Genomic DNA, 54,869 nt, shown 5'->3' with positions numbered 1-54,869 from the left:
TTCCAGGCGCTGACGGCGCATTTCCCGCATGTCGGCCGTTCGCTGGCCAATTCGGCCGGCACCTTTCTGGACCCCTCCTATCATTTCGACCTGACGCGCCCCGGCATCGCGCTCTACGGGGGCGCGGCCTCGCTCGACCCGGACGGCTCGATCCGGCCCGTCGTGACACTCAAGGCCCACATCCTCCAGCTTCGCTGGGCGGCCAAGGGCCAGGCCGTGGGCTATGGCGCCAGCGCCAGGCTGGCGCGGCGCACGCGCGTGGCGACCATCGGCCTCGGCTATGCGGACGGCTTGCCGCGCTGCCTCTCGGGCCGGGGCGCGGAGGTCTTCGCCGCCGGCCGGCGAGCGCCCATTCTCGGCCGCATCTCCATGGATCTGACCACGGTGGACGTGACGGACATTCCCGAGGACGATCTTGCCCCCGGCGACACGGTCGAGGTGTTCGGCCCGAACATCCCGATCGACGAAACGGCCGAGCGGGCCGGCACCATCGGCTACGAGCTCCTGACCTCGCTGGGACCCCGCGTCTCGCGGAACTGGCGCTGATGGCGGTCAAGACGCGCGCCACCTTCGTCTGCCAGAACTGCGGCGCCGTCACCTCGCGCTGGCAGGGGCGCTGCGATGCCTGCGGCGAGTGGAACACGATCGTGGAGGAGAACGAGGCCGGTGGCATCGGCGGTGGGCCCGGCGGCGCTTCGCGCGGGCGCCGCAAGGGCCGCGTGGCCGCGCTCATGCCGCTCTCGGGCGAGATGGAGGAGGCGCCGCGCATCGTCTCGGGCCTGCCCGAGCTCGACCGCGTGACCGGCGGCGGCTTCGTGCGCGGTTCGGCGCTTCTGGTGGGGGGCGATCCGGGAATCGGCAAGTCCACGCTGCTCATGCAGGCGGCGGCGGCCCTCGCGCGCGGCGGGCATAGCGTGGTCTATGTCTCGGGCGAAGAGGCGGTGGCTCAGGTGCGCCTTCGCGCCCAGCGGCTCAAGGCGGCCGACACCTCCGTGCAACTGATGGCCGAGACCAATATCGAGGACATCCTCGCCACCCTCTCGGCCCAGAAGCGGCCGGACTTCGTGGTGGTCGATTCGATCCAGACGGTGTGGACGGATATCGCCGATTCGGCGCCCGGCACCGTGACGCAGGTGCGCGCGGGCGCGCAGGCGTTGATCCGCTATGCCAAATCCTCCGGTGCAGCGGTCATCCTCGTCGGCCATGTGACGAAGGAGGGCCAGATCGCCGGCCCGCGCGTGGTGGAGCACATGGTCGATGCCGTTCTCTATTTCGAGGGCGAAGGCGGCCATCACTACCGCGTATTGAGAACGGTGAAGAACCGCTTCGGCCCCACCGACGAGATCGGCGTGTTCGAAATGGGCGATTCGGGCCTGCGGGAGGTGTCGAACCCCTCCGAGCTCTTCCTGGGCGAGCGCAACGAGAAGGCACCGGGCGCGGCCGTCTTCGCCGGGATGGAAGGCACGCGGCCGGTGCTGGTGGAGATCCAGGCCCTCGTCGCGCCCTCCACGCTCGGCACGCCGCGCCGCTCCGTGCTGGGCTGGGACCAGCCGCGGCTGGCCATGGTCCTGGCGGTGCTGGAGGCCCATTGCGGCGTGCGGCTGGGGCAGCATGACGTCTATCTGAACGTGGCGGGCGGCTATCGCATCAGCGAGCCGGCGGCGGACCTCGCCGTCGCCGCCGCCCTCGTCTCGTCCCTTTCCGGCAAGGCGCTGCCGGGCGACAGCGTCTATTTCGGCGAGATCAGCCTCTCGGGCGCGGTGCGGCCGGTGGCCCATGCCGGCGCGCGGCTGAAGGAGGCGGAAAAACTCGGCTTCCGAAGCGCCGTCATGCCGGCCGGAAGCGCCGACCTGCCCAAGTCGCGCGAGGCCGGGGTGCACGAAATGGAAACGCTGGCGCATCTGGTGGCGACCGTCGCGGGGCGCATGCCGCAAACGGACGCTTGATTTTCGCCGCATCCGCGAGTGTAAGAACGACCAAGGTTCACAACAGCCTTCAGAAGCCGCCCGACGAGCCCCAAAGGACCGGAATGACCGTAACCCTCCTCGATGCGACCCTGGTCGTCATCATGCTGATCTCGGCGATCCTCGCGATGGTTCGCGGCTTCTCGCGGGAAGTCCTCTCCATCGTCTCCTGGGTCGTGGCGGCCCTCGCGGCCTTCTACTTCTACCCGCTGCTCACGCCCTATGCGCAGGAGTACATCAACTCCGAGACCGCCGCGATGGCCGCCTCGGCGCTGGCGATCTTCCTCATCGCGCTCATCATCGTCTCCTTCATCACCCTGCGGATCGCCGACTTCATCATCGACAGCCGCGTCGGCCCGCTCGACCGTGCGCTGGGCTTCGTCTTCGGCGCCGCGCGCGGGCTGTTGCTGGTGGTGGTGGCCATGCTCTTCTTCAACTGGCTGACGCCCGAGAACCAGCCCGAATGGGTGACGCAGGCCAGTTCCAAGCCCTTCCTCGACGATCTGGGCGGGCGCCTCGTGGCCGCGCTGCCGGAGAACCCGGAAGAGACCATCCGCCAGCAGTTCGGCGGCCCGGACGCGCCCGCGACGCAGACCGGCGAGGGGGCGGCCACGATCGAGGGGGCGATCGAGGATGCCGAGCAGCCGGCCGAGGCCCCGCCCGCCAATTGAGGCAGGCCGCGAAGGTTGCGTTCACAGATGGCGGCCGGGCGAAACGGCGCCCTGCCGCGAAAATTGTTTCGCGTTGCACAAGTCCGCTTCCTATATGGAAGCCCGGTCCTGAAGAGCCTGTTTCCTGACACGGGCGGAGCGAGTGATCCCCATGGACGAGACGCCTTTCGGCCTTGACGACGATACGCTGCATGAGGAGTGCGGCGTCTTCGGCATTCTCGGGCACCCCGACGCCGCGACGCTGACGGCGCTGGGGCTGCACGCGCTCCAGCATCGCGGGCAGGAGGCGGCCGGCATCGTCTGCTTCGACGGGCGCCAGTTCCATTCCGAGCGGCGGATGGGCCTTGTCGGCGACCATTACACCGACCCGGCCACCCTCGCCCGCCTGCCCGGCGACATGGCCATCGGCCATGTGCGCTACTCGACCACGGGCGAGACGATCCTGCGCAACGTCCAGCCGCTTTTCGCCGAGCTGAACGAGGGCGGCATCGCCATCGCGCACAACGGCAATTTCACCAACGGCCTCACACTGCGCCGCCAGCTCATCGCCAATGGCGCGATCTGCCAGTCCACCTCCGACACCGAGGTGGTGCTGCACCTCATCGCCCGCTCCAAGCTCGCCTCCTCGGGCGAGCGGTTCGCCGACGCCATCTCGCAGGTGGAGGGCGGCTATTCGATGCTCGCCCTCACCCGCACCAAGCTCATCGCAGCGCGCGACCCGAACGGCGTGCGCCCCTTGGTGATGGGCGATCTCGACGGCAAGCCGATCTTCGCCTCGGAAACCTGCGCGCTCGACATCATCGGCGCCAAGTTCGTCCGCGACGTGGAGAACGGCGAGGTCGTGATCTGCGAGCTTCAGCCCGACGGCTCCATCACCGTGGACGCGCGAAAACCTCAGGTGAAGCGCCCCGAGCGCATCTGCCTTTTCGAATATGTCTATTTCGCCCGCCCCGATTCCATCGTGGGCGGCCGCAACGTCTATGTCGCGCGCAAGAACATGGGGCAGAACCTCGCCCGGGAAGCGCCGGTGGAGGCAGATGTGGTGGTGCCCGTGCCGGATGGCGGCACGCCGGCGGCCATCGGCTATGCGCAGGAGATCGGCATCCCGTTCGAGCTGGGCATCATCCGCAATCATTATGTGGGCCGCACCTTCATCGAGCCGACGCAGCAGATTCGCGCCTTCGGCGTGAAGCTGAAGCATTCGGCCAACCGCGCGATGATCGAGGGCAAGCGGGTGGTGCTGGTGGACGATTCCATCGTGCGCGGCACGACCTCGGTGAAGATCGTCCAGATGATCCGGGAGGCGGGCGCGCGCGAGGTCCATATCCGCGTCGCGAGCCCGATGATCTACCATCCGGACTTCTACGGCATCGATACGCCGGAGGCCGACAAGCTTCTGGCCAACCAGCATGACGACCTGGCCTCCATGTGCCGCTTCATCGGCGCCGATTCCCTCCAGTTCCTGTCCATCGACGGTCTTTATCGCGCTGTCGGTGGCAAGCCGCGCGACGCGGCAGCGCCGCAATTCACCGACCACTACTTCACCGGCGATTATCCCACGCGGCTGGTGGACCGGGAGGCGGCCACCAATGTGCGCCGGCTTTCGCTGATGGCCGGCAACGGCTGACATCTCGATCCGGGGGCGTTTCATGGCAGGGGCATTGGAAGGGCGGGTCGCGCTCGTCACGGGCGCGTCGCGCGGTATAGGCTATCACCTCGCCCTGCGGCTGGCGAGCGAAGGCGCGCATGTGATCGCCGTGGCCCGCACCGTGGGCGGGCTGGAAGAACTCGACGACGCGATCAAGGCGCAGGGCGGCGCGGCGACACTCGTTCCCCTCGACCTCCTCGACATGGACGGCATCGACCGCCTCGGCGGGGCCATCGACGAGCGGTGGGGAAAGCTGGACATCCTCATCGCCAATGCCGGGATGCTGGGCGTCCTCTCCCCCATCGGGCATATCCAGGCCAAGGTCTACGACAAGACCATGCGGCTCAATGTCGATTCGACCTGGCGCGTCATCCGCGCGACCGACCTTTTGCTGCGCCGCTCCGATGCCGGGCGCGCGGTGGTCATGTCCTCGGGCGCGGCCCATTCGGCCAAGGCCTATTGGGGGCTCTACGCAGCCAGCAAGGCTGCTTGCGAGGCATTCGTGAAGTCCTGGGCCAACGAAACGCGCAGCCTTCCGCTGCGCGTCAACTCGGTCAATCCCGGCGCGACGCGTACGGCCATGCGCGCGCTGGCCATGCCCGGCGAGGACCCGCAGACCCTGCCCTCGCCGGCAGAGGTGGCCGAGAAGATCCTGCCGCTCACCTTTGCCGGCCTTGCCGAGACCGGCCGCCTTTTCGACGTGCGGCAGAACCGCTTCCTGACCTATCGCGATCCCGAATAGCTAATGGCCGGGCGCGGCGTGCATGCGCTCGCTGCGGCGATAGGAGCGGATCGAGAAGGGAATGGTAGCGAAGTAGACCAGCACCGAAATGGTGAGCGTCGTCCACGTGAAGGCGACAAGCATGGCGATGTAGAAGACCACGAGCAGCATCAGCGGCACGACCCATTCACGCCGCAGCGGGATGCCGATGGTCTTGCCCGAGAAGGTCGGGATGCGGCTTGCCATCAGCAGGCCGACGACGACGAGATAGATGGAGGCTGCCACCGCCGTGATCTGCGGGAAGCCGAGGCCGGGCCCGGCGAGCCCCAGATAGATGGGGAACAGGGCCAATCCGGCGCCTGCGGGAGCGGGAACACCGACGAAATACGCGCTCTTCCACGCTGGCTTGTTCGGCTCGTCCAGCATGGTGTTGAACCGCGCCAGCCGCAGCGCCGAGCCGGCCGCATAGAGCAGCGCCGCCGTCCAGCCCACGGCCCCCGCATCGTGCAGCGTGAAAGCATAGAGCAGCATGGCGGGCGCGACGCCGAAATTGACGATATCGGCCAGCGAATCCATCTCCGCGCCGAAGCGGCTCTGCCCGTTCATAAGGCGCGCGATGCGCCCGTCGATCCCGTCGAGGAAGGCCGCGCCGAGCACGAGGATGACCGCCAGCTCGATCCGCCCCTCGAAGGCGAAGCGTATCCCCGTCATCCCGGCGCAGATGGACAGGATGGTGATGAGGTTCGGCACGATCTGCCGGATGGGAATGCGCGAGCGGTAGCTGGCGCCGGGCTCCGGCGTCTGGTCGCTCATCCCGTCAGTCCCTCCGGAAGGCCCAGCCGGAGAGGCCCGCCCCGTGCTCGGCGATCACCGTCTCGCCGGCACGCGCCGTCTGCCCCTCGGAAACGCGCGGCTGGAAGCCTTCCGGCAGGTAGATATCGAGGCGCGAGCCGAAGCGGATGAGGCCGAAACGCTGGCCGGTCTCCAGATGCTCGCCGGCCGAGACGAAGGGCACGATGCGCCGCGCCACAGCGCCGGCGATCTGCACCACGCCCACCTCACCCTTCGGGCTGTCGATGACGAGGGAGGAGCGCTCGTTCACCTCGCTCGCCTTGTCCAGTTCCGCATTGGCGAACTGGCCTTCCTTGTACGCCATGCGCAGGATGCGCCCGCGCACCGGGGCGCGGTTCACGTGGCAGTCGAACACGTTCATGAAGATGGAGATGCGCAGCATCGGCTCGTCGCCCAGTGCAAGCTCGGCCGGCGGCAGGACATGGCCCACCAGCGAGACCTTGCCGTCAGCCGGGCTGACGGCCAGATGCTCCGCCTGCGGCGTGACGCGCTCGGGATCGCGAAAGAAATAGGCGCACCAGAGCGTGAGCACGAGGCCCAGCCAGAACAGCGGCTCCCACAGGAAGCCGAGCAGGATGGAGGCCACGAAGAAGCCGGCGATGAAGGGGTAGCCCTGCCGGTGGATCGGCACGAGGACGTTTCGGATCGACTGGATCATGTCCATCGTGCGTTTGTCTTCCTTCTCATGATGTCGGGCACGGGCGCTTGGCCCGCATTAAGGCATGGCGGGCCGCGCGTTCAAGCACCGCCATCGTCGTCAAACGCCCCGGAGGCATGGATCGGTTCCTCGCGGGTGCCCGGATCGTTCACCCGCCTTCGCTGGAGGATGCCCTGCTCATCCGCCTCGCGGGCGCGGCGCAGCGCCTCCTCGGCCTCGCTGGCCTCGCGCTGCATGGTCCACATCTCGGCATAGAGTCCGCCGCGCTCCAGCAGTTCGCCGTGCGACCCGCGCTCGACGATCTGACCGGCCTTCAGCACGATGATCTCGTCGGCGGCCACGATGGTGGAAAGGCGATGGGCGATGGTCAGCGTGGTTCGGTTCCTCGACACGAGATCGAGCGCATCCTGGATTTCCTGCTCGGTATGGGTATCGAGCGCGGAAGTGGCTTCGTCCAGCACGAGGATCGGCGGCGCCTTGAGGAGCGTGCGGGCGATCGCCACGCGCTGCTTCTCACCGCCCGAAAGCTTGAGGCCGCGCTCGCCCACCATCGTCTCGTAGCCCTCCGGCAGCGCCGCGATGAAGGGGCCGATCTGCGCGCGCTCGGCCGCCTGCCGCACCTCGTCCTCGGGCGCATCCACGCGCCCGTAGCGGATGTTGTAGGCAATAGTGTCGTTGAAGAGCACCGTGTCCTGCGGCACGATGCCGATGGCCGCGCGAAGCGAATCCTGCCTCACCGCCGCGATGTCCTGCCCGTCTATGGTGATGCGCCCGGATGTGACGTCGTAGAAGCGGAAGAGCAGGCGCGATATGGTGGACTTGCCCGCGCCTGAGGGCCCGACGATGGCGACGGACTTGCCCGGCGGCACCTCGAACGAGATGCCCTTCAGGATCTCGCGCTCGGGATCGTAGGAGAAGCGGACGTCCTCGAAGCGGATGGCGCCGCTGGAGACGGCGAGCGGGCGGGCGTCCGGATGGTCCTTCACCTCTTCCTCCACACCCAGAAGCTCGAACATCTTCTCCATGTCGGTCAGCCCCTGCCGGATTTCGCGGTAGACGAAGCCGATGAAGTTGAGCGGGATCGAAAGCTGCATCAGCAGGGCATTGATAAAGACGAAGTCGCCGAGCGTCTGCGTGCCGGCCTGCACCTCCAGCGCGCTCATCACCATCACCGCGCCCATGCCGGCCGAGAAGATCACCCCCTGACCGAAATTCAGCCAGCCGAGCGAGGTCCAGGTCTGGGTCGCCGCCTTCTCGTAGCGCGCCATGGAGCGGTCGAAGCGCTCGGCCTCCATACCCTCGTTGCCGAAATATTTGACGGTCTCGAAATTCAGGAGGCTGTCGATCGCCTTGGTGTTGGCGTCCGTGTCCGAATCGTTCATCTCGCGGCGAATGGCGATGCGCCAGTCGCTCGCCTTCACCGTGAACCAAGCATAGACGGCGACCGTGGCCGTCACCACGGCCACGTAGGACAGGCCGTAGGAGAAGCCGAAGATGGCCGCCGTCAGCAGGAATTCCAGGATGGTGGGGACGGTGTTCAGCACCGCGAAGCGCACGATGGTCTCGATGCCCTTGGTGCCGCGCTCGATGATGCGCGACAGGCCACCGGTGCGCCGCTCCAGATGGAAGCGCAGGGAAAGCTGGTGCATGTGGACGAAGGTTCGGTAGGCCAGCCGGCGCACCGCATACTGGCCGACCTGCGCGAAGATCGCGTCGCGAAGCTGGTTGAACGCGACGGAGAGAACGCGCGCGACATTATAGGCGACGACCAGCGTCACCGCGCCGGTCAACGCCAGCGGCAGCCACGCCTGCGCCGAGTGCGTCCCGTCGAGCGCGTCCGTGGCCCATTTGTAGAAGTAGGGAACGCCGACGGTCAGCAGCTTAGCGACGAGGAGGTAGAAGCTCGCCCAGAGAACGCGCGCGCGCAGATCAGGCCGCTCGCGCGGCCACATATAGGGCCAGAGGTTGCGAAGCGTGGTGAAGAGCGCACCGGATTCGCCCGATACGGCCGGCTGGTTCGTGGGAGCCAAGGGGAAACGTCCTCGTGCGGGCGGCCATGCGTCGGCCCACCCTTCGAGAAGCGTTCTAGAGGAGAGCGTTCCGCGCTTCCACCCCGCAGCCCATCGTCACCCGTCGGCGTCGGGCAGGAGAAAGACCTGCCCGGGATAGATGAGGTTCGGATTCCTGATCTGCTCGCCATTGGCGAGATAGATGACGGTGTAGCGGCTTCCCGCACCGTAGGTCTCGCGAGAGATGCGCCAGAGCGTGTCGCCCCGGCGGATGATGACCCGGCCTTCCACCGGCTCCAGCGCCGCCTGCCGGCCCGCCGCGTCTGCGCCCTGGCCGGCCCCGTCCGCCGCGCCGCGAAGCAGGGAGGCGACGGCCGACACGGACTCGCCTTCGGGCCGCTGGAACGGCACTTCCACCCGCGCGATCACCGAACCGTCCTCGGCCAGTTCGTCGATCCGCACGATATGGTCGCCCACGGCGACATCGGCCAGCGCCGAGGCGAGAAACTCCTCGCCGCCTGTGCCTTTCGCCTCGGTCACGAAGACATCGTCGACATAAAGCCGAACGGTCGAGCCCGGGCGGGAGATACCGGCCACATAAAGACGATCGCGTTCGATCTCCACCGCCCGGATCGCGAGGGAGGTATCCGCAAGGCCCGGGACATCCGGGCCGCCGGCGGCAAGCAGGGCCGTTTCGCCCGGCGCAGGCGCCGCCACCTCGGCCACCGGTGTGGTGAGATCGGGTTCGGGCGCGGCGACCACGCGGGAGGGCGCGCCGGGCTCTTCCAGCATCACCAGAAGCTCGCTTTCGCGGCCGCGCGGGGGGATGCTGACGAGCGCCGTCTCGCGCGAAGCGGACAGGGTGCCCTCCACCGTTTCCGTCTCCAGGCGAAGCTGATGCTCTCCGACATCCAGAACGGCGGCGAGCGCGAAGGCGAAATCGCCGCCCGCCCCGGCCGTTTCGCGGGCCAGCACATCGTCGCCACGGCGCAGGACGACCTGCGAGCCGGGCGCCGCCATGCCCGCGATGACGGCCGACCCGTCCGGCTCCACCCGAAGCAACTCGAAGCTCGGCACCACCGCCTCGACCTGGGCCTCGGCTTGCGGCTGTGTGCCTTCGTTCGTCGGGACGGTTTCCTGAGATGCGGTTGTCGCAGCGGCCGGCGCGCCGGCATCGGCCGGATGCGGCAGGATGACGGAAAAATGCCAGTAACCGGCGAGAAGCCCGCCGCCCACGGCCGCGATCGCGGCGATAAACCAAAAGCCCGTTGGAGTTTTCATGTCCGTTCCGACGAAAGAGTCAGGAGCTGCCGCCCGCAAACCTTAACGGAGACGGGGAAAGACAACAAGAAGAACGATTGTCAAGCTTAGGTGTGAACGGAAATACACTGGGAGGAATGGTAGCAGCGGGCAGATTTGAACTGCCGACCCCCGGGTTATGAGTCCGGTGCTCTAACCAACTGAGCTACGCTGCCACGCATGAAGGCGCCCTCAAAGAGCGCCGCCCGCTGGATGGCCGGGGTATAGAGAGAGGCTGCCCCGCCTGTCAAGCTTCGCCGTCATGCCTTGCGGCCTTCGGGGCGGAAAGGCTAGTTCGGCGCAGCAATCATCACGCGGGAGCCGAGATGTCCAAGCCGAGGATCGCCGTCGTCGGGTGCGGCCAATGGGGCCAGAACCATGTGCGCACCCTGTCGGAGCTCGGCGCGCTGGCGGCCATCTCCGACCATGACGAGGCGCGCGCCCGCGCGATGTCCGAGCGCTACGGCGTGCCCGCGCTCGGCCTCGAGGAGGTCGCCGGCTCGCGAGAGATCGACGCCGCCGTCCTCGCCCTGCCCTCTCGCCTGCACGGACCGACAGGGCGGACGATGCTGAAGGCGGGCAAGGACGTTCTCATCGAAAAGCCGATCGCGCTCGATCCCGCCGACGCCGCGCACACGGCCGAGGTGGCGCGCGAGAGCGGGCGCCTCCTGATGGTCGGCCATGTCCTGCGTTTCCACCCGGTCTTCGAGCGGCTCTGCGAGGTCGTGTCGCGAGGGGGGATCGGCGACATCCGCCACATGGTGTCCACCCGGCTGGGCCTCGGCCGCTTCCTCGGCATGGACGCCATCTGGGACCTGGCTCCGCACGACCTGTCGCTGGTTCTGAAGATCGCCGGCGGCGCGCCGGAGCGAATCGAGACCTCGGCCCGCAGCGTCCTCAGCGACGAGATCGATGTCGCCGACATCCGCATGGACTTCGCCGGCGGCCTTTCGGCCGAAGTGCACGTCTCACGCATATCGCCGTTCCGCGACCGCCGCTTCACCGTGGTGGGCACGCAAGGCATGATCACCTTCGATGATCTGGCGCCGGAGGGGCAGAAGCTGGCGCTCTATGCGCACCGGGTCTGGCGCGAGGGCGCGGGCTTCGCCTTCCACAACGCCGACCCGGAATATCTGGAAACCGTGCCCGGCCTGCCCCTCGACCGGGAGTTGCGCCATTTCATCGAATGTATCGAAACGCGCCGCGAGCCGGAAACAGGCGCGGCGGAAGCGGTGGAAACGGTGCGGATCCTTTCCGCCGCCTCGCCCTATCCTTCAAGCCGCGCTGGCGAATGAACCGGCCGGGAACGAGCGGGCGATAATGCCGCCGCCCAGAACGCGCGCGCCGGCCCCCTCGCCCGCGTAGAAGACGCAGGCCTGGCCAGGCGAGACGCCGCTCTCACCCTCGGCGAGTTCCACCACCAGTTCGTTGCCGTCTCGCAGCAGCCTGGCCGGGGCGGGCGGGCGGGCCGAGCGAACCTTGACGAAGAGGTCCTCGCCGTGCCCGGCGGCTTCCCCCACCACGCCATCGCCCAGCCAGTTGACGTCCCGCAGCGCGAGCCGGCGCACGAGCAGCGCCTCGCGCGGGCCGACGGTGACGCGCCGCGTCGCGGCATCAATGGACACGACATAAAGGGGCTCGCCAGCCGCGATCTTCAGCCCCTTGCGCTGCCCCACGGTGAAGTTGACGATGCCCTCGTGCCGGCCGAGGCCCCGCCCGTCCAGATGCACGATCTCGCCGGGCTCTCCCGCCTCCGGCCGCAGCTTGGCCACGACATCCGAGTAACGCCCCTTCGAGACGAAGCAGATGTCCTGGCTGTCGGGCTTGGCGGCGACGGACAGGCCGTGCGCCTCCGCGATGCGGCGGGTCTCGGGCTTGGTCAGGCGGCCGAGCGGGAAGCGCAGGAAATCGACCTGCGCCTGCGTGGTGGCGTAGAGAAAATAGCTCTGGTCCCGGTCGAGATCGGCCGGGCGGTGCAGGCTGCGATGGGCACCGGCCGCGCGCGATTCGATGTAATGGCCGGTGGCCAGCGCATCGGCGCCCAGATCCCTGGCAGTCTGGAGAAGATCCTTGAACTTCACCGTCTGGTTGCAGGCCACGCAGGGGATCGGCGTCTCGCCCGCAAGATAGCTGGCGGCGAAGGGGTCGATCACCTGCTCGCGGAACTTCTGCTCGTAATCCAGCACATAATGAGGAATGCCGAGGACAGCCGCCGTGCGGCGCGCATCGTGAATATCCTGCCCCGCGCAGCAGGAACCGGCCCGGCGCGGCGTCGCCCCGCCATCGTAAAGCTGCAGCGTGATGCCGACGACATCGTAGCCCTCCTCCTTGAGCAGGGCGGCGGTGACGGAGGAATCGACCCCGCCCGACATGGCGACGACCACGCGCGTCTCGGCCGGCGCCTTCGGCAGATCCAGGCTGTTCATCTCAAGCACACCATAGGCTTCATTTCGGCCTTCTCACCGTTGCTTGCAAGAGGAGAGGCCCCTTGCGCGCCTTATCGCACGCCCGCGGCCTTGCGGACAATCGCGGCGATCATGCGGACTTGTCTCGACTTCTTATCGAATCCTTACGAGCCGCTTAGCGAAATTTTCAATCCATGGAGCCTAAGGTCCGATCGCGATTAGGTCTTGCGTTGTGTAGAGAGTTCAATGACCGATCAGGTTAGACCAAGAGTGAAATACGTCATCGGCCCGGACGGGAGCCCGCTGACGATCGCGGACCTGCCGCCTTCCAACACCCGGCGCTGGGTCATCCGGCGCAAGGCGGAGGTGGTGGCCGCGGTTCGCGGGGGGCTCCTGAGCCTCGATGAGGCATGTTCGCGTTATACGCTGACGGTGGAGGAGTTCCTCTCCTGGCAGGTATCGATCGACAGCCACGGCCTTGCGGGCCTGCGGACCACCCAGCTTCAGGAATACCGCAAGAAGGTCGACCTGCATCACTGAGCGCCACGCGCTTCAAGCCTTGAGGAAAGGGCCGGTTCGAGAAGAGCCGGCCCTTTTTCCATGGCCGGTGCCCGAACGAAAAAAGGCCCGCCGAAGCGGGCCGTTCGGCGGTGCGCCGCCTCTCGTCAGGCGCTGGCGGCGCGGCGCTCCTCGCCGATCTGCTCCAGCCTCTCGGCATTGGCAAGCTCGGCCTCGGCCTCGGCCAGGGCAAGGCGGGCGGCATTCATCTGCGCCTTCAGCTCCGAGACCGAATCCATCAGATTGTCGCGGCGCGTGCGGGCCGCCTTGGCGAAGGTCGGATAGGCGAAGTGGGTCGTATCGGTGATTCCGGCCTTCTTTTCCTCGCTGGCGATCTGCGCGTCGAGCTCGCCCGCCATGCGCTCGAATTCGCCCATCATGAGTTCGAGCTGGTCGACCTGCCGGCGCTTCTCGCCGACCTTGAACCGCGACAGTCTCACGAGATTGTCCCGCTTGGCCATGAAATCGGTGTCCTCGCTTGCGCCGCGCGGCTCCCCTGAGAAAAAGGGGGCACGCGCCTCGTTGCATCCGACGCGGAGGGTTCGCGCAAGCCTCGAAGGCTACACGCTTAACCGTCTGTTTACGCGCAACGTTAATCCTAGGGGTCGATGACTTAAGGCGGGGTAAATCCTCGAGCGACAAGCGTTCGGATCGTTGAAAAAGACGGTCCTGCGCCTGTTTGCCCGAGGAAGCATCGCAGCAAGTTCCCTGCCCGCGATACTGGCAGGGACCGATCGCGGGAGCGAGGACATCATGGTTACGGAAGGCTTCGTTAACCAATCCATGTCACGATCCCTGGCAGATGAGAGACGAAACGCGATCCGGGCGACAGGGGCGACCGGATCGACGGAGAGGGGAATTGGATGCGCGTTCTTTTGATCGAGGATGACAGCGCGATCGCGCAGAGCATCGAGCTGATGCTGAAGTCCGAGAGCTTCAACGTCTACACGACCGACCTTGGCGAAGAGGGCGTCGATCTCGGCAAGCTCTACGACTACGACATCATTCTCCTGGACCTGAACCTGCCCGACATGTCGGGCTACGAGGTGCTGCGCACGCTGCGCCTGTCCAAGGTGAAGACGCCGATCCTGATCCTCTCCGGCATGGCCGGCATCGAGGACAAGGTGCGCGGGCTCGGCTTCGGCGCCGACGACTACATGACCAAGCCCTTCCACAAGGACGAGTTGGTCGCGCGCATCCACGCCATCGTGCGCCGCTCCAAGGGCCATGCCCAGTCGGTCATCAACACCGGCGACCTGACGGTGAACCTCGATGCCAAGACGGTGGAGGTGAACGGTCAGCGCGTGCACCTGACCGGCAAGGAATATGCCATGCTGGAGCTTCTTTCGCTGCGCAAGGGCACGACGCTGACGAAGGAAATGTTCCTCAATCACCTCTATGGCGGCATGGACGAGCCGGAGTTGAAGATCATCGACGTCTTCATCTGCAAGCTGCGCAAGAAGCTGTCCACGGCCACCGAGGGCAAGAACTACATCGAGACCGTGTGGGGCCGCGGCTATGTGCTGCGCGAGCCTGAAGAGGATTCCCGCGCCGCCTGAGAGGCCCATCCCGGCACCACTGCTCAAAGGCCCGCCTCGCGCGGGCTTTTTTGCGTTCAGGCCGGTTCCGAGCGGGCCTGCGAATAGGGCTTCAGCCAGCCAGCCAGGCTTTCGCGGTCGAAGGGGCGATAAGTGAAGCCGGCGGCCCCTGCCCGCTTGGAACGCGTCATCAGGCCGAGATTGGCCTCCACCAGCGATGCGAGCACCACGCAGCCGGCGGCATGCGGATGCGCCTTGAGCCGCCGGATGGCCGCCTCGACCGGCTCGTCCGGCAAGGTGGCGGAAACGATGGCGATGTCCAGATGCTCCAGATCGGCCAGCACCTTCTCGGCCTCCTCGATGTTGCCGGCCGTTTCGGGCCGGTATCCCGAGAGGGAGAGGATGCGCCAGGCGATCTTGCGCACCACGGGTGATTCGTCGATCACGAGGCAGGTCTGCATCAGGAACTCCGGACAGTCTCGGCCCCCTTGGGGGGCGTGCCGGCGGCCGGCAAGGGACGTGCAGAATGCCCGCCTCTCCTTGCCGGGCGGTTCCCGAAGATAGCCAAAAAAGGGTGAAGGGACGGATGCGCTAGGCGGCTTCGCTCGCCGCGCTCCCCGCGCTTTCGACAGTGAAGACGGCCTCGCCCTCCTTCTGCTCCAGCGACACGCCGAGGCCGGCCTCGGCGGCCAGAAGCAGGGTGTAATAGGGCTGCACGGCGTGGGCGTCGATGGCTTCGTCGTCCGCCTCTCCGGCCAGGAGGGCCCGGAACTTGGCAGGCACGCGCAAGGGAGCGCCGCGCGCCGTGACTACCACCCGCACGGTCGGTTCAAGGCGCTCGACCGCGACCTCCACTTCCTTGCCGCGCGGCACGGAGGCGTTGGCGATGACGACGAGGTTCAGGATGAGCTTGGCGATGTTCTTGGGCACATAGGCGCGCTCGCCGCTCCACGAGAGGCCGGCGCGCTCGAAGGACATGAAGCCCTCCGCCACCTGCTGCGCGTCGCCGAGATCGATCTGGGCCGTGGTCGATCCCGAGGCCCCATAGGCGATGCGGGCGAACTGGAGCTTGGCGACGGCGCTTTTGGTGGAGTTGCGCACGAGCGCCATGGATTCGGGGTCGTCCGGCATCTCGTCGAGCAGTTCGAGCCCGCTCTGCACCGCCCCCACCGGCGAGATGATGTCGTGGCACAGCCGGCTTGCGAGAAGCGCGGCCAGCTCGGGGGCGGACAAAGCAGGCAGGTTCGTCATTTTTCGTCCAGTTCTGGTGGGCGCCTCGCGAGCGCGCATCCCCATGCCCGGCAGGACGCACCGGCTGCACGAAGGCGAACGGCAAGGGCCCGTCGGGGTCGAATCGCGGCGAGAATGAGTCGGCTGGCCCCGTGCGTCAACCGCCTCCTCCCCGGCCGGGCGCGATGGGAGTCGAGTGTTGCCGCTTTGCGCTCGTTAGGCAGTTGCAAACCATATGGTGCTTCAATCGGAGCCGACCCTTACGAAAGGCCCGCGAGCGGCGAAGCCCGGCGCGTGCCTCATCCGATGAAGGAATGCGCCCGATGATCCGCATGCTCAGGCAGATCCGCCTTATCGCCGCGGTCGCGATGACACTTTCCGCAGCCGTCCTCGCCGGCCCCGCGCCCGCTTCGGCGCAATCGGCCGGCTATACGATGGAGGAGATCGTCCAGGAGGGGCACGGCTTCTTCGGCGCCACCTCCGGGGGCCTCGCCTCCGTCGTCGAGCACGCCTTCCAGAGCTTCGGCCTGCCCAACGGCTATATCCTCGGAGAGGAAGCCGGCGGCGCCTTCATCGGCGGCCTGCGCTACGGCGAGGGTACGCTCTTCACCAAGAATGCGGGCGAGCACCGGATCTTCTGGCAGGGGCCCTCCATCGGCCTCGACGCTGGCGCCGATGGTGCACGGATGATGATGCTGGTCTACAACCTGCCGGCCGTGGAGAACGTCTATGGCCGCTTCGGCGGGGTGACGGGCAGCGCCTATCTGGTCGGCGGGCTCGGCATGACGGTGCTTCAGCGCGACAATGTGGTGATGGTGCCCATCCGCACGGGTGTCGGCGCGCGTCTCGGCATCAATCTGGGCTATCTCAAGCTCACGCCGGCTCCGACCTGGAATCCCTTCTAAGGCTTTGAGGCGGAAGGCCGCTCCGCCGGCCCTCCGCCTCCTTGCAAAGCGGCCGGCGCGCCCTCACTATCGGCACGGCTCCCCGCCGCCCGAACAGGATTTTCATGATCGCCACCGGCCTCGTCTTCCTTCTCGGCGCGCTTGTCGCGATCCTCTTCTGCCTCCTGTTCGTTCCCATCCTGTGGCGCAACGCGCAGCGGCTGGCGCGGCGCGACTTCGTGGCCACCATGCCGGCCACGATGAACGAGCTGCGCGCGGAGGTGGACCGTGTGCGCGCCGAGGCCGCCATGACGGTTCGCCGGCACGAGATGGCGGCGCACGAAGCACGCGAGAAGGCCGCGCTGGAACGCGCCAAGGTCGGCCGCCTGACGGCCTCTCACGCCGAGATGAAGCACTTTCGCGAGCAGTTCGAGGCAGATGCCAATGCACTGCGGGGAGAACTTTCCTCCTTGCGCGAACGCAGCGAGGCATTGAGCGAGACGGTGGCCGCGCTCGAGGCCGACAATGCGGAGATGAAGGCGCAAATCACGGAGCGCGCGCTGGAGATCGACACGCTTCTGGCCAGAATCGACGAGTTGGAGACCGAGCGGGACGAGCTGAGCGTCGAGCTTTCGGCCAGCCGGACGCGCGTCGCGGCGCTTTCGAGCGCCGCCTCGCCCTCCATGGAGGGCGCCTTGCCCGTTGCGCAAGGGGAGCAACAGGACGCCGATATCCGCGAGAGGCTGGCCGAAATCGCGGCCCATGTGATTCACCGGACCGCCGTCGAGGAGGGGGATGGATCGCCCCTCGCCGCGATGGTGGCGGGCGAAGCCCCGGAGAGGAAAGAGCGCGGCGCCCCGCGCAGCCTTGCCGAACGGGTGCGCGAGCTTGCGGCGGCCGACACGGCGCGCCCCTCGTCCGGCAATACGCCGGCCAGCCCTACCGGGCCGGGGGCGAGCGATGCAAAAAAGCGTGGTGGAGGGCGATCGCGGCGCAATGGGCGACGTTGAGGCTGTCGAGCCCCGGCGCCATCTCGATCCGCAGCGCTTTCATCCGTGTCCAGACGGCAGGCGGAAGCCCTTCCCCCTCGGCCCCCAGAAAGAGCGCCGATGACGGCGCCGGACGCCAGCGCTGGAGCGGAACGCTCGCGCCGGGCGCCAGCGCCAGACATTCGACGCCTAGGCCCTCCAGCTCTTCCACGATTTGCTCCACCGCGCCAAGCCGGATGAACGGCACGCGCAGCACGCTCCCGACAGACACGCGGATGGCCTTCCGGTAGAGCGGATCGCAGCTCGTCTCGTCCAGGATCACCGCGTCGACGCCGAAGGCGGCTGCGTTGCGGAAGATCGCGCCCATATTGTCATGGTTGGAAATGCCGGCCGCCACGGTGAAGAGAGCGCCCCGCGCGGTCATGGCCGGAAGCGAAAGAGGCCGTTTCTCCGGCCGGCGCACGGCATGGGCCATCACGCCGCGATGAACCGGGAAACCAGCGACCGCATCGAACACCGCCCGCTCGGCGACATAGACCGGCACGCCGGGCCGCAACCCCGCCAGCCGCGGCATAAGGCCGGCCAGGCGATTGCGCAGAACCAGAAGCGCGGTGGGCTGGAAGAAGGACGAGGCGAGAAGCTGGTCGAGAACGACCGCCCCCTCGGCGATGAAGCCGCCGCGCCCCACGAGATCGCGCTCGCGAATGTCGCGAAAGACCTCGATTCGCGAATCGGCCGGATCGTCGATCGGCGTCAGCGCAATATGGCCGCCGACGCTCATATCCCGGCTCCGACACGGGACACCGTGTGCAAAACCGAATTCAACGCCATAAAACCGGGGAACAGACTGGTACGCCCAAGGGGAATCGAACCCCTGTTTGCGCCGTGAGAGGGCGCCGTCCTAACCGCTAGACGATGGGCGCGTAACCAGTGTGGGCTCCGTATAATCGGCCGATCCGGCGATGGCAAGTCTCCTGTCGCGCCAATCTGCATGGTTCACGGAAGGACGAGCGGATGGCGTGAGAGAAGCGTTCCGTCCCGCCTGTCGAACACGAGAAGCTCGTCCGTTCCGCCCGCCGGGCGCAGTTGCAGGAGAAGCCTGTCGCCATCCAGCGACGACTGCACGACATCGCCCGCCACGGGCAGCGCGAGGGGAACGCTCGCGCCTGCTTCAAGCCGCCCGCCGCCTTCCGACGTGCGGTAGACAACGGCGGCCAGCACCGCCATAACGCCGATCAGCATGATGCCGATGGAGACGGCGAGAAGGCGCACCATCTTGCGCCGGACGCGCTCGGTGGCGGGGTCCAGCGGCTCTTCGGCCGTCTCGTCGATCTCGGTCATCCATAAGCCTTTCGGAGGAAACGATTCCGCCCGTCGATACAGGTGAAGAAGAGCGCGAGGCAACCCGCTTCACCGTGGGCGAGGAGGAGGCGGGGCTTCGTCTCGACCAGTTCCTCGCCCGGCGGATGCAGGGCGAGGTGTCGCGCGCGCGCCTCCAGGCCCTGATCGGCGAGGGGTGCGTGGGGATCGACGAGGCTCGCGCGGTCCAGCCGAGCCGCAAGATGGCGCGGGGCGAGGTCGTCTCCCTTCTCCTGCCCGAACCGGAGGCGCCCGACCCGCAGCCCGAGGCGATCCCGCTCAGCGTCCTCTACGAGGACGAGGACCTGATCGTCGTGGACAAGCCGGCCGGGCTGGTCGTTCATCCCGGCCCGGGCAATTGGAGCGGAACCCTCGTCAACGCCCTCCTCCATCACTGCGGCGACAGCCTTTCGGGCATCGGCGGCGTCAAGCGGCCCGGGATCGTGCACCGCCTCGACAAGGAGACGAGCGGGGTGATGGTGGTGGCCAAGAACGATGCGGCCCATCGCGGCCTTGCCGCTCAGTTCGCCTCCCATGGCCGCGACGGCCGGATGGAGCGTGCCTATCTCGCGCTCGTCTGGGGCGCGCCCGCCCGTCCTTCCGGCCGGGTGGACGCTGCCCTGGGGCGCTCCAACAGCGACCGCACCAAGCGCAGCGTCGTGCCGGCGGCGCGCAGCGATGCGCGCGAAGCCGTGACGCATTGGGAGGTGGTGTCCCGTTACGGCCCACCGCCGGCCTTCGCCGCGCTTCTGCGATGCCGGCTGGAAACGGGGCGCACGCACCAGATCCGGGTTCATCTCGCCCATATCGGCCATCCGCTGGTGGGCGATGGCGTGTACGGCGCCGGGTTTCGCTCCAAGGCATCGTCGTTGCCGGACGAGGCTGGTCGGCTGGCCGGGGCGTTCACGCGCCAGGCCCTTCATGCCCAGCGTCTCGGCTTCGTGCACCCGCGCACGGGGGAAAGGCTGGCATTCGAGGCCCCGCCGCCCGCCGACATGGCGGAACTCATGGCCGCATTCGAACATTAAACTTTCGAAAGAAGCGGCAAGGATAGCCGCAAGCGATTGATGCACGTTGCGTTTTTTGAACGGTGCGTCGCCCCGCAGGGGCCTTGGGCGGACGTGCAATCGCCTTGTTCGACACCCATATTAACGTCTGCCGTTCCGGCTTTCCAAGCGGGGCGGCCACCGGCCGGCGCGTCTTGGCGCGGCTGTAAGAGATGGAGGGCTTCGATGGCTCAGGCAAATCTTCCCAGCATTACCTCCGGCGAGGGCGGCCTCAGCCGCTATCTCCAGGAAATCCGGCGCTTCCCCATGCTGGAGCCGCAGGAAGAATACATGCTCGCCAAGCGTTATGCTGAGCATGACGACCGCGATGCCGCTCACAAGCTCGTCACGAGCCATCTGCGGCTCGTGGCCAAGATCGCCATGGGTTATCGCGGCTACGGCCTTCCCATCGGCGAAGTGGTTTCGGAAGGCAATGTCGGCCTCATGCAGGCCGTCAAGCGTTTCGACGCGGACCGGGGCTTCCGCCTCGCCACCTATGCGATGTGGTGGATCAAGGCTTCGATCCAGGAATATATCCTGCGTTCGTGGAGCCTGGTGAAAATGGGCACCACCGCCAACCAGAAGCGCCTGTTCTTCAACCTGCGCAAGATGAAGAGCCGAATCCAGGCGCTCGAGGACGGCGATTTGCGCCCCGATCAGGTGCAGCAGATCGCCACGCAGCTCGGCGTTTCCGAGGAGGAGGTCGTTTCGATGAACCGCCGTCTCTCCGGCGATGCCTCGTTGAACGCGCCGATCCGCGCGACGGAGGGCGAATCCGGCGAGTGGCAGGATTGGCTCGTGGACCAGTCCGAGAGCCAGGAGCAGATGCTGGCGGATCAGGACGAGCTGGAGCAGCGGCGCGGCATGTTGCGCGGCGCGATGGAGGTCCTGAACGATCGCGAGCGCCGCATCTTCGAGGCGCGGCGCCTGGCAGAGGAGCCGCTGACGCTGGAAGCGCTGTCGAGCGAGTTCGACATCAGCCGCGAGCGCGTTCGCCAGATCGAGGTGCGCGCCTTCGAGAAGGTGCAGAAGGCCGTGAAGGACACGGCCGAGGCCGCCCGGCGCCAGCTTCGGGTTCTCGCAGACGCCTGACGCCGAAAACCGGAAGACGAAAAAGCCGGCCCCAAATGGAGGCCGGCTTTTTCATGCCCGGTCGGAAAAGCCGGCTCTCAACTTCTGGTAGCCCAGGCGTCCAGCGCCTCGCGGAAGACGCGCTCTCCCGGTATCCCTTTTTCAAGGGACATGAGAGCGCGCTGGCCACTGGTGTAAGCCAGCGGGATATCGATCCACTGCTCGTTGGCCATCAGGCTCAAATTGTTGTCGACCGCCTGCTGGAGATCGTTCAGCGCGATGATGAAGAAGTCGTCCGAAATCTTGCCGGCCACGCCGATGAGGGGCTCGCCGCGTGCCTGCTCGGTCGGCTTCAGCGCCAGGCGCTGGACGTTCTCGACCGCCCCGCCCGCGAAGTCCGCCGGGGTGTCGAACAGAAGCTCGATCACATGACTCGCCGGCAGCGTGGCGTCGGCGTTCCGGCGGATCGTCATGGTCAGGCGCAGGCCTGTTTCGGTGATATCGGCCTGCGCCCTCACCGCCGGCTCGGGCGGCTGGCCGGCCGCCGGCGGCTCGTTGACGATGCTCCAGACGACATTGCCGACATGCTGCGAACCCGGCTGGCTGGCGGAGCGCTCCTCGTAGAACACCGCGCGCTGGCCCACCGGCACGCCATCCTCCCCGGCAGCGTCCGCCGCCGGCGGGGAAACCGATTCGGCGGCCGGCGGCTCAGGCGTGAGGATGGGTGAGGCGGCGGCGACGTCGGTGCCCTCGTCGAACACGTTGGCGGTGCTCTGGGCCGGCCCTTCATCCGTTTCGGACCCATCGGGCAGAAGCCGCTGGGTGAACTGGCGGCTGGAGGGATCGGGCGCGGTCCCGGCGGCGTCGGGCTCGGTCGCCTCCCCCTCTTCCGCAGGCGGCTGCGCGCCCGGTTCGGCCGTGGGTTCCTCGGCCGGCAAGGATGCGACTTCCGGCTCTCTGCCGCTCAGCGCGCCAGCGATCTCGTCGCTGTAGAAATAGCCGGCCGCTCCCAGCCCGCCGATGAAGAGAAGCGCGGCAAGGCTCGTATACAGCGGCTTGCGCGCGCCCTTCGCGCGGCGGCGCGCATAAGCGGGCGCGGCGAGATCGGCCTCCGGAATATCGTCGACCAGCGAGCCTTCGCTCGGCTCCGTCTCACGGATGGGCTCGGGCGGCGCAAGCGGGCTCGCTTCCCTCTTCGGCGCGATAGGCGCCTGAGGCGGCGGCACCCGGCGCGGCTCGCCGGCCGCCGGCGGGGTGGAGCGCAGCGGCTCCTCGCGCGCGGGCGGGGCCACCGGGGCGCGATGCTCCGCCTGCGAGATCACCGCGGGGCGCGCCTCGTCCTCGTCGGGCACGGGGCGCGCGGGAGGGGGCGGGGTCGGTTCGGGGCGGCGCGGCGGTGGCGGTGGCGCGGCGGCCGGCGCACGGGGAGCCGGTGGCGGCGGCGATGGCTGGCGCGGCGCCTCGGCGACAGGGGCGGCCGGCACCGGCCCGCCCTCGCCCGCCGCGTAATGCGCTTCCGTCGCGGCGATCGCTTCCTCGAGGGCGCGCTGGCGCGCCTCCACCATCGTCTGCGGCAGCGGCGGGTCAGCGCTGGCGATTTGGCGAGCGATCGCGGCGCGCGCCTTCTCGTAGACCTTGGCCCGAAGCTGCGGGCTGGCCGAGGGCAGCGCGTCGATCGTCTTCTTCAGAACGGCGCTCAAATCCGCCATGTCATGCCCTGCTCATAAGGTGACCGCATCGGCGTGGGAGCGCCCCCTATAGCGCGGCCGGCTGGCCGCAAGCTTTCGCCCGCCACCCTGCGCGCTCTTTGGGGCGTCATCTCGACCGACCAGCGGCATTCTCCGCGTTCAGTCCTCGAACGGATCGCGGACGAGGATCGTATCCTCCCGCTCCGGCGAGGTCGACAGGAGCGTGACCGGCGCTCCCACGAGTTCTTCGATCTGGCGCACATATTTGACCGCCTGCGCCGGCAGGTCGCCCCACGATCTTGCCCCCGCCGTCGTATCCTTCCACCCCTCGAAGCTGCGATAAATCGGCTTCAGGCGCATCTGGGCCGCGAGGCTGGCGGGGAAATAGTCGATCTGCCGCCCGTCCAGCTCGTATCCCACCGCGATGCGGATCTCGTCCAGCCCGTCGAGCACGTCGAGCTTGGTCAGCGCAAGCCCGTGAATGCCGTTGATCGCCACCGCCTGGCGCACGAGCACGGCGTCGAACCAGCCGCAGCGGCGCTTGCGGCCCGTCACCGTGCCGAATTCATGCCCCTTCTCACCCAGGAACTGGCCGATCTCGTTGTCCTGCTCGGTGGGAAACGGCCCTTCGCCGACGCGTGTCGTATAGGCCTTGGTGATGCCGAGGACGAAGCCCATGGCGGAGGGGCCGAGGCCCGAGCCGGCCGCCGCCTGCCCCGCCACCGTGTTGGACGAGGTGACGAAGGGATAGGTGCCATGGTCGATATCGAGCAGCGTGCCCTGCGCGCCCTCGAACAGGATGCGCTCGCCCGCACGGCGGCGCTCGTCCAGAAGGCGCCAGACGCGGTCGAGATAGGGCACGATCTCGCCGGCGACGGAGGTCAGTTCGTCCATGATCGCCTCGGCCGAGACTTCCGCCTCTCCCAGGCCCCTCCGCAGCGGATTGTGATGGGCGAGCAGGCGCTCGATGCGCTCGGCCAGCCTGTCCGGCTCGGCAAGGTCCATCACACGGATGGCGCGCCGCCCCACCTTGTCCTCATAGGCCGGGCCGATGCCGCGGCGCGTGGTGCCGATCTTGGTGCCGGAGGCGGCATTTTCGCGGATGGCGTCCAGCTCCCGGTGGACGGAGAGGATTAGCGCGGCATTGTCGGCGATGCGAAGGCTGTCGGGAGAGATACCGACCCCCTGCCCTTCCAGGCGCTTTTTCTCGGCCACGAAGGCGTGCGGGTCGAAGACGACGCCGTTGCCGATGACCGAAAGCTTGCCCTTGCGCACCACGCCGGAGGGCAGCAGGGAGAGCTTGTAGGACACCCCGTCCACCACCAGCGTGTGGCCGGCATTGTGCCCGCCCTGGAAGCGCACGACGACATCGGCGCGCTCCGACAGCCAGTCGACGATCTTGCCCTTGCCCTCGTCGCCCCACTGGGAGCCGACCACCACGACGTTCGCCATTCACTCTCCTTGGAAGCGGGATGCGCTTTCCATGCCGGCGGGCTTTTCACCCCTCTTTGCAAAACGGCCGGACCATAGCCAAACGGCACCCGCGATGCGAGGGCCGCGATACGCTTTTTGCGACTGCTCCCCAGCACGCAGACCGCTCTTGCGGCGCGCTCGGGCGCCAGCCTATGGATGCCCGATCATGCGCCTCATCGCCCACCCATACCTGTTCCTCGTCCTGGCCGCCATTTTCTGGGGCGCGAATGCGGTGGGGGGCAAGCTCGCCGTCGGCCACGTCTCGCCCATGATGCTGAACGTCCTGCGCTGGGGCATGGCGACGCTTCTTCTCCTGCCCTTCGCCTGGCACAAGCTGCGCGCCGACCGCCAGGTGATCATCTCCCGCCTGCCCTTCCTCTTCACGATGGGCACCTGCGGGATGGCGCTGTTCAACGCCATTCTCTACACCGCGCTCCTCCACACCACGGCCGTCCAGGCAATGATCGTGCAGTCCGCCATGCCGCTCGTCGTGTTCCTGGGCATGTTCCTGTTCTACAAGGTCAAGGTTCTGCCGATGCAGGTCCTGGGCTTCACCCTCACGGCGGCGGGCGTGCTTCTCGCCGCCGCACGGGGCGACCCCACGGCCCTCCTGACGCTCGATCTCAATATCGGCGACGCGATGATGCTGGGGGCGGTGCTGCTCTACGGCGGCTACACGGTGGCTCTGCGGCTGAAGCCGCCCCTGCACTGGATAAGCCTGATCTTCGTCCTGTGCGCCTCGGCCTTCGCGGCCGCGATCCCCCTGCTTCTGTGGGAGACAGCCACAGGTCGCTTCGTGGCGCCGGACGCCACGGGATGGGCCATCGCGCTGTTCACTGCCATCCTGCCCTCCATCGCCGCCCAGGTCTTCTACATTCGCGGCGTGGAACTGATCGGCGCCAACCGGGCCAATCTCTTCGTCAACCTCGTCCCCATCACCGGCGCCGTCATGGCGGTGGCGATTTTGGGAGAGGCGCTGCTGCCCTATCATTTCATCGCGCTGGCGCTGGTGATCGGCGGCATCATGCTGGCCGAGCGCGCGGGCCGGGCGGCGTGGCGGCCCGCCAAATGACGAAGGGCGCTCCCAAGAAGCGCCCTTCGTTTCCAAGTCAGCTGTAAGCCGGAGCCCTAGATGTCGAATTCGAGGAGCTTGGCCTGGCCGATGGCGTTCAAGCTCTCCACCTCCTTGATGAAAGCCGGCGTCAGCGGCTCGTCCAGATAGAGGAGCGCGATGGCGTTTCCGCCCTCCTCGTCGCGGCCCAGATGGAAGTTGGCGATGTTGATTCCCGCCTTGCCGAAGGCCATGCCGATTTCGCCTATGACGCCGGGCACGTCCTTGTTGGTGGTGTAGAGCATGTAGCGGCCGACATCGGCCTCCATGTTGATGCCCTTGATCTGGATGAAGCGCGGCTTCCCGTCAGAGAAGCAGGTGCCGGCCACCGAGCGTTCCATGGCGGCAGTCTTGATGGTGACGCGGATATAGCCGTCGAAGACGCCCGACTTGTCGCGCCGCACCTCGGAAACCTGGATGCCGCGCTCCTTGGCCATCAAAGGCGCGGAAACCATGTTGACGCTCTGCATCTGCGGCTTGAGCAGGCCGGAGAGAGCGGCGGCGACGAGCGCGCGGGTGTTCATCCCCGCCGGCTGGCCATCGAACAGGATCTCGACCTCCGTGATGGGGTCTTCCGTCAGTTGCCCGGCGAAGGCCCCCAGCACCTCTGCCAGCTTGACGAAGGGCGTGAGAATGGGCGCCTCCTCGGCCGAGATCGACGGCATGTTGAGCGCGTTGGAAACCGCTCCCTCGATGAGATAGGCCGACATCTGCTCGGCCACCTGGAGCGCGACATTCTCCTGCGCCTCGGAGGTGGAGGCGCCCAGATGCGGCGTGCACACCACGTTCTCCAGCCCGAAGAGCGGAGAATCGGTGGCGGGCTCCGCCTCGAACACGTCGATGCCCGCTCCGGCCACCTTCCCGGCCTTGATCGCCTCGGCCAGATCCTTTTCGACCACCAGGCCGCCGCGCGCGCAATTGATGATGCGGACGCCGTCCTTCATCGTGGCGATGGCGGCCGCGTCGATGATGCCCCGGGTCTTGTCGGTCAGCGGCGTATGCAGGGTGATGAAGTCCGCCCGCTTGAACAGATCCGCCAGTTCCACCTTCTCGATGCCGAGCTCCTTGGCGCGCTCGGGCGAGAGGAAGGGATCGAAGCCGACGACCTTCATCTTCAGGCCCACGCCGCGCGTGGCAACGATCGAGCCGATATTGCCGCAACCGATGATCCCGAGCGTCTTGCCGGTGATCTCCACGCCCATGAAGCGGTTCTTCTCCCACTTGCCGGCATGGGTCGAGACATCGGCGGCCGGAAGCTGGCGCGCCACCGCGAACATCAGCGCGATGGCGTGCTCGGCCGTGGTGATGGAATTGCCGAAGGGCGTGTTCATCACGATGATGCCCTTGCGGCTCGCCGCCGGGATATCGACATTATCGACCCCGATGCCGGCGCGGCCGACGACCTTGAGATTGGTCGCGGCGGCGATGACCTTCTCGGTCACTTTCGTCGCCGAGCGGATGGCAAGGCCATCATACTGACCGATGACTTCGAGGAGCTTTTCCTTGTCCTTGCCGAGGTCGGGCAGATAATCCACCTCGACGCCGCGATCCTTGAAGATCTGGACGGCGGTCTTGGAAAGCTTGTCGGAAACGAGAACGCGGGGTGCCATGGGAAAATCCTGAACTGGTGTCGGCCGTCGCCGGACGGACGGCCCTGGTGAAACCTCGATGCCTCGTCATCCTCCATGCGGGAACCATGCCCCAAGGCATGGCCGCATCGGATCCGGTGACGGCAAGGCGGTTTCGACGATCTGGGATGCATCCCGGCTCGAGGCCGGGATGACGCTTTACGGAAAGGCGGGAGTGACGCCGGTCTTCAGGCCGCCTGCTTCAGCGAAGCCTTTTGCGCCTCGTAGGCATAGGCCAGCCAGGGCATCAGTGCCTCGATGTCGGCGGTCTCCACCGTCGCGCCGGCCCAGATGCGCAGGCCCGGAGGGGCATCGCGATAGGCGCCGATATCGAGGGCGACGCCCTCCTTCTCCAGCGCCGAGGCCACGCCCTTGGCGAAGGCCGCCTGATCATCGGCGGAAAGGCCGGTAATCGCGGGGTCGGTGAAGGTGAGGCAGACCGACGTGTTGGAGCGCGTCTCGGGCGTCTTCGCCAGGAAGCCGATCCAGTCGTTCGCCTCCACGAAGCGCTCGATCGCCGCCAGGTTCGCGTCCGCGCGCGCCTTCAGCCCGTCCAGCCCGCCCAGCGAGCGCGCCCATTGCAGCGCATCGAGATAATCCTCCACGCACAGCATGGAGGGCGTGTTGATGGTCTCGCCCTTGAAGATACCCTCGATGAGCTTGCCGCCCTTGGTGAGGCGGAAGATCTTGGGCAGCGGCCAGGCCGGCTTGTAGCTTTCGAGCCGCTCGACAGCGCGGGGCGAGAGGATCAACATGCCGTGCGCCGCCTCCCCGCCCAGCACCTTCTGCCAGGAGAAGGTGACGACATCGAGCTTGTCCCACGGCAGGTCCTGGGCGAATGCCGCCGAGGTGGCGTCGCAGATCGTCAGGCCGGCGCGGTCGGCGGGAATGGCCTCGCCGTTCGGCACGCGCACGCCGGAGGTGGTGCCGTTCCAGGTGAAGACGACGTCGCGGTCGAAATCGACATTCGCGAAATCCACGATCTCGCCGTAGCCGGCCTCAAGGACGCGCGCGTCGGCAAGCTTGAGCTGCTTGACCGCATCCGTCACCCAGCCGGCGCCGAAGCTTTCCCAGGCCAGGAGATCGACGCCGCGCTCGCCGAGCAGCGACCACATGGCCATCTCCACCGCGCCCGTATCGGAAGCGGGCACGATGCCGATGCGATAGTCGGCCGGAACGCGCAGAACCTCGCGCGTGTCCTCGATCGCCTGGAGAAGCTTGGCCTTGCCGATCTTGGCGCGGTGCGAGCGCCCGAGCGGGGCGTCGGAGAGCGCGTCCAGCGTCCAGCCGGGACGCTTGGCACAAGGGCCGGAAGAGAAACGGGGATCGGCCGGACGCAATGCCGGCGTGGTGATGTTCGCCATCTGATAGCTACCCTTTCAGATAGAAGCCTCTCGTTGGGGAGAGGTGTCCCGCCGTCGCCTCTATGCCTCTCCGCCAGCCCCGTCAAGCACGTTCGAACGGAACCCTGCCCGCGAATGACGAGTTGGATTCCTTCACAGTGGATTTCGAAAGGAGAGAGAATGGCGACGCGCAGGAAGGACGAACAGCGGGTTCTGGACAAGGACGAGCTCGAGATGGTGGAGCAGACCCACCGCCCGGCTCTGGCCGAGATCGGCGACACCGATCTCAACCAGCTGATCTCCCGCTTACGCGAACGGCGGGACCGTGCCCACGATATGGCACGGCGGCGGCGCGGCGAGGCCAGGCGCGGCGGCGGCGGGATCGACCAGAACGCCAGCACCGGAATGCGGGAGAAGGCCGGGATCCTGGCCGAAGCTGTCTCGCGTGCCAACAAGGAGCGCACGCGCCGCCGCAAGGGCGAGGCGAGGACGCAGCTTCAGGCCCATGCCCGGCGCGCGCTGACATTGAAGCGCCAGGCGCCCGCCGCCAAGCGGCCCTCGGCCGGGCGCACCAAGGACACGGGCATGAACCCGGTGGAGAACGAGCGAGCCGACGATATCGGCAGCCCCATGGAAGCGGGCCGTGTCTCGCAGTTCGTGAAGAATGCCCAGGGCAAGCGCGACAGCCGCTGAGCCGGCCTCCGGCGCGCGCGAAAAAGGCCGGCGAAGCGCTCCGCTTCTCCGGCCTCTCTTTCTCACGGACGCTGCGGCCTACCAGAGCTTGTAGCGCAAGCCCGCCGTGATGCTGTGGCGGTCGAATCCATCGTCCTGCGAGGACAGGCCCGAACCGGCGAAATCGCCGTCCAGCGCCAAATTGTACATGTCACCCCCGTCCACGTTGAGATAGCGGTATCCGATGTCCACGGCGAGGCTGCGGTTGATATTGTAGGCAAGGCCCGCCATCAGCGAATAGGCGAAACGCCAGGAATCCTCGCCGCTGCCCACCGTATCGGTCACGCATCCGCCAAGGCCCGTATCGCAATAAGCCAGGCTCGCATCCTGGTAGGAGACGTTCACGGCGCCCAGGCCCCCGCCGATATAGGGGGTGAAGCCGGCGAAGGTGCCCAGATCCACATAGGCGTTCGCCATCAGGTCCCAGGTTTCCATCTCGGCGGTGCCGCGAAGGTCGCAGGTCGCGCCGAAGAAGCAGGCCCCGTTCAGATCCGTGAAGGCGCTCACATCCGACTTGCCGTAGCGGGCCGTGATGTCGCCGCGCAGGAAGTCGGTGAACTGGTATCCGATGCCTAGACCGCCGGAAAACGCGTCGTCGAGCGTCAGGTCGTCATAGTCCGTGGACACGCTGGCGAAGGGCGAGTAGAGGCCGGCCCGGCCGTCATAATCCTGCTCGATATCGTAGGAAACGTCGCCGCGCAGATACCAGCCCGTGCCGATCTCCACCGGCACCAGCTCCGGCGCCGAGCTCAGCATACCGCCATAGACCGGCATGTCGGCAGCGCTGGCCGCCGTCGACGCGGCCATGACGACCGTCAAGGTTGCAAGAACGGTCCTGCGGATTCTCATCGCCCCAAACGCCTCTTCTCTGCCCGGCCCAAGCCGGCCTGCCATCCTTAATCCGGTTATGCGGGGCATAGAGTTAAGGGTTGATTAACCGTGTTCGTTAACCTTGCGCGGCGCTGGGCGGAGCCGTTCGCAAAGGCGGGCACGCACGAAAAAGCCGCCGTGGAGCTGGCCACGGCGGCTTTCGGAGATCAGTGAAGGCGCGACCTAGAAGAAGGTGTAGCGCAGGCCCGCGCGCACGGCGTGGATGTCGAAGCCGTTGTCGCGCGTCTGCACGCCGGTCGCTCCCAGTGCGGTGTCCTCGGTGTCCCAGCCATAGGCGTCGCCGTCGAAGACGCGGGTGTAGCGGTAGCCGACATCGAGCGCGACGTTCTTGATCACATCGTAGCTTACGCCGGCCATGAGCGAGGAGGCGAAGCGCCAGGAGTCCTCGCCCGAATGGACATCGGAGAAGACGACCGAGCCGGACGCGTCGCGGATATCGTTCTTCAGGTCGCCATAGGAGACGTGCGCGAAGCCGATGCCGGCACCGAAGTAGGGCGTCAGCGGGCCGAAATAGGGAAGATCGACATAGGCGTTCGCCATCACGGTCCAGACATCGGCGTCCGAACGGTCGTCGAAGGAGCAACCGGGACCGAAACTGCCCGCGAAAGGCGCGATGGGACAGCGGCTGTTGCCTTCGATATCGAAGGAATAGTAATCCGCAGACACATCTGTGCGAAAATGCTCGGCGAAGCGATAACCCACGCCCGCACCTACGGTATAACCACTCTTATGCTTCACGCGGTCGTAGTGATACTCGCTGAAATCATCCTGCCCGAACATGCGATAGTTCCAGTCGGTCTTCGACTCGAACAAGTATCCAGCATCTCCCCGGATATACCAGCCGGTATAATCAGGCTTGACTTCCTCCACATATTCTATGGGAGGGGGCACGAAGATATCCGCAGCCGAAGCTACGCCGAAGTTGAATGCGCTCGCCCCTGCGAGGGCGAGGACGAAGAGCCGGTTCATGAGTCACGTCTCCAATATGACCAGGAATGGGCGCGGCTACACGTCCGCATACTGGAGAGCGTAAATATTAATAATTAACGCGAGGTTTACTGACGAAGCGAAAAACGACCTTGCGGCAAGTATCAGGCCGCTGCCTGGAGCGCCCCGACAATGTCATCCACCACGGAATCGACCAGGGCGGGGTCGTCCCCTTCGGCCATGACCCTGATCAGCGGCTCGGTGCCGGATGGGCGGATCACGAGACGCCCGGCATTGCCCAGGCGCACGCGCCCATTGTCGATGGCAAGCCGCACGGTATCCTTCTCCAGCGGCTCCCCACCGGCGAAGCGGACATTCCTCAGGATCTGCGGCACGGGCTCGAACTTGCGGCAGACCTCGGAAACCGTGCCGCCGCTGCGGCGCACGACATCGAGGATCTGTAGCGCGGAGACCAGGCCGTCTCCCGTCGTGCCGAAATCGGACATGACGATGTGGCCGGACTGCTCGCCGCCGAAATTGTAGCCGTGCTCGCGCATGTGCTCCACGACATAGCGGTCACCGACCTTGGTGCGGGCCAGTTGCAGGCCCCTCGTCTCCAGGAAGCGCTCCAGGCCGAGATTGGACATGATGGTTGCCACAACGCCGCCCGCTGCCAGGCGACCCTCCCCCGCCCAGCTATCGGCGATGACCGCCATGAGCTGGTCGCCGTCGACGATTTCGCCCAGCTCGTTCACGATGAGGACGCGGTCCGCATCGCCGTCCAGCGCGATGCCGATATCGGCGCGGACCTCGCGGACCTTGTCCTGCAGGGCCAGCGGCTCGGTGGAGCCGCAATTCAGGTTGATATTGGTGCCATCGGGCTCGACCCCGATCTTGACGATTTCCGCGCCCAGCTCCCAGAGCACGGCCGGCGCCACGCGGTAGGCCGCGCCGTTGGCGCAGTCGATGGCCACGCGCAGGCCCTCCAGCGTGAAGTCGCGCGGCAGGGTGCGCTTGGCGAATTCGATGTAGCGGTCGTGCACTCCGTCAACGCGCTTGGCGCGGCCGAGCATCGTTCCCTTGGCGAGGCGCGGCGACAAATCCTCCTCGATCATGGATTCGATGGTGCGCTCCACCTCGTCCGACAGCTTGTAGCCATCCGGCCCGAACAGCTTGATGCCATTGTCGTCGAAGGGATTGTGGGAGGCCGAGATCATGATGCCGATATCGGCGCGCATGGAGCGCGTGAGCATGGCAACCGCAGGGGTGGGCATTGGGCCGAGGAGAAAGACGTCCACGCCGGCCGAGGTGAGGCCGGCGACGAGGGCGTTCTCGATCATGTAGCCGGAAAGGCGAGTGTCCTTGCCGATGACGACCCGGTGCCGGTAGCTGCCGCGCCGGAAGGCGAGGCCCACCGCCATGCCGACCTTCATCGCCACATCCGGCGTCATCGGATGCAGGTTCGCCTTGCCGCGAATGCCGTCCGTACCGAAATAGCGCTTGCCCATGGGGGTCTCTCCAGAAAGATCGAAGGCCTCCGATCGGCCTCTCGTCCCAACGGACGGCGCGCGATCGAACGCATGAATGAAGTAACGGGGCCGCAGTGAGACGGCGTTCCGTTTGCCGGCCCGATGCTCTAGTGCGCCGATCATCGCGCTGAAAGTAAAAAAGAATGTCAGCGCCGACATGAAAAAGGCGGCCCGAGGGCCGCCTTTGCGCATTGTGTGCCGGACAACGCCCTCAGGTGGACGGCTGAGGCTCGAAGTCGCCTGCCGGCTTGCCGCCCTCCGAGCCCGGATGACGTGCCGGGCCGGCCTTCGGCACAGCCGAGCCGCGCGAGGGCGGCGTGTCGTCGCCCATGTCGCGTGCCAGCGTCTTGCCAGCCAGAAGGTCGCGCACCTCATCGCCCGAGAGGGTCTCGTATTCGAGCAACCCGTTGGCGAGGGTGTGCAGATCGTCGATGTGCTCGTTGAGGATCTTGCGCGCCTTGTTCTCGGCCACCTCGATGATGCCGCGCACCTCCGAGTCGATCAGCCGCGCGGTGTCCTCGGACATGTTCTGCTGCTGCGACACGGAGTGGCCCAGGAAGACCTCCTCCTGATTCTGCCGGTAGCGCAGGCGGCCCAGCTTGTCGCTCATGCCGTATTCCATCACCATCGCACGGGCCATGTTGGTGGCCTGCTGGATGTCGTTGGAAGCGCCGGTCGTCACATTGTCGAGGCCGTATATGATCTCCTCCGCGGCGCGGCCGCCGAAGATCATGGCAAGGCGCGCCTCCATCTCGTTCTTGCGCATACCGTAGCGATCGCGCTCCGGCAGGTTCATCGTCACGCCCAGCGCGCGCCCGCGCGGGATGATCGTCACCTTGTGCAGCGGGTCATTATACGGCTCGAAGATGCCGACAAGGGCGTGGCCCGCCTCGTGATAGGCCGTCAGCTTCTTCTCTTCCTCGGTCATGGCCATGGAGCGGCGCTCGGCCCCCATCATGACCTTGTCCTTGGCGTCCTCGAACTCCAGCATGGTGACGAGGCGCTTGGAGCGGCGGGCCGCCATCAGCGCCGCCTCGTTGACGAGGTTGGCGAGGTCCGCGCCCGAGAAGCCCGGCGTGCCGCGCGCGATGGTGCGCAGGTCCACATTGGGGGCCAGCGGGACGTTGCGCACATGCACCTTGAGGATCTTCTCGCGACCGCCGACATCGGGGTTCGGCACCATGACCTGACGGTCGAACCGGCCCGGGCGCAGAAGCGCGGGGTCCAGAACGTCCGGGCGGTTGGTGGCGGCGATGAGGATGATGCCCTCGTTCGCCTCGAAGCCGTCCATCTCCACGAGAAGCTGGTTCAGCGTCTGCTCGCGCTCGTCATTGCCGCCGCCGAGGCCCGCGCCGCGATGGCGACCGACCGCGTCGATCTCGTCGATGAAGATGATGCAGGGCGCGTTCTTCTTCGCCTGCTCGAACATGTCGCGCACACGGCTGGCGCCGACGCCGACGAACATCTCCACGAAGTCCGAGCCGGAGATGGTGAAGAAGGGCACGTTCGCCTCCCCCGCCACGGCGCGCGCGGTGAGCGTCTTGCCCGTGCCCGGAGGGCCGACGAGCAGCACGCCGCGCGGAATCTTGCCGCCCAGGCGCTGGAACTTCTGCGGCTCGCGCAGGAACTCCACGATCTCCTCGAGATCCTGCTTGGCCTCGTCCACGCCCGCCACATCGGCGAAGGTGACGCGGCCGTGCGCCTCGGTCAGGAGCTTGGCCTTGGACTTGCCGAAGCCCATGGCCTTGCCACCAGCGCCACCCTGCATCTGGCGCATCAGGAAAATCCAGACGCCGAGGATGAGGAGGATGGGGCCGAAGGAGAGGAGCATCGACCAGATGGGATTGGAATTGTCCGAGGGCGGCGCGGCGTTGATCTGGACGTTGGCGTTCTCCAGCCGCTGCACCAGCGCTGGGTCTTCCGGCGCATAGGTCTGGAAGGCGCTGGACTGATCGGTGTAGTTGCCCGTGATTCGCGGCCCCTGGATCGTCACCGAGCGCACCCGGCTGTTATCGACCTCGGAGAGGAACTGCGAATAGGGAATTTCGCGGGCGCCGGCCTGCTGCGAGCCATTCGAGAATAGCTGGAAGAGCGCGATCAGAAGAAGCGCGATGATCGCCCAGAGGGCGAAGTTCCGGAAATTCTGGTTCATGGGCCGTCCTGGAATTGCGCCGTGACCTCGTTACGAGCGGTCGCGCTGTCGATCTCGACGCCTCGTCCGTCCGGGTGAAGATAGTGATCCCCCCATTTCTTGCCAACCGGCTCGGGCGGATTTGCGGCGATTTGCCCGACGCCGGTTAACATGGCCTCTTCGATATCAAGATCGGCCAGCAGCCGCCATCCCACCCGCTGCGTGGCGGCCAGCACGGCGGTTCCCTTGGGGAGCTTGCGCAGAAGGCCGCGATGCGCCGCCAGGACGCGCCCGCCTTCCTGCGTCACGACAGGCAGGGTCGCCTCCAGCGCGTTGCCCCGGCCGAGCCGGCCGAAAGCCTCGATCCGGGCCGCCGCTTCTTCGTGCACGACATCGAATCGGCCGTCGAACACCGCATGGCGCCGGCCGGGGGCCGGGCGGACGACATCGGGACCGCGCCGGCCGAACTCGCGCGAGAGGGCAACCGCCCCCGCCCCCGCACCGAGCCGGCAGCCGCCCAGGGTGGCGTGGACGATCCCGCCGCCGCGCAGGCGCCCGCCCAGCCGCGCGATCTTCTCTCGCGAGGCCGGCTGGGCCGAGCCACCGGCCGCCGTCACGGCGCGGGCGAGAAAATCCAGCGCCACGCAGAGCGGAGCGGCGGCGAAAGCAGCCTGCGAAAAGCGGATATCGCCCGCCTCCCCCACGCTCAAACCAGCCTGCCCCCGCAGGAACCGCACCAAGGCCCGTTCGGCCTGCGCGCGCTCCTCCCCGGCGCGCGCCAGCGCGGCGGCGATTCCCGCCTCGTCGAAGCCCTGTGCCGCAAGCCGGGCGCGCAGGCGGGCGCGCGCATAGGCGGGGTCGCTGTTCGTCGGGTCTTCCACCCAGCGCAGCCCGCGAGCGGACAGGCTGCGGCGAAGCCGGGCCGCCGGAACGCCGAGGAACGGACGCGCGAGGACGAGGCCCGGCGCCAGCGCGCGGACGGGGCGCATCCCGGCCAGACGCGGGCCCGTCGCGCCCCGCGCGGCCGCCAGAAGATGTGTCTCGACCTGGTCGTCTCGATGGTGCGCCGTCAGCACCGCGCCCGCGCCACGCGCCCGTGCTTCTTCGGCCAGAAGCGCATATCGCGCCTCGCGCGCCCGGGCCGAGAGGTTGGGAGCCGCGCCCGCGCCGTCCCAGCGAAGAATGGTGTGCGGCAGGCCGCAGCGTGCGGCCATCTTCGCGACGAAGCGCGCTTCGTCCGCCGATTCGCGCCGCAATCCGTGATCGACCGTTGCGACGGAGAGCGAGACGCCCAGGGCGGCCAGCGCCGGGGCGGCCTCGCCCGCCAGCACCAGAAGCGCCAGCGAATCAGCGCCGCCCGACACGGCCAGAACGGCCCGGCTGCCCGGTGCAAGGCAAGGCCGGAGAAGGGCGAGCCCTTCCCCGGCCGAAATCGGTCTGTCGCTCAAAAGCTCCATGGGCTGGAGCATGGCCCGGCGCGGCACGCGGGCCAAGCCCGGAAGCACGGCTGCTAGCTGCAGCTCGCCTGGCTGCGCTCCTCGTCGAGCTTGCGCTTCACATTGGCGGTCATCGAAGGATAGCGCTTCTGGACCTCCGCATAGGTCACGCAGGCGGTCTCGCGGTTATCCAGGCGCGCCAGCGACATTCCGAGCTTGAGCATCATCTCCGGCGCCTTGCCGCTTTCGGGGTGCTCCTTCTGCGCGGTCAGGAACACTTCGGCGGCATCGCGATACTTGCTTTGTGCGAACAGGCTCTCCCCCAGCCAGTATTGGGCGTCGGGCGTATCGTCGGAATCGGGATAGGCCTGCGCATACTGGCGGAAGCTCTGCTCGGCGAGGTGGTAGTCGCCGGCCAGCATGTAGTTGTAGGCCAGCGAGTAAAGCTCCACCGGGCCGTTGGGCGCGATGGAGGCGACGGTCTGCGAGCCGGGCGCCGGGGAGGCGGCGGGTGCGCCGCCGCCGGAGAGGCCGGCGCCGATATCGCGCAGGCTGGCATTGTCGAGAAGCGCCCCGATCTCATCGTCCTGCGGCGCGGCCTCCGGGGCCCGGGGGGCGGCACCCGGAAGGCCGAGCGCGAACTCGCCGTCGCCGCTGCCGGCCGAAGGGACGGCCTGGCTGCGCCGTTCGGGCGCCGCCCCACCACCGCCGGAGCCGCCCTCCAAATCCTGGAAGCGCATCTCGTTATCTTCCTGCGTGTTGCGAAGCTGCTCCTGCAACTGCAACACCAGGAAAGACATCTCCTCCACCTTGCCCGTCAGGCGCCGCATCTCCTCTTCCATCTGCGAGATTCGCACGGACACGTCCGAGGCCTGCGCCATCAGAACCGGGCGCTCCTCGGCCGCCGAGGCCGCCGCGCGCTCGGAGGAGCGCCCACCCAGATCGAAGGGAAGCGAAATGGCCGCGGCGGGAGCGGCGCTCACCGCGACGGCGAGCGCTGCCGAGGCGAAGGACGGGAAGAGGAAATTGGCCATGACTGTCGGCTCCGCTCTCACAACGCGGAACTGCTCGCACCGAAGGGCAGGCAGGTCAACGTTTCAGGATTCTGGAAACCAGCACAAGGCAGCGAGTTCGGCCAAAGTTTGGCCGAACGCCGAGGAGCGCGCGATGAACGGAAAACGGCCTCGATGGAGGCCGCTATCCTTCAGCGTGTGTTGCGGGAAAGCGTCAGGAACCGGCGCCCGAGAGAACCGTCACGGCGCGGCGGTTCTGCGACCAGCAGGAGATGTCGTCGCAGACCGCGACGGGGCGCTCCTTGCCGTAGGAGATCGTGCGCATCCGGTTGGCCGGCACACCCTGCGCGGCCAGGAAGTCGCGTGTGGCGGCGGCGCGGCGGGCGCCCAGCGCCAGATTGTATTCGCGCGTGCCGCGCTCGTCGGCATGGCCCTCCACCACGATGGCGTAGGAGGGATACTGGTTCAGCCACTGAGCCTGGCGGGCGAGCGTGGCCTGCGCGTCGGCGCGGATCGAGGAGGAATCGGTATCGAAGAAGATGCGGTCGCCGACATTGACCGTGAAGTCCTGGCTCGTGCCCGGCGCCGCGCTGCCGCCCATGCCGCCGGCGCCTCCCATGCCGCCCGGCCCGCCGAGGCCGAGGCCGGCGGCGTTGTCCGGCAGGGTCTGGTTACGGTTCGCGCAGCCTGTCACGAGGAGTGCGGCGGCCAGAACGAGTGCAATGCGGCTCATGGCCGTTTCCCCTAAAATGCGGTCGATTCGCTACACTGCCGGTTTACCCTGACGGGGTTAAGGAGCCGTCAACATCAAGGCCGGCGACGGCGTGAATCGCGCTGTCCCTGCCTTAGGCGAATGAATCGAGAATGCGTCGGAAAGGCGGCATGAGCCGCCTTCGAACGAAAACGCCCCGCGACAAAATCGCGGGGCGCAAGCCTGACGCAAGCCTGAAAGGCCCCCGCCCCTATTCGAGAGCGGGAGACCAGGCGGGGTCGGAGCCGAAATTGGGGGTCGGCACGCGCTGCTCGTTCCGGCCCGTCAGGTCGATCGAGTAGAGCTGCGGCCCGGAGCCGCCCTGCGGATCGCGGAAGAACATCAGCACCCGCCCGTTCGGCGCCCAGGTCGGCCCCTCATTGTGGAAACCGGAGGTCAGGATGCGCTCCCCCGAGCCGTCCGGCCGCATCACGCCGATCTGGAACTGCCCGCCCGACTGCTTGGTGAAGGCGATCAGGTCGCCGCGCGGGGACCAGACGGGCGTCGAATAGGAGCCGTCGCCGAAGGAGATGCGGTTCTGGTTGGAGCCGTCGGCACCCATCACGTAGAGCTGCTGGCGCCCGCCCCGATCGCTCTCGAAGACCACGCGCGAACCGTCCGGCGAGTAGGAGGGCGAGGTGTCGATCGCATTGGTGCTGGTCAGGCGCGTCGTGGCGCGAGAGCGCAGATCCATCGCGTAGATGTTCGAGTTGCCTTCCTGCTGAAGGCTCATGATCACGCGCTGGCCGTCCGGCGAGAAGCGGGGCGAGAAGGTCATTCCGGGAAAATTGCCCACGATCTCGCGCTGGCCGGTCTCGAGCTGGAGCAGGTAGACGCGCGGCTCGCCCTGCCCGAACGACATGTAGGTGATCTCCTGCCGGTTCGGCGAGAAGCGCGGCGTCAGCACCAGGTCGTTGCCCTCGGTGAGGAAGCGCACATTGGCGCCGTCCTGGTCCATGATGGCCAGGCGCTTGCGCCGCGCGTCCTTCGCGCCCGTCTCGTCCACGAAGACGATGCGGGTGTCGAAATAGCCGCGCTCGCCCGTCAGTCGCTCATAGATCGCGTCGGATATGATGTGGGCGACGCGGCGCCAGTTCTCCGGGTTGGTGTAGAACTGCTGCCCGTCGAGCTGCTGCCCGGCATAGGTGTCCCACAGCCGAAACTCCACGCGCAGCCGCCCGTCGGCTTCGGGCGTGACCTTGCCGGTCACCAGCGCCTGCGCGTTGATGACCGTCCAGTCCTGGAAGCGCGGCGTCGCATCGGGGCTCACGTCTCGCTGGATGAAGGCCGCCCGGTCGATGGGCGCGAACAGGCCGGAGCGGCGAAGGTCGGCCGTCACCACGTCGGAGATCTGGGTGCCGATGCCGTCGTTGGAAACGAAGGCGGGAAGCGCGACGGGCAAGGGCTCGACATTGCCGCTGGTGATGTCGATCTCGACCTGCGCGTGGGCGGGCGCCGTGGCGGCGGCACATCCCAGGCCAAGAAGGAGGGCCGCAAAAGCGGCCTTGGCGACTGTCTTCATGCTCGGGACCTTCCCGTTCAAATTGTCTTGGTCGGCAACAAGGAATGGGCCGGCGAGCTGGAGGCCGTCATGCCTCAGAACATCTCGCTCGGATCGAAGTTGATCTGGACCTGGCTCCAGGTCTCGTACTTCTCAATCGGGAGATTGTATGGCGCGCAGCGGCGAACCGCGCGCAGCGCCGCCTCGCCGGCCGCACGCTCGGCCGAGGAGGAGCCGCTGCCAGACACGATCTGCGGCATTCCCTGGAGAGCGCCGGTCTGGTCGAGGCTCATCTGGATCGAGACGCGCAGCGAGCCCGCCTCCATCACGCCCGCCGGCGGGTTCCAGCAACGCGCGATCTGCCCGCGCAGCGCATCGAGTTCGCTTTGCGAGAGGCGCTGGCCGGTGTTGCGCGTGCCGCCGAGCGAGGCCTGCGCGTCGGAGCGCTGCGCGCCGCCACCGGCCGAGTTCTGGCGGTCGAGCAGCGCGGCGATCTCGTCCGCATCGAATTCCGGCTCGCGCTCGGACTGGCTCTGCGTCGGAGCGCTGTCCTCGCGCGGCGTTTGGCGCGCCGGCTCGGCGGGCGGTGTCTGGCGCGGGGCCTCGGCGGTGCGAACGGGGGGCGCGGGCCGCGTCACGGGGCGCGGCACGTTCTGGGGCGTCGGCTCCGGCTCCGGCGGCGTCTCGGCCAGTTCGGGCGCGGCCTCGTCGATCATCGGCTCGGGCGCCGGCGCCGGCTCGGAAACTTCGGGCTCCGGCACAGGCACAGGCGCAGGCTCGGGCTCGGGCTCGGGCTCGGGGGTCGGCTCGGGTTCGGGCGCGGGCGGCGGCGGGGGTGGCGGAGGCGCCTCGGCCGTAGCGGTCTGCACGCGATCGCGCGGCGCCGTCTCCGGGCGCGGCGGCGATGCCAGGTCCACCTCGTTCTCGCCGATATTCTCGGCGGGCATCGGCAGGGTCTCGGGTGTCTGCGTGGGCTCGGGAGCGGGCGTGTCGGTCATCTCCGCCTCGCTCTCGCCCACCATCGACGCGCTGTACTCCTCGATCGGCACGATCGACACCGGCAGCGACTCGCCCTGCGTCAGGTCGAGCGCCGCCGGCTGGCCGAACGACCACAGGCCCCAGGTGAGGAGCGCGGTGTGCAGGACGGTCGAGGTGACAAAGGGCTTCATCGAAACGCGATCAGTTCCCGGTCTCGGCGGCGGTGACGAGGCCGATATTGCGGAAGCCGGCCGAGGAAATCTGCGCCATGACGCGCATCACCGTGCCGTAGTCCGTCGCCTGGTCGCCGCGCACGAAGATGCGCTCGTCGTAGCCGGCCTCGGCGATGGCCTGGAGCTGGGCGACGATATCCTCGGCCGCCACCGGCGTTTCCTGAAGGAAGATCTCGCCCCCCTGCTGCACGGAAATGGTGATGGGCTGCGTATCGGCGTTCAGCGCGCGCGCCTGCGTTTCGGGCAGTTGCAGAGGCACCCCCACGGTCATCAGCGGCGCGGCCACCATGAACACGATGAGCAGCACCAGCATCACGTCCACGAAGGGGGTGACGTTGATCTCGCTCATCGGGGCCCGGCGGCGCCCGCCCCGGCGGCGGCGTGAGCCGCCCGAAGCGGATGAAGCGCCCGTCGACATACCCATGGATCAAGCCTCCGGCCGATGAACGGCCCGTTCGAACCTTGGAAAGGACCTCAGCGCGCCTGCGACGAGCGTTCGTCGATCTGGCGCGAGAGGATGGCGGAGAATTCGTCTGCGAAGGCCTCGAGGCGCATGCCCAGCTTGCCGGCGTCGGCCGTGAGCTTGTTGTAGGCGACGACGGCGGGAATGGCGGCCACGAGGCCGATGGCCGTGGCCAGCAGCGCCTCCGCGATGCCGGGAGCGACGACCGCAAGGCTCGTCTGCTCGGATGCGGCGATGGCCTGGAAGGAGGTCATGATGCCGACGACCGTGCCGAAGAGCCCGACGAAGGGCGCGGCTGAGCCGACGGTGGCCAGAAAGCCCAGGCGCGACTCCAGCCCGTCCATCTCACGGGCGAGCGTGACGTCCATGGCCTTCTCGATCCGCTGCTGGAGGCCGATGGGGGAGCGGGCGCCCTTCTCGAAGCTCTTCTTCCATTCGCGCATGGCGGCGACGAAGAGCGCGCCCATGCCCGAGGTCTTGCGATCCGACAGCGTCTGGTACAGCTCCTCGAGGGACTGGCCGGACCAGAAGTTGTTCTCGAAATTGTTGAGCTGGCGACGGAAGGCAGCGTAGCGCGCCAACTTGTCGAAGATGATCGTCCAGGTCCAGACCGAGGCGGCCAGGAGACCGATCATCACCAGCTTGACGATGAAGCCGGCCTGCCAGAACAGTCCGAGCAGAGACATGTCGCTGCCGTGGGCGGCGAGCGCAGTCTGGGCGACTTCGTTCATGCGTTGCGTCCCTCAGATGAAGCGGGCAGTTCGGGCAAGGTGCCCGTGTTTCGTCATCCGGCCGCACCGACGGTCGGGCGAAGCCGATCTCCCCTTCCACCTTCCTTTGCGTTCGATTCCGGTGAAAGAATGGCGCAAGAAGGTGGAGTGCGAGACGCGCCGATCATGGGGCGTTAAGGTTAACAGTCGGTTAGCGGGCGTTGCCGATCCGCCACATCATTCGGCCGCGGGCCCTGCCCCCAGCCGCTCGGCGACGGCGGTCGGCATCCGCCGCGGCTTGCCTTCCGGCGAGATCACGGCGACCTTGACCCGCGCCGTCATCAAAGGCTCGCCGTCAAGCAGAATACGCTGGTCGAGGACGATGCGCGCGCCGCCCAGAAGCGCGGTGCGCGTTTCGACCGTGAGCACGTCGTCGATCCGCGCCGGGCGCAGGAAGTCGATCTCCATGTGCCGCACGGCGAAGGCCATGGGCTCGCCGAAGCGCCCGTCCATCAGCTCGCGATGGCCGATGCCGTGCAGGCGCAGATAGTCGGTACGCCCGCGTTCGAGGAAATGCAGGTAGCGCGCGTGGTAGACGACGCCGGAGAAGTCGGTGTCCTCGAAATAGACCCGCACGTCGAGGCGATGGCCTCCCTCGATCAGGCGGCCGGAAAGCATTGGCTCCATGCCCGCCTCTTATCCCGTGGGCGGCGCGGTGTGAACCCGCCGCCCACGGGCAAAGGTGCCGGGCCCGGCGGCCCGGCGCCGGCTTCAGGCCGCCTGCCGCGTTTCGGCGAGCGATGCCATGTCGATCACGAAGCGATAATGGACGTCGCCCTTCATCGTGCGTTCGAAGGCCTTGTTGATGTCGGCGATCTTGATCGTCTCGATGTCGCAGGTGATGCCGTGCTCACCGCAGAAATCGAGCATCTCCTGTGTTTCGGCAATGCCGCCGATCAGCGAGCCGGCCAACGTCTTGCGCTGCATGATCAGGTTCGCGCCGCCCACCGGGGGATCGAGCGGCGTGATGACGCCGACGAGGATCTGCGCCCCGTCCCGCTTCAGCGCGGCGAGATACGGGTTGACGTCATGCGAGTTGGGCACCGTGTTCAGCACGAAGTCGAGCGTGCCGGCGATGGCCTCCATCTGCTTGGGGTCGGTGGAAAGGACCACGTTCGTCGCCCCAAGCGCGCGCGCTTCCTGCTCCTTTTCCGGGGAGCGGGTGAAGAGCGTGACCTCCGCGCCCAGCGCGACGCCGAACTTCACCGCCATGTGGCCGAGGCCGCCGAGCCCGACGACGCCGAGCTTGTGGCCCTTGCCCACCTTCCAGTGGCGCAGCGGCGACCAGGTGGTGATGCCGGCGCAGAGAAGCGGCGCGGCCGCGGCCTGGTCGAGCGTTTCGGGCATGCGCAAGACGAACTTGTCGCGCACGACGATCTGGTCGGAATAGCCGCCATAGGTCGTCGAGCCGTCGCGCCGGTCCGTGTCGGCATAGGTCTGCGTCATGCCGTTTTCGCAATATTGCTCCAGGCCCTCGCCGCAGGCAGCGCATTCCTGGCAAGAGTCGACTATGCAGCCGACGCCGACCCGGTCGCCCACCTTGAAGCCGGATACGGCCGAGCCGACCTCCGTGACCCGCCCGACGATCTCGTGGCCGGGCACCAGCGGATAGACGGCAAATCCCCAGTCGTTCCGCGCCTGGTGGATATCGGAGTGGCAGACGCCGCAATGGGTGATCTCGATGCGCACGTCATCGTCGCGAAGGTCGCGCCGCTCGAAGCTCCAGGGCTTCAGGGGCTCGTTCGCGTCCGTGCAGGCGAAGCCGTAGCTCGCAATCATATGGCATTCCTTTTCAGTCGGCCGGCGGGAGGGGCCGGTTCGCCCCTCAACGCAACGGGCCGGATGAAGGATGCGTCGGGATGATTTTCAACCGGGAGGGACAATGGGACGCGGGCGGCGCGGCACATATCCGACGTTCTAGCCCTCGTCACCCTCGGTAAAGAGGCTTGCCTGCGCGCCCTGCCATGACGGGGGAACGGCCAGGCCGATATGGCGGAACGCGTGGGGCGTCAGCAGCCGGCCGCGCGGCGTGCGCTGGATGAAGCCCTGCTGGAGGAGATAGGGCTCCACGATATCCTCGATGGCGTCACGCGGCTCCGACAGGGCGGCGGCGATGGTCTCGATACCGACAGGACCGCCGCCGAAATTCAGGGCGATCAGGTCCAGATAGCGGCGGTCGAGCTGGTCCAGCCCCAGGCTGTCCACCTCCAGCCGCGAAAGGGCCTCGTCGGCGATGCGTCGGTCCACCTGCCCGGCGCCGGCCACATCGGCGAAGTCGCGAACCCGGCGCAGGAGACGGCCGGCGATGCGCGGCGTGCCGCGCGCGCGCCGCGCGATCTCGCGCGCCCCGTCCTCGCCCATGGCAAGGCCCATCAGCCGCGCGCCGCGCTTGACGATATGCTCCAGCTCCTCGACCGTATAGAAATTCAGCCGCACCGGAATGCCGAAGCGGTCGCGCAGCGGGGTGGTGAGAAGGCCGATGCGCGTGGTGGCCGCGACGAGGGTGAACTTCGACAGGTCGATCTTCACCGAGCGCGCCGCCGGCCCCTCGCCGATGATGAGGTCGAGTTGAAAATCCTCCATCGCCGGATAGAGGATTTCCTCCACCGCCGGGTTCAGACGGTGGATCTCGTCGATGAAGAGAACGTCGCGCTCTTCCAGATTGGTCAGCAGCGCGGCGAGGTCCCCCGCCTTGGCGATGACGGGGCCGGAGGTGGAGCGGAAGTTGACGCCCAGTTCCTTGGCCATGATCTGAGCCAGCGTCGTCTTGCCGAGCCCGGGAGGGCCGACGAACAGCACATGGTCCAGTGCCTCGCCGCGCGTGCGGGCCGCCTCGATGAACACCTTGAGGTTCGAGCGGGCGGCGGCCTGCCCGACGAAATCGTCCAGCCGCTGCGGGCGCAGCGTGGTGTCGACATCCTCGCCGCGCTTCTCGGGCGTGATGATGCGTGTCTCGCTCATGGGCGAAGCGCTTCGCGGTTCGGCGCGCGCCTGTCAATGCACGGTGCCGCGCTCACCGGCTCAGCGCCTTGAGCGCGAGGCGGATCAGCACCGGTGAGGCGGCGTCCTCGCCGGCTTCCTTGACGGCGGCAGCGACGGCGCCCGCCGCCTGATCCCGCGAATAGCCGAGATTGGCGAGCGCGGAGACCGCGTCCGCCGCCGGGGCGGGAGCGACTCCCTCGCCCAGATTGCGCTTGAAGCCGATATCCTCCGCCGCCGCGCCTGAAAAGGCCGGGGCCTTGTCCTTCAGCTCGGAGACGATGCGCGCGGCGACCTTGGGGCCGACGCCCGGTGCGCGGGCGACCATCGCCTTGTCCTGCAACGCGACGGCATTGGCAAGGTCGCCTGGCGAGAGCGTGCCGAGCACCCCCAGCGCCACCTTGGCGCCGACGCCCTGAACGTTCTGAAGCAGGCGGAACCATCCCCGCTCCGCCTCGCTGGCGAAACCGTAAAGGCGGATCATGTCCTCGCGCACATAGGTCTCGATGAACAGAACCGCCGCCTCCCCCACCCCGCCCAGAGAGGAGAGCGTGCGCGCTCCGCAGAAGGCGACATAGCCCACGCCATGCACGTCCACCACCACATGGTCCTCGCCGATCTCGTCGAGCGTGCCCTTCAGCTTTCCGATCACGGGTGGGTCTCCGGGCAGACGATCTCCAGATCGGGAAAATAAGCGCGATAGCGAGCGGCATCTCGCGTGAGCAGCCGGTGGCCGGCGAGGAGGGCATGGGCCCCGATATAGAAGTCCGGCAGGGGCGACCGTTTGTCGCCGCCGCGCCGCCGATAGGTCAGGAAGGCGCTGCCGGCCCGGAAAGCGGCGTTCCAAGGCAGCGGCTCATGCTCGAACGCATCCTTGCCCAAAAGCTCGAAGACGTCGCCCTCATCGGAAAAGCCGACCGAGAACTCCGCCACGATCAGCGGGTTGACGGCGAGCGGCCCCTGCCCCCGTGCCACCGCCACCTGCCGTCTCGACCAATCGTGCCAGTTCTGGCCGGCGCCGAAGAGGTCGATCAGGATATTCGTGTCGCAGAGCGTCTTGGCCATCCCTCAGTCCCGCAGCAGGCGCATGACGTCATCGGCCTGCAACCCGTCCAGATCGAACCGGCCGGCGTGACGATCGACATGGCGCAACAGCACCTCGGCGGGATCGACCCGATCCCCGCGATCGTCCCTCTTCTCCAGAACGATGCCGTGCTGCCTGCTCACGAACTCCACCTCGCTGCCGGGCTTGATGCCAAGCTTGTCGCGGATGGGCTTCGGGATCGTGACCTGGCCCTTTTCGGTGACGCGCATCAGGTAATACCTCCTCGGTATTACCTATCGCCGCAACAGGAACAAGTCAAGAACATCTAAAGCGCGGCGAAGGCCGCGCGGGCCTGCGCGGACTGGCGGTGATGGGTGTGGCAGATGGCGATGGCGATGGCGTCCGCCGCGTCGTCCGTGTCGAAACTCGCCTTCGGCAGCAGCACCTTCACCATCATGTGGATCTGCTTCTTGTCCCCGTGGCCGACCCCGATCACGGCCTTCTTCACCGCGTTGGGCGCATATTCCGCCACGGGAAGGCCCGCCAGAGCCGGCACCAGCATGGCCACGCCCCTCGCCTGCCCCAGCTTCAGCGTGGCGGTGGCGTCCTTGTTGACGAAGGTCTGCTCCACCGCCGCCTCGTGCGGCTGATGAGCGTGGATGACCTGGGCCAGCCCGTCGTGCAACTGGCGCAGGCGCGAGGCGAGGTCGAGCTTGTTGTCGGAGGTGACGGTGCCGCTCGCCACGAAGCGAAGCGAATTGCCGAGGGTCTCGACCACGCCCCAGCCCGTCCGGCGCAATCCGGGATCGATGCCGACGATACGAATGATCCGCTCCTGAAACATCTCGTTAACCTTTGTTCTACCCGAATCGCGGCGGATTGGACAGACAAAACATGAACGGAAGGAAAACGGAGGCGGCACAAATGGCCCGGGGTCTTTGCTTCACCTTCGGGTGATCGCGCTATGCCCGTCCGGGAGCCCGGCCTATCTTCGCCCGATGAAAAAATCCGCTCTTCTGCTCGCCCTTGCCCTCGTCGCCCTCGCGCCGTCCGGCTCCGCACAGGCGCAGGTGCCCGCCTCCTCCGAGCAGCCGGCCGGCGCCGCCTTCGACGCCGCGATCGCCCGCGCCGACACCTTTCCCAATCTGCGCACGATCATGATCGCGCAGGGCGGCGAGACGGTGGCGGAGGAAGGCTTCGGGGAATACCGAACGGACCGCGCGGCGAACATCAAGTCGGCCTCGAAATCGCTGATCTCGCTCCTGGTCGGCATCGCCATCGACAAGGGGCTGCTGGAGGGGCCGGACCAGCTCATCGCGCCAATCCTGGAGGACAAGCTGCCGGCGGACCCCGACCCGCGCCTGTCGCGGATCACCATCGGCAACCTTCTTTCGATGCAAGCCGGGCTGGAGCGCACCTCGGGCGGCAATTACGGCGGCTGGATCTCCAGCCGCGACTGGGTGGCGAACGCGCTGGCCCGCCCCTTCGAGGACGAGCCGGGCGGCAACATGCTCTATTCCACCGGCTCCACCCATCTCCTGTCCGCCATCCTGACGCGCGTGTCCGGCCAGCCGACGCGCCAGCTCGCGCGCGAATGGCTGGGGCCCGCCGGCATTCGCGTGGACGGCTGGGAGCGCGATCCGCAGGGCATCGACCTGGGCGGCAACCAGACCGCCATGACGCCGCGCTCGCTTCTGGCCTTCGGCGAGCTTTACCGGCGCGGCGGGGAGACAGCCGAGGGCGAGCGGATCGTCTCGGCGCAGTGGATCGAGCAGAGCTGGACACCGCGCACCCAATCGCGCTTCCATGACGGCCTCTACGGCTATGGCTGGTTCATCTCCGAATTCGGCGGGGAGCGGGGCTATTACGGCTGGGGCTATGGCGGGCAGATGATCTACGTCATTCCCTCGCTCGAGCTGACCGTGGCGATCACCTCGGACGAGAGCCTCCCCTCCGGCCGCGGCGGCTATGTGCGGGACCTCCACCGGCTGGTCGCCGAGGAGATCGTTCCGGCCGCCAGAAGCGGCCCGCGCGGCTAGCGCGACGCGCGGATCACGTCCTCGATGCTCATGGGTGCGAGCGCCGCGCCGGCGGCGGGCCCGGGCGGCGAGGCGCGAACGGGTGTGGGGGCCGCTGCCGCCTGCCCGGCGGAGCGGCCGGCCTGGCGGCGGCGCACCTCCTCCTGCGTGACGCTGGCGTCGCGCCGCTTCTCGTAGAAGGCATTGCCACCCGCGATCGCCACGTAATGCATGTTGGAATAGGGGAAGGAATGGCCGGCGGTGTGGAAGAACATCGAGCGGCGCCCGACCTGCGAATGGCGCGCGCCGCGCAGCACCTTCTGGGCCGTGCGCGTGGCCAGCTCGCGCCCCGCGCCCATCTCACGCGTGAGGACGCCGGGCGCGAACTGGTTCTTCTGGCCCACGACCGCGCAGACCGTGTCTGGGAATTCGGAGGAGTTGACCCTGTTCATGACCACGGTGCCCACCGCGATCATGCCCTCCTCGCTGGAGCGGTTGCTCTCGAAATACATGGCCCGCGCCATGCACTCGATCTCGCCCATGCGCTTGACCGGGGCGGTGGCGCAACCCGAAACGAGCACGCCGAGGGCGAGGAGAGGAAGGAGAAGGCGCGCGTTCATGGGATGAATCCGCTTGCGACGGCAAGCATCCATGATCGCTGAACAAACTTAACGTCCGGTTGACCATGCGGCGGGCGAGAAAAGCTCCCGGTGGGCGGCCTTTCTCGTGGAAGCGCATGGCGGTCCCCCGGTCAGGCGGCCGAGAGCTTGGCCATCACCGCGTCGTCCACCTCGAAATTGGCGTAGACGTTCTGCACGTCGTCGTCGTCCTCGAGATTGGCGATGAGGCGCAGGACCGACTGCGCCTTCTCCTCGTCCACCGGCGTGCCGGTCTGCGGACGCCAGATCGCCTTGACGCTTTCCGCCTCGCCCAGGCTCTTCTCCAGCGCGGCCGCGACTTCGCCCAGATCCTCGAAGGCGGTGATGATGCGGTGGCCGTCCTCGTCGGACTGCACGTCGTCCGCCCCGCCCTCGATCGCCGCTTCCATCACCTTGTCGGCATCGCCCACGGAGACGGGGAAGACGATCTCGCCCACGCGGTCGAACATGAAGGCGACCGAGCCGGTCTCGCCCAGCGCCCCGCCCGACTTGGTGAAGTAGGAGCGGACATTGGAGGCGGTGCGATTGCGGTTGTCGGTCAAGGCTTCCACGATCACCGCCACGCCGCCGGGGCCATAGCCCTCGTAACGGACCTCGTCGTAGTTCTCCGTGTCGCCGCCCGAGGCCTTCTTCACCGCCCGCTCGATATTGTCCTTGGGCATGGACTGGGCCTTGGCGTTGTTGATCGCCAGGCGCAGGCGCGGGTTCATCTCCGGGTCCGGCAGGCCGGCCTTGGCCGCCACGGTGATCTCGCGCGCGAGCTTGGAGAACATCTTGGACCGCACGGCGTCCTGGCGCCCCTTGCGGTGCATGATGTTCTTGAATTGGGAATGACCGGCCATCGGGCACCTTGCGTCAGAAAATCGGGTGAGCGTGCCGCTGGTATAAAAAACAAGCGCGCTGGCGTCCAGAACCGGACTTGCCGCCGATGACGAGAATATGATGCGCGCGGCCGGGGAATGGCGATACGCTTCCTTTCCGGGAGGCCCCTCTCGGAGGATCGGCCGTGCGCATGTCTGCCCGCCTGTTCATCGCCGCCCTCGCGGCCCTTGGCGCCGCCCCGGCGAGCGCGCAGATGGTGCCGAGCACCTGCTACGCGCTGGCGCGGGAAATGCCGGGCGTTTCCTTCGTCTCGCAAAGGGCATCCTCGCCCGCGCCCTTCAGGGTCGCCGCCCTCCAGCGGGACGAGGTGCGGATCACCTACGCCCAGCACGCCACCTATATCATCGAGAGCGCGGAAGGCGTGGTCGTCGCCACGGACTATTCCGGCCATGCCGGGCCCGGCGTGGTGCCGGACGTGGTGACGATGAACAAGGCGCATTCCAGCCACTTCACGCCGGCGCCGGACCCCGGCATCGGCCTCGTCCTGCGGGGCTGGAACCCGGAAGGCGGCCCGGCGCGCCATGCCGAGACGGTGGGCGACGTCTATATCCGCAACGTGCCCACCGATATCCAGCGCTACGGCGCGTTCGAGGAGGACGGCAACTCCATCTTCGTCTTCGAGGTGGCCGGCCTTTGCATCGGCCATCTGGGCCATCTGCACCATGAACTGACGAACGACCACTACGCCGCCATCGGCCGCCTCGACATCGTCATGGTGCCGGTGGACGGCGGTTACACGATGAGCCAGACCGGCATCGGCGACATCGCCGCGCGGCTGCGCTCCTCCATCGTGCTGCCGATGCACCGCTTCCGCACACCCATCGAGCGCTTCCTGGCGCAGATTCCCGATTTTAAGGTAGAGCGGCGGGCAGAGGCCAGCTTCACCATCTCGATGCGGGGGCTGCCCGAGAGGCCGACGGTGATCCTCCTGTCCGGCGTGTGATGCCTACCAGAAATCCGGCACCGCCTCCGACAAGCGCGCGCCGAGGCGCACGGCCGCGACCTTCTCGGCCAGGCCCGTGCGGTCGGAAATCTCCACCGCAAGGCCGCAGATCGTCGCCGGGCCGCTCGCGGCTTCGAAACGGCCGCGCGGCACACGGGTCAGGAAGCGGTTGAGCGGCTCCTCCTTCTCCATGCCGAGGGAGGAATCGTAATCGCCGCACATGCCGGCGTCCGACTGGTAGGCGGTGCCGTTCACAAGGATCTGATGATCGGCCGTGGGCACATGGGTGTGCGTGCCCACCACCACCGAGACGCGCCCGTCCAGATAATGGCCCATGGCCTGCTTCTCGCTGGTCGCCTCGGCGTGGAAGTCGATGATGATGGCGTCGGCCTGCTCGCCCAGAGGGCAACTCGCCACGATCTCACCCGCCGCCCGGAACGGGTCGTCCAGCTCGGGGTGCATGAAGGCGCGGCCCATGACGTTGGCCACCATCACACGCGCCCCGTTGCGGGCCACGAACAGGCCCGAGCCGCGGCCCGGCGTGCCGGGCGGGTAGTTGGCCGGGCGCAGGAACGCGTCGTGCCGGGGTGCGAAGGCCAGGGCCTCGCGCTGGTCCCAGACGTGGTTTCCCGTCGTCACCACGTCGGCGCCCGAATCGATGGTCTGTTCGAAGATGTCCTCGGTGATGCCGAAGCCGCCGGTGGCGTTCTCCCCGTTCACGACCACGAAATCCAGCCGCCAGTCCGCCACGAGGCCCGGCAGCCGTTCGAACACGGCCGTGCGGCCGGAGCGGCCGACCATGTCGCCGAGGAAGAGGAACCTCACGCGCGAAGGCCGCCCTTGGCCGATCGCAACCGGTCCAGCCCGCGCGCCAGCGCCTCGCGCCCGCCCATCCGCCCGGCCCACATGGACAGGGCGGGAAAGCGCTCGCGCACGTCAAGACCGTCGAGCCCCGCCACGGCCCAGGAATAGTTCATGATGTCGGCGATGGAGAACTCCCCCGCCAGGTAGTCGCGATCGCCCAGACGTCCGTCGAGGACGCTCAGGAGTCGAATCGACTCCTCCCGGTAACGCTCCACGGCGTAAGGAATTTTCTCCGGCACGGCCTTCTCGAAATGATACCACTGGCCGAGCATCGGCCCCGTGCCGCCGGCCTGGAAGAACGTCCAGGCCAGCGCCTCGGCCCGCGCCTTGCCGGAGGGCGCCAGGAAGCGCCCGCTCTTCTCCGCGAGATAGATGAGGATCGCGCCCGATTCGAAAACCCGAATCCCGTCATCGACAAGGGCGGGAATCTTCCCATTCGGGTTGATCGCAAGAAAGTCGGATTTCTTCTGTTCTCCAGCCGAGATGTCGATCAGATGGAGATCGTAGTCGAGCCCGCACTCCTCGAGCATGATGATCGGCTTCTCGCCATTGGGCGTGGTCCAGGTGAACAGTTCGATCACGGAAGTCCTCATCGCTCGAATCGACCGTCAAAATAGCACGGGGCTGCCCGAAAATGAGCCCCCGCCGCCGCCATGGGAATCTCCGCCTTGCGCCTTCTCGCTCTCGCCGTTCTTCTCCTTGCCCTCCAGGCGTGCGCCTCGACGGGTGACCCCGGCGCGGTGCGCTCCATCATGTTCGACCGCGCCGACGCGCTTGGGCAGGTCAACGCGTTCCGGCGCGCCAACGGTCTTTCGGAGCTCTCCGTCGACGAGAGGCTGAACCGGGCGGCCGCCGAGCAGTCGAACGCCATGGCCGCGCGGGACCGGATGAGCCACGACGTCATCGGCCCGCTGCCGCGCCGGCTGGGCGCGGTGGGCTACGACTGGGCGGCGACGGCGGAGAATCTGGGACGCGGCTACCCGTCCTATTCGGCGGCCATGGAGGGATGGATCGGCTCGCCCGGGCACCGGCGCAACCTCATGAACCCGAACGTCACCGAGGTCGGCTTCGCAGCGGCGCGCGACACCCGCAGCGGGCGGCCCTACTGGACGCAGATCTTCGGCGCCGAGCGCCCGCCTAGGACGGCGGAGGCGTTTCCCTCGGCCGGACCCATTCTGCCTCGGTGACGATGGCGTCGAGCGCGATGTCGAAGGGATCGTCCGGCACGGCCGGCACCTCCTGCGCGCTGAAGGCCAGCCCGATGGCGAGGAGCGGAGCGCCGTCGGCGCGCAGCCGGGCGATGGCGCGGTCGTAGAAGCCGCGCCCGTAGCCGAGCCGATGGCCGCGCCGGTCGAAGCCCGCGAGGGGCACCAGCAGGATTTCCGGGCGAAGCACCGGCGCCGCCGGACCCGGCGCCCGGGTGCCCAGCCCCTGCGGCTCCAGGACGGCGGCGGGCGTCCATTCCCTGAATTCGAGATGATCGCCCTTGATGGCGGGCGCGCAGACGCGCGCGCCGCGCTCCGCGAGCACGGTCATCAAGGAGCGGGGATCGACTTCGGAGCGGATGGGAAGATAGGCGCCGAGGATGGCCGGCGCCACGCCGAACCCGGCCAGAATCCGCCCGGCGACGAGGCGGGAGGCGTTCGCGCGAAACTCGGGGGCCAGGCCGTCCCTTCGCGCCAGAAGTTCGCGCCGCAGGGCGCCCTTGGCGCTCGGCCTGTCGTGCATTCCGCCTCGCGAGACCAGAAGGAAGTGGCGAGCCACGTCGGCCGATGAGAAGATCGATCCCGGGAACCTACAGTGTAGGTGGGCGCCGTATGCCCCAGCCCACGGGCCAAGGCAGGAACAGCTCCCTTTGGGATGCGTAAGGCCCCGGGGAATAAGTTATCCCTGTCGAACCGTGCAGCCCGCCAAGACCAATATAGGCCCCCGCGCGGCAGGCCGCCATAGGCTTTCGTAAAAGTTCAGCGCCCGCGTTCGAGCCGGGCCGCGATCCGCTCGATCTGTTCCGAAACGCCGTTCATGGTCTCCACCAGCACCTCGCGGCCCGACGCAGCGCTGCGCGAGGCGTTCTCGCGCTTTCCGTTCACCGCCTCGAGCTCGGCTTCCAGCGCCGCGACGCGCGCCCGCGCCTCCGACAATTCGTCGCTCGCCATGATGGCGGCCATCACCGTCAGGCGCTGGTCGCCGATCTCGCCGAAGCTCTTGCGAAGCTCGGCCACACGCGCGTCCACATCCGCGGCGAGCCCGACGAGGTGGTCCTCCTCGCCTTCCGCGCAGGCCATGCGATAGGTCCTGCCGTCTATGGTGACGACGATCTGAGGCATCGCTCCGCTCCTTCCTCAGCCGCGCATCATGACGCCGCGAATCTGCTCCATGGCCGTCACCAGCCGGCGCGAAACTTCGCGGTTGGCTTCCTCCAGCCGCTTCGTCTTGGCGAGGGCGGCGTCGAGATCGCCGGCCAGCCGGCCGCGATCGGCGCTCATGCGCTGCACCTCCTCCTCGGCGCCGAGCACCAGCCCCTCGCGGTCGAGCCGCGCCTCGACGGCGGCCTCCAGCCGCTCCAGCGCCTTCTGCAGCCTTGCCGACGCCTCGTCGAACGACTTGTCTCCCGCCATCGGCCCTCCGGGATTCGCGATTTGACCGTCCCCGCTCCGTCCTAGCGGCTCCGAACCATCCTGAGAAGCGGTAAGAGAAGACGCATGGAGAGCTTTGGAACGATTGAATCTCGCCGCGCGGGCCAAAGGGGGCTCTTGGGCGCTTTACGCGCCCGCGAAACCGGCTAGAACGCTGGCGGAAAGCGGCGGCACCGCCTGGCGCCGCGGGGCAAACCAGCAGGAGGCATGACATGGCAGTTCGCGTCGCAATCAACGGGTTCGGTCGGATCGGGCGCAACGTCCTTCGCGCCATCGTCGAATCCGGGCGCACCGACATCGAGGTGGTGGGCATCAACGATCTCGGCCCGGTCGAGACCAACGCCCACCTCATCCGCTACGATTCGGTCCATGGCCGCTTCCCCGGCGAGGTGAAGGTCTCGGGCGACACGATCGATGTGGGGCGGGGCCCGATCAAGGTTTCGGCCGAGCGCGACCCGAAGGCGCTGAAATGGGGCGATCTGGGCGTCGACATCGCGCTGGAGTGCACCGGCCTCTTCACCGCCCGCGACAAGGCGGCGGCGCATCTGGAGAACGGCTCCAAGCGCGTCCTCGTCTCGGCGCCGGGCGACAACGCCGACCTCACGGTCGTCTACGGCGTCAACCACGACAAGCTGTCGGCCGAGCACAAGGTCGTCTCGAACGCCTCCTGCACGACCAACTGCCTCGCCCCCGTCGCCAAGGTGCTGCATGAGGGCATCGGCATCGAGAAGGGCTTCATGACCACGATCCACTCCTATACGGGGGATCAGCCCACGCTCGACACCATGCACAAGGACCTCTACCGCGCCCGCGCCGCCGCGCTGTCGATGATCCCCACCTCCACCGGCGCAGCCAAGGCCGTCGGCCTCGTGCTGCCGGAGCTGAAGGGGCGCCTCGACGGCACCGCCATCCGCGTGCCGACGCCCAACGTCTCGGTGGTGGACCTCAAGTTCGTCGCCAAGCGCGAAACCACCGTGCAGGAAGTGCAGGACCTCGTCCGCGCCGCCGCCGACGGTCCGCTCAAGGGCGTCCTCGGCTATACCGATGCGCCGAACGTCTCCATCGACTTCAACCACGACCCGCATTCCTCGATCTTCCACATGGATCAGGTGAAGGTCATGGAAGGCACGCTGGTGCGCATCCTCACCTGGTACGACAATGAGTGGGGCTTCTCCAACCGCATGTCGGACGTGGCCGTGGCCATGGGCAAGCTCGCCTGACGAGCCCCATGTTCCGGCCGCTCTCGCGCCGCACCCTTCGCTGGCGTCCCGTCGCCGGCGAAGGGCTGGAGCACCTCACCGTCGAGCCGACCGCCTCGGGCGTGTCGGTGCGCTCCGTCGTCA

General features: G+C 67.5%; 58 protein-coding genes, 2 tRNA genes and 1 other RNA gene (2 of these 61 cut by a window edge). 19 read left to right on the top strand and 42 right to left on the bottom strand.

The window, feature by feature from the left end; translation table 11 throughout:
- The 5 genes from alr to J7654_RS11005 all read left to right on the top strand — a co-directional run.
- Nucleotides 1-546, top strand: partial view of an alanine racemase gene (alr, locus tag J7654_RS11025; RefSeq protein ID WP_209735986.1) — the end only. The gene continues 609 nt to the left of window position 1, outside the view; only the last 546 of its 1,155 coding nucleotides appear in the window; the start codon falls outside the window, past its left edge; its stop codon occupies nt 544-546.
- Entirely contained in the window at nt 546-1,946 is a 1,401-nt protein-coding gene (gene radA / locus J7654_RS11020; protein WP_209735985.1) for a DNA repair protein RadA, read from the top strand. Before alr ends, radA begins: the two co-directional genes overlap by 1 nt.
- An 83-nt stretch (nt 1,947-2,029) precedes the next feature.
- Complete coding sequence (locus J7654_RS11015) at nt 2,030-2,635, top strand: CvpA family protein (RefSeq protein WP_209735984.1); 606 nt, start codon at nt 2,030-2,032, stop codon at nt 2,633-2,635.
- A 151-nt stretch (nt 2,636-2,786) separates the two neighbouring features.
- On the top strand, nt 2,787-4,262 hold the full coding sequence (gene purF / locus J7654_RS11010) for an amidophosphoribosyltransferase (protein WP_209735983.1): 1,476 nt from the start codon (nt 2,787-2,789) through the stop codon (nt 4,260-4,262).
- Nucleotides 4,263-4,284: 22 nt separating this feature from the next.
- Nucleotides 4,285-5,025, top strand: coding sequence for an SDR family NAD(P)-dependent oxidoreductase (locus tag J7654_RS11005; RefSeq protein ID WP_209735982.1), 741 nt, complete (start codon nt 4,285-4,287; stop codon nt 5,023-5,025).
- Here J7654_RS11005 and pssA read toward each other — a convergent pair whose 3' ends face one another.
- The 5 genes from pssA to J7654_RS10980 form a co-directional block, all read right to left on the bottom strand.
- On the bottom strand, nt 5,026-5,817 hold the full coding sequence (pssA, locus tag J7654_RS11000; protein ID WP_209735981.1) for a CDP-diacylglycerol--serine O-phosphatidyltransferase: 792 nt from the start codon (nt 5,815-5,817) through the stop codon (nt 5,026-5,028).
- Between the two features lie 4 nt (nt 5,818-5,821).
- Complete coding sequence (locus J7654_RS10995) at nt 5,822-6,520, bottom strand: phosphatidylserine decarboxylase (RefSeq protein ID WP_209735980.1); 699 nt, start codon at nt 6,518-6,520, stop codon at nt 5,822-5,824.
- 74 nt (nt 6,521-6,594) lie between these two features.
- Complete coding sequence (locus J7654_RS10990) at nt 6,595-8,466, bottom strand: ABCB family ABC transporter ATP-binding protein/permease (RefSeq protein ID WP_209740459.1); 1,872 nt, start codon at nt 8,464-8,466, stop codon at nt 6,595-6,597.
- Between the two features lie 174 nt (nt 8,467-8,640).
- Nucleotides 8,641-9,804, bottom strand: coding sequence for a LysM peptidoglycan-binding domain-containing protein (locus tag J7654_RS10985; RefSeq protein ID WP_209735979.1), 1,164 nt, complete (start codon nt 9,802-9,804; stop codon nt 8,641-8,643).
- A 117-nt stretch (nt 9,805-9,921) separates the two neighbouring features.
- Nucleotides 9,922-9,998: transfer RNA gene (locus J7654_RS10980), tRNA-Met, on the bottom strand.
- Between the two features lie 150 nt (nt 9,999-10,148).
- On the opposite strand from J7654_RS10980, the gene J7654_RS10975 reads away from it, so the two are divergent.
- Nucleotides 10,149-11,117, top strand: a complete 969-nt coding sequence (locus J7654_RS10975; RefSeq protein ID WP_209735978.1) for a Gfo/Idh/MocA family protein — start codon at nt 10,149-10,151, stop codon at nt 11,115-11,117.
- Here J7654_RS10975 and mnmA read toward each other — a convergent pair.
- Nucleotides 11,097-12,248 carry a tRNA 2-thiouridine(34) synthase MnmA gene (gene mnmA, locus J7654_RS10970; RefSeq protein ID WP_209735977.1) on the bottom strand — a complete coding sequence of 384 codons (1,152 nt, stop codon included), beginning with the start codon at nt 12,246-12,248 and terminating at the stop codon, nt 11,097-11,099. The genes J7654_RS10975 and mnmA overlap by 21 nt on opposite strands.
- 225 nt (nt 12,249-12,473) lie before the next feature.
- Between mnmA and sciP the strand changes: the two genes are divergently transcribed.
- Entirely contained in the window at nt 12,474-12,767 is a 294-nt protein-coding gene (gene sciP / locus J7654_RS10965; protein ID WP_209735976.1) for a CtrA inhibitor SciP, read from the top strand.
- A 125-nt stretch (nt 12,768-12,892) separates the two neighbouring features.
- Here sciP and J7654_RS10960 read toward each other — a convergent pair whose 3' ends face one another.
- On the bottom strand, nt 12,893-13,246 hold the full coding sequence (locus tag J7654_RS10960) for a flagellar export protein FliJ (RefSeq protein ID WP_209735975.1): 354 nt from the start codon (nt 13,244-13,246) through the stop codon (nt 12,893-12,895).
- Between the two features lie 402 nt (nt 13,247-13,648).
- Here J7654_RS10960 and ctrA point away from each other — a divergent pair, with 402 nt between their 5' ends.
- Complete coding sequence (gene ctrA / locus J7654_RS10955; protein ID WP_209735974.1) at nt 13,649-14,344, top strand: response regulator transcription factor CtrA; 696 nt, start codon at nt 13,649-13,651, stop codon at nt 14,342-14,344.
- A gap of 56 nt (nt 14,345-14,400) precedes the next feature.
- Here ctrA and J7654_RS10950 read toward each other — a convergent pair whose 3' ends face one another.
- On the bottom strand, nt 14,401-14,784 hold the full coding sequence (locus J7654_RS10950; RefSeq protein ID WP_209735973.1) for a response regulator: 384 nt from the start codon (nt 14,782-14,784) through the stop codon (nt 14,401-14,403).
- A gap of 130 nt (nt 14,785-14,914) precedes the next feature.
- A complete protein-coding gene (gene chpT / locus J7654_RS10945) occupies nt 14,915-15,574 on the bottom strand; it encodes a histidine phosphotransferase ChpT (RefSeq protein WP_209735972.1) in 660 nt (219 codons plus the stop codon).
- A gap of 302 nt (nt 15,575-15,876) precedes the next feature.
- On the opposite strand from chpT, the gene J7654_RS10940 reads away from it, so the two are divergent.
- Nucleotides 15,877-16,458 (top strand): DUF1134 domain-containing protein, encoded by a 582-nt coding sequence (locus J7654_RS10940; protein ID WP_209735971.1) that lies wholly within the window; start codon nt 15,877-15,879, stop codon nt 16,456-16,458.
- Between the two features lie 104 nt (nt 16,459-16,562).
- A complete protein-coding gene (locus J7654_RS10935) occupies nt 16,563-17,447 on the top strand; it encodes a hypothetical protein (protein ID WP_209735970.1) in 885 nt (294 codons plus the stop codon).
- Here the strand turns inward: J7654_RS10935 and J7654_RS10930 are convergent.
- From J7654_RS10930 to J7654_RS10920, 3 genes are all read right to left on the bottom strand, one after another.
- Nucleotides 17,377-18,207, bottom strand: coding sequence for a TrmH family RNA methyltransferase (locus tag J7654_RS10930; RefSeq protein WP_209735969.1), 831 nt, complete (start codon nt 18,205-18,207; stop codon nt 17,377-17,379). The two genes, J7654_RS10935 and J7654_RS10930, sit on opposite strands and share 71 nt — an antisense overlap.
- 67 nt (nt 18,208-18,274) lie before the next feature.
- Nucleotides 18,275-18,349, bottom strand: a tRNA-Glu gene (locus J7654_RS10925).
- A gap of 73 nt (nt 18,350-18,422) precedes the next feature.
- The gene (locus tag J7654_RS10920; RefSeq protein WP_209735968.1) at nt 18,423-18,767 is read right to left on the bottom strand and encodes a fimbrial protein; all 345 of its coding nucleotides are present in this window, start codon (nt 18,765-18,767) and stop codon (nt 18,423-18,425) included.
- Nucleotides 18,768-18,892: 125 nt separating this feature from the next.
- Between J7654_RS10920 and J7654_RS10915 the strand changes: the two genes are divergently transcribed.
- Complete coding sequence (locus tag J7654_RS10915; RefSeq protein ID WP_209740458.1) at nt 18,893-19,813, top strand: RluA family pseudouridine synthase; 921 nt, start codon at nt 18,893-18,895, stop codon at nt 19,811-19,813.
- Nucleotides 19,814-20,017: 204 nt separating this feature from the next.
- Nucleotides 20,018-20,923: an RNA polymerase sigma factor RpoH gene (rpoH, locus tag J7654_RS10910; RefSeq protein ID WP_209735967.1), complete on the top strand. Its 906-nt coding sequence runs from the start codon at nt 20,018-20,020 to the stop codon at nt 20,921-20,923.
- 77 nt (nt 20,924-21,000) lie between these two features.
- Here rpoH and J7654_RS10905 read toward each other — a convergent pair whose 3' ends face one another.
- Both J7654_RS10905 and J7654_RS10900 read right to left on the bottom strand, forming a co-directional pair.
- Nucleotides 21,001-22,611, bottom strand: coding sequence for a prolipoprotein diacylglyceryl transferase (locus J7654_RS10905; protein WP_209735966.1), 1,611 nt, complete (start codon nt 22,609-22,611; stop codon nt 21,001-21,003).
- A 138-nt stretch (nt 22,612-22,749) separates the two neighbouring features.
- A complete protein-coding gene (locus J7654_RS10900) occupies nt 22,750-24,042 on the bottom strand; it encodes an adenylosuccinate synthase (protein ID WP_209735965.1) in 1,293 nt (430 codons plus the stop codon).
- A 187-nt stretch (nt 24,043-24,229) separates the two neighbouring features.
- Between J7654_RS10900 and J7654_RS10895 the strand changes: the two genes are divergently transcribed.
- Nucleotides 24,230-25,135, top strand: a complete 906-nt coding sequence (locus J7654_RS10895) for a DMT family transporter (RefSeq protein WP_209735964.1) — start codon at nt 24,230-24,232, stop codon at nt 25,133-25,135.
- Between the two features lie 56 nt (nt 25,136-25,191).
- Here J7654_RS10895 and serA read toward each other — a convergent pair whose 3' ends face one another.
- Nucleotides 25,192-26,784, bottom strand: a complete 1,593-nt coding sequence (serA, locus tag J7654_RS10890; RefSeq protein ID WP_209735963.1) for a phosphoglycerate dehydrogenase — start codon at nt 26,782-26,784, stop codon at nt 25,192-25,194.
- Between the two features lie 206 nt (nt 26,785-26,990).
- Nucleotides 26,991-28,166, bottom strand: coding sequence for a phosphoserine transaminase (locus J7654_RS10885; protein ID WP_209735962.1), 1,176 nt, complete (start codon nt 28,164-28,166; stop codon nt 26,991-26,993).
- Between the two features lie 159 nt (nt 28,167-28,325).
- On the opposite strand from J7654_RS10885, the gene J7654_RS10880 reads away from it, so the two are divergent.
- The gene (locus J7654_RS10880) at nt 28,326-28,838 is read left to right on the top strand and encodes a hypothetical protein (RefSeq protein WP_209735961.1); all 513 of its coding nucleotides are present in this window, start codon (nt 28,326-28,328) and stop codon (nt 28,836-28,838) included.
- A 78-nt stretch (nt 28,839-28,916) separates the two neighbouring features.
- Here J7654_RS10880 and J7654_RS10875 read toward each other — a convergent pair whose 3' ends face one another.
- The 18 genes from J7654_RS10875 to ruvC all read right to left on the bottom strand — a co-directional run bounded on the left by J7654_RS10875 (nt 28,917) and on the right by ruvC (nt 46,368).
- Nucleotides 28,917-29,726: an outer membrane protein gene (locus tag J7654_RS10875; protein ID WP_209735960.1), complete on the bottom strand. Its 810-nt coding sequence runs from the start codon at nt 29,724-29,726 to the stop codon at nt 28,917-28,919.
- A gap of 204 nt (nt 29,727-29,930) precedes the next feature.
- Nucleotides 29,931-30,737, bottom strand: coding sequence for an outer membrane protein (locus J7654_RS10870; protein WP_209735959.1), 807 nt, complete (start codon nt 30,735-30,737; stop codon nt 29,931-29,933).
- A 122-nt stretch (nt 30,738-30,859) separates the two neighbouring features.
- Nucleotides 30,860-32,203 (bottom strand): phosphoglucosamine mutase, encoded by a 1,344-nt coding sequence (gene glmM / locus J7654_RS10865; protein ID WP_209735958.1) that lies wholly within the window; start codon nt 32,201-32,203, stop codon nt 30,860-30,862.
- A 232-nt stretch (nt 32,204-32,435) separates the two neighbouring features.
- Entirely contained in the window at nt 32,436-34,376 is a 1,941-nt protein-coding gene (gene ftsH / locus J7654_RS10860) for an ATP-dependent zinc metalloprotease FtsH (protein WP_209735957.1), read from the bottom strand.
- Nucleotides 34,373-35,803, bottom strand: coding sequence for a tRNA lysidine(34) synthetase TilS (gene tilS / locus J7654_RS10855; protein WP_209735956.1), 1,431 nt, complete (start codon nt 35,801-35,803; stop codon nt 34,373-34,375). Before tilS ends, ftsH begins: the two co-directional genes overlap by 4 nt.
- Before the next feature lie 62 nt (nt 35,804-35,865).
- Nucleotides 35,866-36,825 carry a tol-pal system protein YbgF gene (ybgF, locus tag J7654_RS10850; RefSeq protein WP_209735955.1) on the bottom strand — a complete coding sequence of 320 codons (960 nt, stop codon included), beginning with the start codon at nt 36,823-36,825 and terminating at the stop codon, nt 35,866-35,868.
- A 193-nt stretch (nt 36,826-37,018) separates the two neighbouring features.
- Complete coding sequence (gene pal, locus J7654_RS10845) at nt 37,019-37,537, bottom strand: peptidoglycan-associated lipoprotein Pal (RefSeq protein ID WP_209735954.1); 519 nt, start codon at nt 37,535-37,537, stop codon at nt 37,019-37,021.
- A 229-nt stretch (nt 37,538-37,766) separates the two neighbouring features.
- Entirely contained in the window at nt 37,767-39,077 is a 1,311-nt protein-coding gene (tolB, locus tag J7654_RS10840) for a Tol-Pal system beta propeller repeat protein TolB (RefSeq protein WP_209735953.1), read from the bottom strand.
- Between the two features lie 74 nt (nt 39,078-39,151).
- Entirely contained in the window at nt 39,152-40,225 is a 1,074-nt protein-coding gene (locus J7654_RS10835; RefSeq protein ID WP_209735952.1) for a cell envelope integrity TolA family protein, read from the bottom strand.
- 10 nt (nt 40,226-40,235) lie between these two features.
- Entirely contained in the window at nt 40,236-40,691 is a 456-nt protein-coding gene (gene tolR, locus J7654_RS10830; protein ID WP_209735951.1) for a protein TolR, read from the bottom strand.
- Between the two features lie 50 nt (nt 40,692-40,741).
- Nucleotides 40,742-41,461: a protein TolQ gene (gene tolQ / locus J7654_RS10825; protein ID WP_209735950.1), complete on the bottom strand. Its 720-nt coding sequence runs from the start codon at nt 41,459-41,461 to the stop codon at nt 40,742-40,744.
- 216 nt (nt 41,462-41,677) lie between these two features.
- Nucleotides 41,678-42,127: a tol-pal system-associated acyl-CoA thioesterase gene (gene ybgC, locus J7654_RS10820; RefSeq protein WP_209735949.1), complete on the bottom strand. Its 450-nt coding sequence runs from the start codon at nt 42,125-42,127 to the stop codon at nt 41,678-41,680.
- Between the two features lie 84 nt (nt 42,128-42,211).
- Complete coding sequence (locus J7654_RS10815; protein ID WP_209735948.1) at nt 42,212-43,279, bottom strand: NAD(P)-dependent alcohol dehydrogenase; 1,068 nt, start codon at nt 43,277-43,279, stop codon at nt 42,212-42,214.
- A gap of 138 nt (nt 43,280-43,417) precedes the next feature.
- On the bottom strand, nt 43,418-44,461 hold the full coding sequence (ruvB, locus tag J7654_RS10810) for a Holliday junction branch migration DNA helicase RuvB (protein WP_209735946.1): 1,044 nt from the start codon (nt 44,459-44,461) through the stop codon (nt 43,418-43,420).
- A gap of 52 nt (nt 44,462-44,513) precedes the next feature.
- Nucleotides 44,514-45,131, bottom strand: coding sequence for a Holliday junction branch migration protein RuvA (gene ruvA, locus J7654_RS10805; protein WP_209735944.1), 618 nt, complete (start codon nt 45,129-45,131; stop codon nt 44,514-44,516).
- On the bottom strand, nt 45,128-45,544 hold the full coding sequence (locus J7654_RS10800; RefSeq protein WP_209735942.1) for a type II toxin-antitoxin system VapC family toxin: 417 nt from the start codon (nt 45,542-45,544) through the stop codon (nt 45,128-45,130). The genes ruvA and J7654_RS10800 overlap by 4 nt, the downstream gene beginning before the upstream one ends.
- Nucleotides 45,545-45,547: 3 nt before the next feature.
- Entirely contained in the window at nt 45,548-45,793 is a 246-nt protein-coding gene (locus J7654_RS10795; protein ID WP_209735941.1) for an AbrB/MazE/SpoVT family DNA-binding domain-containing protein, read from the bottom strand.
- A gap of 56 nt (nt 45,794-45,849) precedes the next feature.
- The gene (gene ruvC, locus J7654_RS10790) at nt 45,850-46,368 is read right to left on the bottom strand and encodes a crossover junction endodeoxyribonuclease RuvC (RefSeq protein WP_209735939.1); all 519 of its coding nucleotides are present in this window, start codon (nt 46,366-46,368) and stop codon (nt 45,850-45,852) included.
- Between the two features lie 154 nt (nt 46,369-46,522).
- Between ruvC and J7654_RS10785 the strand changes: the two genes are divergently transcribed.
- Nucleotides 46,523-47,563 (top strand): serine hydrolase domain-containing protein, encoded by a 1,041-nt coding sequence (locus J7654_RS10785; RefSeq protein WP_209735937.1) that lies wholly within the window; start codon nt 46,523-46,525, stop codon nt 47,561-47,563.
- Here the strand turns inward: J7654_RS10785 and J7654_RS10780 are convergent.
- Entirely contained in the window at nt 47,560-48,162 is a 603-nt protein-coding gene (locus J7654_RS10780; protein ID WP_245195468.1) for a cell wall hydrolase, read from the bottom strand. The two genes, J7654_RS10785 and J7654_RS10780, sit on opposite strands and share 4 nt — an antisense overlap.
- Nucleotides 48,163-48,293: 131 nt before the next feature.
- On the bottom strand, nt 48,294-49,043 hold the full coding sequence (locus J7654_RS10775; RefSeq protein ID WP_209735935.1) for a YebC/PmpR family DNA-binding transcriptional regulator: 750 nt from the start codon (nt 49,041-49,043) through the stop codon (nt 48,294-48,296).
- 170 nt (nt 49,044-49,213) lie between these two features.
- Here J7654_RS10775 and J7654_RS10770 point away from each other — a divergent pair, with 170 nt between their 5' ends.
- Nucleotides 49,214-50,026 carry an MBL fold metallo-hydrolase gene (locus J7654_RS10770; protein WP_209735933.1) on the top strand — a complete coding sequence of 271 codons (813 nt, stop codon included), beginning with the start codon at nt 49,214-49,216 and terminating at the stop codon, nt 50,024-50,026.
- 3 nt (nt 50,027-50,029) lie between these two features.
- On the opposite strand, the gene J7654_RS10765 is transcribed toward J7654_RS10770, so the two are convergent.
- Together J7654_RS10765 and J7654_RS10760 are read right to left on the bottom strand one after the other, a co-directional pair.
- On the bottom strand, nt 50,030-50,851 hold the full coding sequence (locus J7654_RS10765) for a TIGR00282 family metallophosphoesterase (protein WP_209735932.1): 822 nt from the start codon (nt 50,849-50,851) through the stop codon (nt 50,030-50,032).
- Nucleotides 50,848-51,471: a glutathione S-transferase family protein gene (locus J7654_RS10760; protein WP_209735930.1), complete on the bottom strand. Its 624-nt coding sequence runs from the start codon at nt 51,469-51,471 to the stop codon at nt 50,848-50,850. The genes J7654_RS10765 and J7654_RS10760 overlap by 4 nt, the downstream gene beginning before the upstream one ends.
- A gap of 87 nt (nt 51,472-51,558) precedes the next feature.
- Between J7654_RS10760 and J7654_RS10755 the strand changes: the two genes are divergently transcribed.
- Nucleotides 51,559-52,077, top strand: coding sequence for a CAP domain-containing protein (locus tag J7654_RS10755; protein ID WP_209735928.1), 519 nt, complete (start codon nt 51,559-51,561; stop codon nt 52,075-52,077).
- Here J7654_RS10755 and J7654_RS10750 read toward each other — a convergent pair.
- The 4 genes from J7654_RS10750 to J7654_RS10735 all read right to left on the bottom strand — a co-directional run bounded on the left by J7654_RS10750 (nt 52,028) and on the right by J7654_RS10735 (nt 53,508).
- Nucleotides 52,028-52,654: a 5-formyltetrahydrofolate cyclo-ligase gene (locus J7654_RS10750; RefSeq protein WP_377946320.1), complete on the bottom strand. Its 627-nt coding sequence runs from the start codon at nt 52,652-52,654 to the stop codon at nt 52,028-52,030. The genes J7654_RS10755 and J7654_RS10750 overlap by 50 nt on opposite strands.
- Nucleotides 52,644-52,802, bottom strand: a non-coding RNA gene (gene ssrS, locus J7654_RS10745) — 6S RNA. Before ssrS ends, J7654_RS10750 begins: the two co-directional genes overlap by 11 nt.
- A gap of 52 nt (nt 52,803-52,854) precedes the next feature.
- Entirely contained in the window at nt 52,855-53,217 is a 363-nt protein-coding gene (locus J7654_RS10740) for a cell division protein ZapA (RefSeq protein ID WP_209735926.1), read from the bottom strand.
- A gap of 15 nt (nt 53,218-53,232) precedes the next feature.
- Nucleotides 53,233-53,508 carry a DUF4164 domain-containing protein gene (locus J7654_RS10735; RefSeq protein ID WP_209735924.1) on the bottom strand — a complete coding sequence of 92 codons (276 nt, stop codon included), beginning with the start codon at nt 53,506-53,508 and terminating at the stop codon, nt 53,233-53,235.
- 230 nt (nt 53,509-53,738) lie between these two features.
- Here J7654_RS10735 and gap point away from each other — a divergent pair, with 230 nt between their 5' ends.
- Entirely contained in the window at nt 53,739-54,746 is a 1,008-nt protein-coding gene (gap, locus tag J7654_RS10730; RefSeq protein WP_209735922.1) for a type I glyceraldehyde-3-phosphate dehydrogenase, read from the top strand.
- Between the two features lie 8 nt (nt 54,747-54,754).
- A protein-coding gene (locus J7654_RS10725) for a putative glycolipid-binding domain-containing protein (protein ID WP_209735920.1) crosses the window boundary here: on the top strand, nt 54,755-54,869 show its beginning. 449 nt of this gene lie beyond the right edge of the window; only the first 115 of its 564 coding nucleotides appear in the window; the start codon lies at nt 54,755-54,757; its stop codon lies beyond the right edge, outside the window.

The sequence above is a fragment of the Aureimonas populi genome (genome assembly GCF_017815515.1).
Taxonomy (GTDB): Bacteria; Pseudomonadota; Alphaproteobacteria; order Rhizobiales; family Rhizobiaceae; genus Aureimonas; species Aureimonas populi.
Note: the sequence above shows the minus strand (reverse complement) of the source record. Positions and strands in the feature narration are given on the sequence as shown.

Coding starts and splice junctions, on each gene's coding strand:
- radA (WP_209735985.1), top strand. CDS start 546: ATGGCGGTCAAGACGCGCGCCACCTTCGTCTGCCAGAACTGCGGCGCC.
- J7654_RS11015 (WP_209735984.1), top strand. CDS start 2,030: ATGACCGTAACCCTCCTCGATGCGACCCTGGTCGTCATCATGCTGATC.
- purF (WP_209735983.1), top strand. CDS start 2,787: ATGGACGAGACGCCTTTCGGCCTTGACGACGATACGCTGCATGAGGAG.
- J7654_RS11005 (WP_209735982.1), top strand. CDS start 4,285: ATGGCAGGGGCATTGGAAGGGCGGGTCGCGCTCGTCACGGGCGCGTCG.
- pssA (WP_209735981.1), bottom strand. CDS start 5,817: ATGAGCGACCAGACGCCGGAGCCCGGCGCCAGCTACCGCTCGCGCATT.
- J7654_RS10995 (WP_209735980.1), bottom strand. CDS start 6,520: ATGGACATGATCCAGTCGATCCGAAACGTCCTCGTGCCGATCCACCGG.
- J7654_RS10990 (WP_209740459.1), bottom strand. CDS start 8,466: ATGTGGCCGCGCGAGCGGCCTGATCTGCGCGCGCGCGTTCTCTGGGCG.
- J7654_RS10985 (WP_209735979.1), bottom strand. CDS start 9,804: ATGAAAACTCCAACGGGCTTTTGGTTTATCGCCGCGATCGCGGCCGTG.
- J7654_RS10975 (WP_209735978.1), top strand. CDS start 10,149: ATGTCCAAGCCGAGGATCGCCGTCGTCGGGTGCGGCCAATGGGGCCAG.
- mnmA (WP_209735977.1), bottom strand. CDS start 12,248: ATGAACAGCCTGGATCTGCCGAAGGCGCCGGCCGAGACGCGCGTGGTC.
- sciP (WP_209735976.1), top strand. CDS start 12,474: ATGACCGATCAGGTTAGACCAAGAGTGAAATACGTCATCGGCCCGGAC.
- J7654_RS10960 (WP_209735975.1), bottom strand. CDS start 13,246: ATGGCCAAGCGGGACAATCTCGTGAGACTGTCGCGGTTCAAGGTCGGC.
- ctrA (WP_209735974.1), top strand. CDS start 13,649: ATGCGCGTTCTTTTGATCGAGGATGACAGCGCGATCGCGCAGAGCATC.
- J7654_RS10950 (WP_209735973.1), bottom strand. CDS start 14,784: ATGCAGACCTGCCTCGTGATCGACGAATCACCCGTGGTGCGCAAGATC.
- chpT (WP_209735972.1), bottom strand. CDS start 15,574: ATGACGAACCTGCCTGCTTTGTCCGCCCCCGAGCTGGCCGCGCTTCTC.
- J7654_RS10940 (WP_209735971.1), top strand. CDS start 15,877: ATGATCCGCATGCTCAGGCAGATCCGCCTTATCGCCGCGGTCGCGATG.
- J7654_RS10935 (WP_209735970.1), top strand. CDS start 16,563: ATGATCGCCACCGGCCTCGTCTTCCTTCTCGGCGCGCTTGTCGCGATC.
- J7654_RS10930 (WP_209735969.1), bottom strand. CDS start 18,207: ATGAGCGTCGGCGGCCATATTGCGCTGACGCCGATCGACGATCCGGCC.
- J7654_RS10920 (WP_209735968.1), bottom strand. CDS start 18,767: ATGACCGAGATCGACGAGACGGCCGAAGAGCCGCTGGACCCCGCCACC.
- J7654_RS10915 (WP_209740458.1), top strand. CDS start 18,893: ATGCAGGGCGAGGTGTCGCGCGCGCGCCTCCAGGCCCTGATCGGCGAG.
- rpoH (WP_209735967.1), top strand. CDS start 20,018: ATGGCTCAGGCAAATCTTCCCAGCATTACCTCCGGCGAGGGCGGCCTC.
- J7654_RS10905 (WP_209735966.1), bottom strand. CDS start 22,611: ATGGCGGATTTGAGCGCCGTTCTGAAGAAGACGATCGACGCGCTGCCC.
- J7654_RS10900 (WP_209735965.1), bottom strand. CDS start 24,042: ATGGCGAACGTCGTGGTGGTCGGCTCCCAGTGGGGCGACGAGGGCAAG.
- J7654_RS10895 (WP_209735964.1), top strand. CDS start 24,230: ATGCGCCTCATCGCCCACCCATACCTGTTCCTCGTCCTGGCCGCCATT.
- serA (WP_209735963.1), bottom strand. CDS start 26,784: ATGGCACCCCGCGTTCTCGTTTCCGACAAGCTTTCCAAGACCGCCGTC.
- J7654_RS10885 (WP_209735962.1), bottom strand. CDS start 28,166: ATGGCGAACATCACCACGCCGGCATTGCGTCCGGCCGATCCCCGTTTC.
- J7654_RS10880 (WP_209735961.1), top strand. CDS start 28,326: ATGGCGACGCGCAGGAAGGACGAACAGCGGGTTCTGGACAAGGACGAG.
- J7654_RS10875 (WP_209735960.1), bottom strand. CDS start 29,726: ATGAGAATCCGCAGGACCGTTCTTGCAACCTTGACGGTCGTCATGGCC.
- J7654_RS10870 (WP_209735959.1), bottom strand. CDS start 30,737: ATGAACCGGCTCTTCGTCCTCGCCCTCGCAGGGGCGAGCGCATTCAAC.
- glmM (WP_209735958.1), bottom strand. CDS start 32,203: ATGGGCAAGCGCTATTTCGGTACGGACGGCATTCGCGGCAAGGCGAAC.
- ftsH (WP_209735957.1), bottom strand. CDS start 34,376: ATGAACCAGAATTTCCGGAACTTCGCCCTCTGGGCGATCATCGCGCTT.
- ybgF (WP_209735955.1), bottom strand. CDS start 36,825: ATGGCCAATTTCCTCTTCCCGTCCTTCGCCTCGGCAGCGCTCGCCGTC.
- pal (WP_209735954.1), bottom strand. CDS start 37,537: ATGAGCCGCATTGCACTCGTTCTGGCCGCCGCACTCCTCGTGACAGGC.
- tolB (WP_209735953.1), bottom strand. CDS start 39,077: ATGAAGACAGTCGCCAAGGCCGCTTTTGCGGCCCTCCTTCTTGGCCTG.
- J7654_RS10835 (WP_209735952.1), bottom strand. CDS start 40,225: ATGAAGCCCTTTGTCACCTCGACCGTCCTGCACACCGCGCTCCTCACC.
- tolR (WP_209735951.1), bottom strand. CDS start 40,691: ATGGGTATGTCGACGGGCGCTTCATCCGCTTCGGGCGGCTCACGCCGC.
- tolQ (WP_209735950.1), bottom strand. CDS start 41,461: ATGAACGAAGTCGCCCAGACTGCGCTCGCCGCCCACGGCAGCGACATG.
- ybgC (WP_209735949.1), bottom strand. CDS start 42,127: ATGGAGCCAATGCTTTCCGGCCGCCTGATCGAGGGAGGCCATCGCCTC.
- J7654_RS10815 (WP_209735948.1), bottom strand. CDS start 43,279: ATGATTGCGAGCTACGGCTTCGCCTGCACGGACGCGAACGAGCCCCTG.
- ruvB (WP_209735946.1), bottom strand. CDS start 44,461: ATGAGCGAGACACGCATCATCACGCCCGAGAAGCGCGGCGAGGATGTC.
- J7654_RS10800 (WP_209735942.1), bottom strand. CDS start 45,544: ATGGCCAAGACGCTCTGCGACACGAATATCCTGATCGACCTCTTCGGC.
- J7654_RS10795 (WP_209735941.1), bottom strand. CDS start 45,793: ATGCGCGTCACCGAAAAGGGCCAGGTCACGATCCCGAAGCCCATCCGC.
- ruvC (WP_209735939.1), bottom strand. CDS start 46,368: ATGTTTCAGGAGCGGATCATTCGTATCGTCGGCATCGATCCCGGATTG.
- J7654_RS10785 (WP_209735937.1), top strand. CDS start 46,523: ATGAAAAAATCCGCTCTTCTGCTCGCCCTTGCCCTCGTCGCCCTCGCG.
- J7654_RS10780 (WP_245195468.1), bottom strand. CDS start 48,162: ATGAACGCGCGCCTTCTCCTTCCTCTCCTCGCCCTCGGCGTGCTCGTT.
- J7654_RS10775 (WP_209735935.1), bottom strand. CDS start 49,043: ATGGCCGGTCATTCCCAATTCAAGAACATCATGCACCGCAAGGGGCGC.
- J7654_RS10770 (WP_209735933.1), top strand. CDS start 49,214: ATGTCTGCCCGCCTGTTCATCGCCGCCCTCGCGGCCCTTGGCGCCGCC.
- J7654_RS10740 (WP_209735926.1), bottom strand. CDS start 53,217: ATGCCTCAGATCGTCGTCACCATAGACGGCAGGACCTATCGCATGGCC.
- J7654_RS10735 (WP_209735924.1), bottom strand. CDS start 53,508: ATGGCGGGAGACAAGTCGTTCGACGAGGCGTCGGCAAGGCTGCAGAAG.
- gap (WP_209735922.1), top strand. CDS start 53,739: ATGGCAGTTCGCGTCGCAATCAACGGGTTCGGTCGGATCGGGCGCAAC.